Raw genomic sequence first — 57,671 nt, 5'->3', positions numbered from 1 at the left:
GAAATCTGGTACTCCGTGCATCTTTGAAATCCTACGAATAAGAAAACATTCGACAAAAGATAAGCTGAAAATAAAGTATTAATTATTTTCAAGTGAGGTTCCCTTCGAGAACCTGTAAAGCATGATTTATTCAATAAAAACTAGGCTGCTAGAGCTGAAAAAGGTTGTAATTTTTCTGGGGAATAAGATTCATTTCGTTTGGCTATGCCTACAAATACTCGAGCCAGTTTACCAACCAATTTCATAATTGATTTCATTTTCTTTATTTTTTTCACCTTAACATTATTAGCGTGCAACGCTTTAAACTCAGGGTTATTCATGACAAGGCACATCGTCGCTAGGTATAAGAAACGCCGCAGTCTGGATCTCCCACGTTTAGAAATGACAATCTGACCTTTCCATTTACCAGAGCTCGCCTCGGAAAGATGTAACCCTGCATGACGAAGTAGAGAATTACCGTGGGCGAATCCACTTAAATCTCCAGCTTCCCCTAAAATTCCAGCTAAAGAGATTTCACTGATCCCTTTAATAGCCAACAGTTTCTTTGCGAAAGGAATTTGTTGAAGCACGTTAGTGACTTCTTGTTCCACTCTTTCGAGTTGCGTTGTAGCTAGATCATACTCTTCCAGTAGTTGTTCTAAATGTAGCTTGTAAGCATCATGTGCTTGGTGGGATCCGATAGAGCGTTTAGCTAAATCTATAAGTTGATAAGCTTTTTTCAACCCAGGCTGACGCTTCATTACCGATTTCCATTTGGCTACAATATCTTGAGGTTGCATCGATCGTAACTCGATTGGTGTCGGAAACAAACGTAGAGTTGCGATTGCCCCTTTTCCTTTCACATCTTTAAACACTTGTCGTAGCTCAGGAAAGACAACATCTACCCATCGATTTAATTGATTAATAGAACTAACGAGACGTTTTACGATTACGTCACGGTTGGACATAAGAACTCGAAGTTTTTCGAAAGACTCTGAAGCCACATGAACAAAAGAATAGTATCCATTCTTGACCATATCCGCAATCACGAGAGCGTCTTTTTTATCACTTTTGGACTGAGTGTTATCTCGATTTTCTTTATTTCTTTTTACAAGGTGAGGATTGACTGTTACGACATCAACCTTTTCGTTAGATAACCATTTCGATAGATTAATCCAGTAATGACCTGTAGGTTCCATACCGACAATAGTTGTGTCTAATCTGTTTTTACCTTTTAGTTTATTAATCCATTCTAGAAATCTGTTAAAGCCTTCTTCGTTATTTTCAAAAGTAAGAGGATCACCTACCACGATTCCTCGATAATTTACAGCTCGAGCAACGTGAAATTGTTGGGCGATATCCACGCCAACAACGAGATGTCGATCAGAAATTCGTTCAATGAGTTGATTTTGTTTGTCCTGCATTTTAAAATTCATATTAGGGTTCCTCCTAAGGTTTTGAGTTAGAGTGATGTCTTACTCATATCTTACTGAGGAGCCCTATTTTTTTCAAAGTTAATAATTAACGCTCTACAGGAATGCTAACCTGCCCCGTTAGTTCCATAAGAAAAAGCTGCCTTAAAGACAGCTCCAATCTTCAGCTAACGCACCTGTTAGCTTAATAACTTAAAAGAATATAACAGGCTTTTATTTACCTACATATTCAATCTTAATCCCATTCACCTTTTTATCCATTTCGGAAGTTTCAGAAGATTTATCATAGATAACTTTTAGGTTCCTTTCATTAAGCCATTCAATCGAAAAATCTTTATCTGACCTAAATGTATTTCCTGATTCATTTTGAAAATCATCATCTTTATTTAAAATCGATAATTGGGGTGAAAATCCCGTTGTCGCACCACAACTTCTTTCGAAAATGTAAGCCACCTTCTCACCACTGGGAGAAGGGTTTTTTTGTTTAATATCGTTTCCACACATATCCTCAAATAAGAAATCCAATAGATATTTACCAGCAATAAATACAAATAATATTATGATTAGCGTCATTAAAATAGTTTTAAATCTTTTTGTCATTAGAACCACCCAAAATTCAAGTAATAGAAATTAGCTTTTATAAATGCACTGTTTTTATTATGTTCTTCTTCAACTATTCTGCCCCGTTACTTTAAGTTCAACTTTTCACAATCCTTCTTTTGGAATATAACTAATTTTGTTGATAATACGTAAAATCAGGGACATCTTTATACGATGTCCCTTTGGTATCAAATTTCTAATTCTTTTGTATCTTTATGATTGCATTTGAAGGCGTAAACCCATCTTTATTTCCGTGCATCAACTGTCCATATTTAGTTGGTATTTTAACATACTGAACAACTTTATTCTTATTAAGAAATACAAGCAAATATATATCATCTCGATGAACCATATTAGTTGGATCTTTAAATTTAACGCCTAGTTGCTTATTTATGGTTTCTTGATCAGTGTAAGGAGTTATTAAATATGCTTTATCCCAATCGAAGTCCGTTAGAGAATTAAAATCGATTTCCGTCACGCTTTTTTTCTCCAAAGCAGAACTTATAGATTTCTCTAATCCTTTATTATGCATACTAACGACTTGCGAACAACTTGCTAGAAAAATTAGTGAGATAAGCATAAATACAATTTTTTTCAATATACCACCCCTATTGATTGGTTTAATTCGTAAATATCGATAAATCATTGGTCGTGTTTTGAGAACAAACATCTTTCAGTAATAATATTATATACAATTGATTCTTCAACTAACCTGCCCCGATAGTTGCATAAAGAAAAAGCTGCCTTAAAGATAGCTCCTATCTTAAGCTAACGTAATAAGATAGCTTTTTTTTTATAAATAAGCTTGCTAGTTTACATTAGTATGGAGTTAAGAAATGTTTAATTTATTTGCTGCTTCTCTTTACTATAGACAATGATTTTATATTCATCATCTTTTATGGTTTTTTTAACCTCTTCCGATTCTAAAAAGTGGAGTTAGTATAGTTTCATGGACACAATAAGCCTTGATATAGATGGGAAGGCAGTCGTTCCATTCCTGAAGTTGACTTTTGATTAATTTTCGTATTTTTTTGTTTGTCTTTTTTAGGGTATCTTGGTTATGATAACAGAGTAATAACAGGAGGGCTGTGGACATGCTGAAAAAAAAGAAGAAAATCGAGGTTATTCAAAAAGTATTAGACAATTGGAGGGGCTTCTTTTTACCTTACCAAATGGCATTACATGAATTAGAAAGTGATTTCAAGGTTATTGACTTAGAGTGGAAAACACAACATGGTTATTCTCCTATTGAACATATGAAAGCACGCATGAAAAAATTAAGCTCTTTGGTGGAGAAAATACAAAGAAAAGAAATTCCTTTAACACAAGAAGCGGTGAGGAATGAAATAAGAGATATTTTGGGTGTTAGAATTGTCACAAGTTTTATTGATGACGTATATTTGTTGAAGGAGCATATCGAGCAACGTGAAGACATTCGAATGATACGCGTAAAGGATTATATTCAGGACCCGAAAATGAGCGGATATAAAAGTTTGCACCTGATTGTAGAAACCCAAGTCATCCTATCCAACGAAATAATATGGGTTCCTGTAGAAATACAAATTCGTACTTCCGCTATGGATTTTTGGGCATCCACCGAGCATAAACTAAACTATAAATATCAAGGCGAGACTATACCTGAGGATGCTCAAAAGCAGCTAATTGAGCTTGCCAAAGCTTCTTCTTTAATGGATAAAGAAATGTCAAAACTAAGAACAAAATTACTAGCCAATTAAGCAAACAATCGTGACACCTTTCTCATTTACAACCTTAAGTCAATCTGACAAATAAAAACACTTAGTCTTAGAATCTAAGGGTTTCATCCTTGTTCCGTCCAAAACGATCCAGTGAATGAATGTAAAGAACATCCCCTTTCCGGATCATTCGTTTTAACAATTGATATTGTTCTCGTTCAAAATTTTCCCCACTTTGTTTATCCATACTTTAACGGACGTTAAAAGTAGGTGATTTTATAAAAAAATGTTCCGTTCGCAAAAGTGTACCTAATACTTGCTTTTGTTAGCCAATCCACCATTTTTCGAAGACCATCGGTCTCTATTTTTTCACCGTTTAGAATCGCTTCAAGGATACGGCGTCCCGATACACCAAAAATGTCTGATAGAACGGTTGTTAGCTTGATATTGGCATCTTGAAGAATTTTGTGAATCCGATTCTGCTCTAATGATCTTTTACATCAGTTTTACGCCCTGGAACATTTTTGACATGCCTGGCATTGGCAAGAACAAGGTGAAAAGATCCTTCGAGTATATTCCATATTGGTTTCCAGTAGACTCCGGTACTTTCCATCACAACATCGGATACCTGGCCGAATGGCTTGCCAAGCTTCTAAGATGCGGACTTATTGAAAGCAATTTTGTCCCACCAGAGGCTATTCGTGATTTACGGGATCTTACTCATTATCGAAAAAAATTGATTCATCACCGCACCAAGGGTAGCTAGCCAATCACTTAAAGCCAAGAGTCCCGTTGTTGTAGTTGAAAAAGTTTCAATAGAGGTTTTTGGCTTTTTATCTAATGGACCAAATAATACACAGGCTACTACAGTTTCTTGGTGTACATCTAGGCCAGCATACCGTTCAATCATTGCTTCCATAGGAGAATCACCTCAAAAAAAGATTAACAATACATATGACAGGAGATTTGTTACAAAAATTTTTGTATACGTACTAGCAGTACACTAAATGGTTCTTCAATACTGTCACAACCAGTTTCTTATACAGGGTAGCTTCCTTAAGATCCACCAAAAAAGGTTCAGCCTGGTTGTATTGTTTTCATCCATTATTGTCAATGGGTTAATGGGTTAGATTCTATTTTGGGGTAATGAGCAGGTTTCGTGGTAGATGGTGGCGGCGAGGATCGCCGCCATAGAAGTTTCTTAAGAATCGCGCCCTATAGTTCAATAAGAAAAAAGACGATTAGCTATTGCTAGTCATCTCTATCACTTTAGCATAAATAGTGGAACGTGGGACACCTGTAGTTTTTACAATGTCCTTTACACTCATTCCGTTTGTTTCACGTTCATTATATAGCTTAATAGCCCGTTTTAAAGTCTTTTCATCTTGCCCTGGTCTTCCCATATGTTTCCCTTGCCTTTTTGCTCTCTCCCGGCCTTCTGTTGTTCTTTCTACAATCAAATCACGTTCAAATTGTGCGAATGAACCTAAAATATTAAAAAATAGTGTTTGTAAGCTGTTTCCTTCGTTTGAACCATCAAACTTCATATCTTCTTTTACAAATCTTACATTAACCCCTTTTTCAGCTAATTCATGAACTATCTTATTTAAGTCCATAATAGAACGAGCTAAACGATCTATTTTAGTTACTACTAATGTATCTCCTTCTCGTGCAAATTCAATAGCTTCATAAAGTTGGGCTCTTTGTTTTGTACTTGTTCCTGTTACTTTTTCAACAAAAATCTTTTTACACCCTTCATTTTCCAAAATCTCCTTTTGTGTTTCTAAATCTTGGCCAGTAGTTGAAACCCTCGCATAACCAATTAACATTATGTATCATCCTTTGTCTATAAGTCTTAAATCTTTTATACATTAAATTATAGACTAACTTTTAGTGTCACTTTAGGAGGTAATTTGCGCTTGTTTTAAGTGCTATTTTGCATATCCAACTTTTGTAGCTTTGGAATAATGATTGATCCAATTAATACTAATAACCTTGATAAACGAACAAAAAGAAAGAGCGTGTTTTGAAAAAAAAGATTGATCAAAACATGCTCTCTTAATATATTCAATTGAATTATTCTATTATAAAAAGTTTGATATTTCTGTGATCTTTCCTCCATTAAAGCTCTCGATTGTTGAGCAACACATCTAACTTTAAAATATGTGCAAAATATTAGTAAAAATGACACGTCATGTGAAACCGTGGAATATTTCGATCTCCAAATTGACGTTTTATAAGTTCACGTTTCTGGTTTGCAAATTCATTTCCATACTTTAAATCGTAATTGGCATAAAGAAAACGAGCCTTGCCATTAGTATTACAGAAAAATCATGAGCCTAAAAAGCATAATATTATAACAAGGAACTTATCGTTTGTTTAGCCAATTTACTTAAGACCAATTCTGTCTTCCATACCTAATAAGGTTTGCAAGTCCAGGTCCACCTGCAATGAGCCCGCCAGTGGTTGTAGGGGAAGGTTCGGTCTGACCACCAGAAACTACACCCACTATATAGGGAAAATAATCTCTATCGATTAGATATACCGGCCCTCCAGAATTACCTCTGGTAAGGTCGGCATTAGGAGTGTATAATGCTTCTCCCCCTGTATTCCAAGGCTCCTCCTTATCAATATACATACTAATACCACCCTCAGATGACGGTTGTTCCCCACCGGCGATTAAAAGAGGATATCCTAAGATTATGAAGATAGGCATGTTTGACCACTCAAAATATTTATAATGCTTGGCACCGAAATATCCTAACTGTTTTCCGAGTGGATTATATAATTTAAGTATAGCCCAATCATATCCAGTAACATCACCGTGGGTGTTAAAACCCATAGCTTCTTCGACATATGACTCAACACCAGCTCCATGTAATGAGTGCCCTTCACCTTTTTTGTTTATATCGTCATTATAGTAGTCAGGTACAAATCGCATCCACCACCCCTGTTTTTCCCAGGGAACCATGTGTCCGGCAGTGATAACAAGATTATCTCCAACAAGAGCCCCAGATCCTACCCTTTCGTTACTGTTAAATATTTTTCCTACTAATCCATAAGGATATGTAGTGTCTTTATAGGTTTGTCGAAGATCGTCAGTTCCTAGCATAGACGAATAATCGACCTCTTCCGGACGGTAAGCAGGCAACTCAGAGGTTGGATCAATGTTCTTAAGGAGATCATGATAATCTATACGAGTGACTTTCTGTACAAATTTTATACCACTGTCTAGAGAACAAAGATCTTGAGGTGGATTATTTTCAGCAATAAATTTTTGCCTATAAAACTTATTGTCCTGGTTTCCTTTTACCATTTTAAGACTCCTTTCCTATGTGTTCACTACTAGTATGGGTGCTTTGAATAAATCAATACAAATAAGAAAGGACCCATTAGTGGAAGAGGCTGCTGAAAAAGTATCTGTTTTGGCTAAGGAATGAGGATTTTCATCAATATACAGAGAATGAAAAGAAGTTAACCGTCTATATATAGTAGGTGATTAGCTTCTTTTTCTCGTTAAACAGACTTTTTCAGTGTCCTCTTAGTGGAAGAAGGTCTTTCCTTATTATCCAATACACATAATAGCCCAACCGTTAGTCTGACTCCGGCGACCACAGTACATCACAGATTGTCGCGCCCTTTAGGGGTAGCACATATAGGAGATTAACCTTTTTTTAGTTGTTACACCAGCCAAGCCTGCTAAAATCGGTTCTTGCAATAAAAACACCACTCCCCAGCTCTTGAAAATTTTAAAACAAAAACAAAGGATAAAGTTACTAATAAACCGCAAAATTAAACTAGAGTATAACTAATAGTATTGTAGAGGCTAAAAATAAATTTTGCTGCTAAAAACAACTTTATCAAAAACAACCTTTTGATAATCATAGATGCTATTATTTGTTACAAAACTCGTCCCTTTTCTGAACACGCTCCTTTTTAATTCGTAAGGAGAGTTTTTTATCGTTTGGAATGTAACAAAACTCCGTTCATTAATCTATGTTCATTAACCATATATTCATCATCTTATGTTACATTGAAAATCAAAGGAAAAATGAGAAAAGAGTGATTTTGGTGTTAATCGGATATGCACGTGTGTCAACAGGATTACAAAATTTGGATTTACAATCAGATGCTTTAACGCAACATGGTTGTACGAAAATTTTTCACGATAAAATGAGTGGAACAAAAAAACAACGTCCCGGTTTAGAGGAAGTACTTCAGTATGCACGTAAAGGCGAATCGAGCATACATCTGAAGCCGAACTGCGCATGAAGCTTGGGAGTACATCTATCAAAGGATTGCTTGCTGATTTCGGGGATACCATCCATTTAGGAAAGATTAATGGGAAGTATGTATTAATGATAGAAGCCGATACAATAGAGTTCGATAAAGGCATTTCGCCGATTGAATTTCACAGACCGGAGGATTTGATGGAGATTGTGGAGCGGATTAGTAGAAAGGTTTAAGCGGATTAAGGGTTTTTTGAGGGATTTGTGATCATTGTTGTGATCATAAAAACAGTGCCATTTAAATGTTTGTGATTAATTTTATGCTCTAAAACATGTTAATAAGGGTTTCCTTTAATTATACTTAAAATATTAAATCAAAAAGACAGTGAGCTTATATTTGCTTACTGTCTTTTTGATTATAACTAAAAGTTATGATATACATCCTGTACGTCATCGTCGATTCCACGTTTTTCGATCATTAACTCTTGGAATGTAAGTATTTTGAATTACTTTAAATGTATTCAAAATTACTATGATTAATGTTCACATATAATCGCAGTACAAATCACTACCTTTTTTCGAAAAAGATTGTCGTGTAAGTATACCTACTATAAATCTTTATAGATTACACTACTTTGTTTCAAAAATATTCCTCTTGTGCCACTTAAAATACACTTTATTTTTGGAATGAATCTGAATTTTAGTACTTGGTACTAATCCATACTTCAAATAATCTTCATTACAGATAACTGAAGAAATGTGCAAACGTCCTTGTCCATCAAATGCAATTAACCCTTTATCATACAGGGCATCATGATTACAACAAAGCAGTACGCCGTTGTATGGATCTAAACGTTCTTCATTTGTGCTATCTTTCCACGGTTTCGAATGGCTCGCTCTTAGTAACTCAGGTAAATCAATACTGCATAATGCGCATTTATGATCCCACAATGGCGTAAGATACTTGCGAAACTTCTGTTGACCTAAACGAATTTTTGTTTTTACTTCTGATTCTGTTTCTGCAATAACTGGAACTAATGTATTTCTTTCTGTTCTTCTCACATTATCAATCGATAGCTCAAGTTGTTCCTGGTCTACTTGATATATATTTAAATCACTTATCAAATCTAGAAGTTTAATAGCCAGTTCCTCATTACAAGGATATAAATAGCCTTGATTGCCATCAGCATTTTTTTGAAATGCTGAATACTTAATTGGAAGGAGCGGGAGAAGTTCATTAAAACTCCCTCTAACATTTAAAGGTACATCTAACTCATGGTATTCTAATTTCACTAAATAGCCTTCATCGTTCCATTTGCTATGATTTTGCATAATAGAAGGTTTAGGAGCATTTTTATAATTATCATTTGCAACGCTAATTGCAACAATTAAACCTTTTACATAATGAAAGATTCGATCGCCTTTTTGTACCTCTTTCATACGTTGCCAAGAGTGAGGTACATTTCCTCCCTTATCCTGTTGTGGCGACCAAATAATCCCTAGATCTTTTTCTTCCTGATATGTGTGACCTTGCATAACGATAAAATTATTCAAATTGCTTCCCCCTAAAAAACGTGGCTGTTTTGATATATTCTATTTTACATTAAATATTCTATTAAAATAACAACTTCCAATACAATTCGTCACGGATCGCCAAAATCGTCTTCTGTGATAATGGATTCCTGCCGACGGCAAAACCTACAAACAACACAAAAAAGGTTGATATAGGTCGGACACTCTTGATTATTTCTAACCAGAGAACCTTAATATATCAACCCTTTTCACAAAGTGATGTCCCAGGAGATATTCGAACTCACGACCGACTCCTTAGAAGGGCGTTGCTCTATCCAGCTAATCTACTCTATATACCACTGTTTTTCTTCCGTTCAGTGTAACGGTCACCTTACGAGCTTAGACCGTTTGACATTGTATAACTCAAGGGATACACTTTTTTTAAAAAGTTTTCTCTTACTATCTGAGTGATCTTTCCCAATAACTTGATTCTTTTAAAACTATCGTGAAACCAAGGTCGATTAAAACATTATTTGTCTGATTGCCCCCTGAGAGAGTGCTAAATTTTACCCCATTAGCTACTTTACTTGCAATCTTTATTACATCTTCTGGAGAATATCTATTGCCTTAATATGCAAGTTCATATTTAAATGAAGGAAACATTTCCTCTTCTTCTACAATTTCAATAGCCTTCAATACATGTTCTCTTTTTATATTATTTAACTTACTCTTTCTCATGGGGCATCTGCTTAAATTTGTTTAAATTGACAACTCCATCAAAGTAACGTATAGGTAAATGATACCGTATTAATAAAAAAAGAGCAGCACACTTTAAATATTACTCTCACACAAAAATTTTGCGACCTACGTCTGTACCTACTATCCACAGTTCTCATATATAGGAGGGGGATTATTGTGGGTTCATATTTTCACACTCCTAGGAAACACTTTATTTAATTTTTATATAAATTACACAATTTATATATTTGTACAAATTGTTCCTTCGTACACTGAACGAGGATTTTGTGCTCCTCGCCTTCTTCGTCGATCAAATAAATGTACGCAGTCGAGTTGTCTTTTTTCATTGCTCTGACAGCAACTTCAGCGATTGTACCGACTGAACCCACAAGTGCCGTACTAAGTATAGTACTACCATAAGCTTTACCGACGTTTCGATCTCCACTTTGTTCCCACTCAATCTGTGAAAGTGTGAAGTGCTTCTGTCCAAATGCCGTTGTGACCTTGACTTCGCCTAACTTCCTCCCCTTTATTACAGACATTCTATTAACGAGCCCTTTGCCTTCGACATTATCAGTTAATACGTGACCGCCCTCCAATACGCTGACCCGAGGTCTAAAAACCTGTTTCCAAAATCCCATAATAGTACCGTCCCTTTTCCTTATATTATCTTATATGTTATATGTACGCATCCGCCTACAAATGGGTTCATCTTTCTTCGCAGTTGCCTATTTTTGCACCAAAAAACCTTAGCCTTCCTCGTTTTTCTTCGGAAAGAATGATTCCTTAATCTGGCCGAAGTTCATCACAAGTGCTCCGATAATAAGTATTCATCCAGGATTGCTTCGTCTAAAACTTCCGAATAAATTTCGGGAATTAACGCCAAATTTGCACCGCCTTATCTATTACGAAATATAATTGCGAATCGTCTTCGCCAATGATGATTACGCGATTTAACTACTGCAAGACCGCTATCAACCGCAGTCTGCGTTATGTTCAAGTCGTCCATGTCGAGGTCAATTTCGTCCTCACCAACGCAAATCTGCATTGATGATTTAATAAAGAAAAACCTTTCGTAAATAGGGTTAATAGTGATATTTTATTGTAAAACAAATATAAAAAAAGCCTGAGAATTGTGCCCAGACTCTTATCCTGAAATTATTTTTGGTATGTTGGTTTTTTAATCGCTATCAAAACCCAAAAAACCATGATTATTGGAATAAAAAATAAATTCAAATTAATTCTTCTATCAACGATAATTGAAAAAATATCGTTAATAATTAAACTAACTAAGCTTAATAAAATGCATATAAGCAAAGAATGTATCAATAATTTCAGCATTTTTATTCTCGAAAAGTCAGGTATGTCAAACATTGTTTTTCCCCCTTAGTTTCGGATATTTTACCAATATCCTAGTGTTTTACACGCACCTTTAACTTTAGGTTTCTTTTTCCCCCATGTGGCAAGCAGAATAAGCTCCTATTATATACAAGTCTTGAACTATTAAAGTAGCAACAGTCAACCCGACAACGGTTCCAAATACAATTTTTAAAGTTTTTTCCAATACTGAAGGCGGTGCAGCGTGTCTACCAGCAGCTGACGCTGTTAGTTCGTCTATTTGAATAACATCGTCTTGTTTAAGTATTTCATTCTCTAATAATCTTGTTTCACTTTCAATTTCATTTAAATCACCTGAAGAAATTTCAATAAGTGCCTGTTGGAGATTATTAATTTCTGTATTCGATAGACCAATTTCCATAGCATAATCTAGGTTTAACTTAGTTTTATCATTTTCTTCAACAATACCATTTTGTATACCTTCTAATACTGAAAGATTTTTTTCCTTTTCAATAGTAGTAGGTAACGTACATTTATATCATTTTCAACTAGTCTTTTTATTAATGACAGTGCATGATCATCAGTCAATACTGCTGGATGATCATTTGGATATGGATTATCAGGAGTTAAGTGAAATTTACTAAGTATAGGTATACATTCATTTATTTTCTTTTCGCCCGGATTATTCAGAACTCTTTAACTATCACTTGAACCTTGTACTGCGCACACTCCAAAGCCGTAAATTGCCCCTTGCAAAGAAATAGTTAACCACTTAAACCAATACTTTTTCTCTCGATTATTATTATGCAAGCTAGCATTTTCTAAATAATCAATTGTAATATCAAGCTCATTACCTATGAGGAATTATGTAAATTTTATCTAATTTGAAATATCTTAACTACTATTGGACAATGAATATTATGTATTCTATCGTGGTTTTCTATGTAATAAATACTTTGTATTATATAATTTTAATTATTTAATCTCAGCAAATTTTTCTCCATTCTGTAAAGCACAATGAGTTATAGAAACATAATTTAGGTATACTGATATCCACATTGCTTCATTTCACACAACGCTAACTTCCTAAAGTAATATTCTCCACCCAATAAAAAAAGCCCGTTAAACAAGGCCTTTCAAAGAATAATAATATTCGTTTCTATTTTCACTATTACGGCAAACAAAAAAGCAGCTATTAAGCTGCCTATCTTATAATCAAGGTTTATTCGATGTCACGTATGTACCAGCTATGAAATCATGGATTGCTCTATGATCTTTTCTTAAACCAACCATAAACGCGCTAACAATAAATCCTATTCCTAATGTGATTCCATAAACTATTCCAGCAACTAAACATCTTAAAAGCATAGTACCTATACCTAATTTTTTACCGTCAACCCTTACTATACGTATACCCATCATTCTTTTGCCTACTGTATATCCATACCAAAATATTGGTACGAGCATTGTGTAAAGAAAGACGGCAAAGGTTGAAATATTATCATCTTCCCATTGACCAGTGATCAAACCAAAAATTACCGCCAATGGAATGCCTATTATAATGCCATCTAGAACTTCTGCTAAAAATCGTTTCCAAAACCCTACTGAATTGCTCATAAATGTTCCTCCTGTTGAATTAGTTACAATTAACTATTTTACCATATTAAAGGTAATTTAAATAGCTTTTAAAGAATTAAATATGGTTAAAATCCCTCTTTTATTACCAAACATCCGCTTAAGCTATATTTAAAAGATTATTTTTTCTTTTTTGAATATATTTTTGAGTTAGTATACCCACACCATATACGACTGAAATCATGCCAAAGTAAAAGAATATTTTAGAAAACCTTGCTTTACTAGTAAACTTAATGTATGAAAAAGTTGTATAAATAAAATCAATAGCAACTATTATTGATAAAATCAATTGCCCTTCACAGACCTCTTCATAGTTTCCATCCAATACATTAACCTAACCAACAATCTTCCATAATTAAACTATAAATTTATCCATTTGTTCCTGATTCACAAAAGTATGTAGTATCCTTCATTAAACCTTCTACTTATACGAAACTCCAAGAATAATATTCTGAATAGTTCTAGCACATGTACCATGTTTCTTTGCCTGACTTTTGTAGAATTTTACTATTCTACCTGTACGATTTCCATAATCAGCTCTAACCTGACATGCAATATTCATTGAGAATACCTTGAATGCAATATAGAAGTGTAGTAATTGAATTAGTTCAAAACAGAAGAAAACCACCAGTAATTGGAATGGTGGTTTCAAGCATTAATTAAGTGAAGTTTTTGTTTTTAATAATGGTCTATTTGCGCACCCAGATTATCTAGGTCTTGTGAAATATTTAGGATGATTAAATATCTCCATTCGTTTTTTAGTTTCCCTAAGTCTACAACCTGATGAACCTCTACAACATCATTTTCATACTCTTTACTAGTCTCGCAAATTTCATATAAACTTTCTACTAATTCTGTATTATCCCAATTCCTAACGTCTAACTGTACGAATGTTTGGCTTTTTTTTATTTTCATTTTCTTCACTCCTAGTTTTTGAAAGATAAAGGATATTGAGTACTCCTACTTGATTTAGTTTTGTTAATTACAACTCTATGTTTTTTTGTTGATGTATCCTTAGTGCTAATATTAGAATCATAACTCTTGGCATAATGAACCTGAACTTGATTAGATCCTTTATCCTTAGTTGTCCACGCATCATCATAGTTAGCCATAGTATCTTCTCTTAATTTTTTAACACCACATCTTTTCCATATTGGGTAGCCTTAGCAGATGATTTTACCTTAGAATTATATTTGTGCTTATTGTAAGCATATTCATTAAATAAAGCTCGCTTTGTTGGATCCCCCATTCAATTTATATGGTACAGCATTTTTTGGGTTTTTGGATTCTTTGACTTCTTTTTTTAAGAATGTCCATTGTCATTAATGATGCATCTGAAACGACAGATGTTATATTACCGTTAATATCCGTTGTAACCATTAACTTTACATCCAAAGTTGTTCCATCTTTATACTTGGGATTATATATAACTTCACTTGTTGTACCCTTTTCGAATGCGGCTTCTTCTTGAAGTATATCTAATCCATAAAATTCAATGGTATCTAATAATTTCAATCTCTCAAACTCCGCCCAATCCCAATCTGTTTCTTCTGCATAAGAAATATTAATACTACTAAACGTGAACACTCCTATTAATAATAGTGAAGCTAAGAAACGATTTTTTAACACTTTAGTCCTTGTAAGCATCAGCATTGAATATAATTCTTGAAGCTCTTGACCTCAACAACTTATTTTTCACTTAATTAATAAACAAAAAAGACGGTAGCCTACCGTCTTTTTATTACTCATATTTAATTTACTTTTACCTGATCAAAGGGTACTTTTTTTGATGATCCTCTACTCAATAGAACGTACATATTCTGCTATTTTAAAAATTTCACCGTCAGTAAACGTAGGCTTTCCTTCATATCGAATTCGCTTGATAACCTCTTCAATCGTTTTAGCACTGCCATCATGCAAATAAGGTGCAGTTGCCCATACCCCTCTTAATGTTGGAACATCAAAATGAAGAGTATCTCTTGGGTTTGTAAAACCTGCTCTAGCATCACCTTTAGATTTTTTATCTAACGGATTAGTAGTACCGATATTATGCAAAAAATTAGTATTGCTAGTTGTCAAATGACCGTTTGCATCAATTGCCCTTACACTATCTGTAAACTGAGTCCCTGCATGGCATGCAATACATCCTGCTTTCCCTTCAAACAATTCTCTTCCTTCTTCTGCAGTAGCAGTCAGACTTCCATCCTTATTATGGTAAGGACTTTTTGGGATAGGGAATGAATCTGGATCATCGAGATAGGCAAACATCGCATCATACATATGCTGGACATCTTTAGGGAGTGGTTTGCCCGAATCAAATTCTGTCATGCCACCCATTTCACCCTGTACAGTCAATATATAATCTGTAAAATCATCACGACTGCCATCCCACATAAATAATCCGGTTTTTGTCGTTAAAACATTACTTGGAACTCCCCTTGGTCCTTTTGGAGTCATTAAAGTTAGTCCATTTGTTTCACCATCAGCATGACAAGAAATACAACTCATCCAATTATTTCCTGTTATTTCTGTCGCAAACTCCTCGCTATTGCCACTATAAAAAATCGTTTTCCCTTCTCTTACTAATGGGGACAGAGGATCTTTTGATATCAATACAAGATTTTCACCTTTCATTTTTGCACGAGCGTATGGACTATTTCCGCCTGTAGAAATCTCGGCAAGATCATGACTCATAGCATTATGAACATAAATAGTTTCGCCATCTGGTGAAATTACTGCCCCCCTTGGATTATTCCCGTTAATTCTTCTTAAAATTTGCGTTGCATTACCGCCACGATTTAAATCAAAAACAACGAGATCCTCACTCCCAGACATGATAACATATGCTTTGTTGCCGTTTGGATGAAAGACGACATCATAAGGATTTGAGAAAATGATTGCTTCATTCTTTTTATCTGTAACATTCATTTCTTCAAACAATTCTTTCCGTTCATCAATAATCTCTTCATCAGTCGTTAAATCAATGACAGAGATTGCTGGAAAAATAGTTTCTTGAAAGTGAATGGGTGTATCAACATTTGTTAATAAGTGAGGAATCCAAGCTTTTTTTCCATCTGGATCAATCACAAATTGTTCCAATGTATTTGGAATCCCTTGGCTTTTTTTACGATCATTTTTATCTGATGAATCTGCAAGGTGAATCACTTTTTTTACTTCTTCTGTATCGGTATTAATGACACTAATTTTTCCTTCTAGATAATGTGGTACATATAACTTATTCCCATCTGCAGTAATCGCTATTGTTCTAGGTCGATCGCCAACTTCAATTTCAGACTCTACCTTTTTTCTACTTAGATCGATCACTGATATTGTACTAGATCGATGGTTTGCAACGTACAGCCTTTTACCGTCCTGACTTGTTACAACACCGTAAGGTTCTATTCCGACATCAAGGGAATCAACCACTTTTTCTTTTTCAATTGAAATGATGTCAATTTTATCGTCATACCTACAGGAAACATACAATTTATTTTCATCAGGTGAAAGGGTTAGCTGAACAGGGGATTTTCCTACTGGTATTTCAGCTTTCACCTTTTTTGTTTGACTGTCAACAATGGTAACTGTATTTACATCAATATTGGCAATATAAATGGTATCGCCAACTTTATTCATGACCATATTGCTGCTGTTAACAGCATAGTCTCGAATAACTACCTGCTCTTTCTCTTTTACTACTGCTTTTATTCCTTCCTTACAACCAACTAATGCCCCCATCAATAGGAGCGTTAGCCAGAAAAGGGCAATTTTTTTCACGATTTTCTACCCTCTTTATCATTATTTTTTTACTTCAACAGGTACTAGGACAGGAGCTATGCCGTATTTACCATGCCCAGCTTGAGTTTGTGGAACTTGATCTCCATCTGTGTTTCTAGACTTATCACCATCAATGTAGAAATCACCTGTATCCCAGAATTCACTAGCCTGCATTCCTTGTTCTAGATTAGGACCATCTATGACTGTTTCATAAAAATCAACATATCGTGAAATAATGGATTCCATTTCTAAATCATCTGGCTGTTTTTCATCACCTTCAATATTGCTTAGGTTATTAATCGCGACACGTAGGACAGCAGATACTCCACCTGCAGTAAAGGCATCATATTTCATTTCGCCTTTCCCAGTTTCATAAGCCTTTGCCTCACTATCCCAAAGCGCTTCATCCATTGCTAGATATACGGTACGAGCAGCATTACGATATTTTTCATCTTTTGTCGCAAGATATGCTGCTGTTAAACCGCGAACTGCACCTAGTTGTGCATTTAAAGACGTTTCCTCATCTGCACCTTTACCAAATGTATAGCCTTTTGCAACTAAGCCTGAATCTGTCATCAGTTTATCAATGATAAAATCTGCTTGTTTTGTCATTAGTTCAATTGCACGTTTACCTTCACTTGTATTTAATCCTTTTGCCTCTTCTGAATTTGCATATCCAACTGGAAGACCATCAATTGCACGCTGGAAAATACGAAGAGATTCAATTGTATAACCTGCATTAAACGTATCTACATAATTTCCTTGCTCTTTACCATTATGTTCAGCTACAAATGCACCTTCTTTTTCATTAAAGTGCATGGCATCAATATTTTTAAACACATGAAGCAGAACGTCTCGGTTAACAGAGTATGGATCGTTTACAGTCAAATCGTTTCCAGGATTATTATCAAGATTTACTTTAGGTGCCGCAGGATAAGGATCACTATCAAAAAGTGCTCGAAATGAAGGTGCGACATTTTTATTTTCTGGACGTTGATCTGTTGTGCCGAAGAATTCAGATGACGGCCAAAGCATTAACCATTGATCTTTTAAAATGCTCCGCGCATCTGTTACTTCAAGTGACTCAGCATTAGGAACGTTAGAATTACCGTCTTCCTTTACTTGGATTGTATGAGGTAAAAAAACAAAGCCTTCTGATGGATCATACTGACTTCCATTACTTGCAGGAATTAATCCCTTATCATTTACACTGTAAAATAAGTGATTACGAACGTAATTTAATTTGTTCCAAATTTCCTCTACTAGAATGGCTCCCTGCATACCATCTGCTGAGCTAACACCAAGGGCAATATTTTCATCATTATCATCTTTCGGTGTTTCACCTTCCAATTCTTCATCACCGTCTATAGTATGAAACCCTCCCATAAAATCTCCGGCCCAAAGAGCTTGTTTTAAAAATGCCCCCCCATATGCTGCCGGATTTAATACTTTATCCATTTTATTACGATCCCATCGAAGCGACTTAAAGTTAACTTGATACTCAGGAACGTATGTATTTTCTTCTCCTGAAGCATATTTAGTAGTATCAACATCTTGAATATAATGAGGATCACCTTTGGCATATTCAATAAAGGTCGGAAACATATTTCTAGTTATTTCTTCACGGGGATAGCCAACTGTATCAGCTAATTTATAGAAGCGCTCTCCTAATAATTCATGTGATTCCTTCCCCTGCTTTTCAGCTAATTCCTTGACAACAGGACCATTAATTAAATGTAGCCCTAACCCTGATTTTTCTACAACTTCATACATTGCTTCCTCTGAATATTCGTACGATTCAATTCCTGCTGTATAATCAAACTTTGTGGGCGAATCTAATTTTTTGGGATCAAGAACATCCAAATTAAGTCCTAGTCCCTCTACTAACGGTTCACCTGAAAGTTCAAATTCTGCATATGCAAACATGTTACCTGCTGTATCAAATGTATAATCTGTCACAGGTACTGTTACAGAAGCATTTGTCACTTCCTTACTTACTTGTTGCTCTTGTTCTGATGATTTTTCTTCTTTAGCAACTTTATTATTGCTTGTACATCCAGTAGCTAGTACTAAAGTGGATACAAGTGCAATAGATGACATCACTTTCCATGGCTTGTTTAGCATATTAAACATCCTTCCAGCATAATAATTTTATCTATCATCATAATAGAATTAAGAAATAACTATATTGATAGCTAATAAACGAACTATTTTTTACACTAATCCAAAGCAATCCTTCTTTTCAATAAGGGTATATTCATAAAAACTCTTATTGTATAGATAGGATCTTCTAACTTTTTATGCTTAAATGAAAGCCCCATAATAATTTGAATGTGTATTAATCCATATCCATGGGTTTTTTAATTATTGGAGCAAGGTTTCGTCTTTTTCATTCCATCTTACATAGTTAGGCTTCTTTACTTTGTACAAATTTTCTATTTTAAAATATCGGTCTAAACTCAAAATCAATGCATCTTTCCTAAAGAATAACAATAAGAACGCAGATGTATAGAGAGTTAAACTTAGCAAATTCATATTACCGGACAGGATAAAATTAATTTGCATAAATAAGCAGATAAAAATTGCAGGTATTGTCATAAAGCCAATGATTAAGCATATTCCCATAATTATTTGGGTAATGGGTATTGTATAATTTAAAAACGTCAAATGATCTAAAGCTACCCCATCAATAAAGTTCTTGTAAAATTCTGGGACATTCGGTTTTTCCAATGATTTTTTCAAATATTCTGTAAGGAACACTGTGGGTTGGTCGTACCATGATATTTCTCCTGTTTTACCTGTGATTTTAGTTAATCCCGCTAAAAGCCACCCTACGCCAAATAATGTCCTCATTAGGACAACTAGAGATTTAAATGTAATATTATTGATTGATTTTTTCATACTGTTACCTCTTTATAATTATTTTTTTTATGTCAACATTGAATTCATACTTCAAAGTAATATCTATAATTTCTATATAATAACTGGATGATTCTTTAGGTTCTCCATACTTAAATTTCCATTTAATTGTTATATTGGTTCATAGAACCCTATAACATCCTCTACGTGTCGAGCTAAAACAGGTGCACAGATCTTATATGTCCATACGTAATTTCCTGATTTCAGAATATGAACATTTGAGGCTTAATGCGGATCGCGTGCCACAATTGGATAAAGTAAACCTTCTTCTACCACTTTATTTGTATCCAAATGATGTATTTCATACTTTTTTCTTTTTTTCAAAACCACTTCTAGTTTCAGCTATATATTCCTCCTAAATAGTATTGGAAATTAAATTAATAATGATAATCATTATCATCTTTTGACGATGTCGTTATGATACAAAAAAAAAATTAAAACTTTTTTAAAACAAAATTAAAAAACTTTAATAATTAACCCCAAATTTTCCTGAATTCTTCCATTAAAATTCGATTTATTAGTTTCTTTAAATATCATTTTTAAATTTTTCATGATCAAATATATTAATAATCTATCAGTTTTGAGAGTGCAGCTATTGCCAGGAACGGTTGTTTTTCAATTCTATTTATAGGTTTTCAAATAGTTTTAGCAATTAATTTCATGGGGGAAATAATAAAGTGTTCCCAAAAAATGTGTTATGTTATTCTCTAAAATAGAATTGACCATTCATATTAACCTAGGATATATTAATTAATAATCGATAATAATTATCATTATCGAATGATGAAATCAGTGTTTTTGGAGGAAATTGAAATGCGATTGCTATTGGTCGAAGATGAGATAAAAGTTGCTCGTTTTATTTCACAAGGGTTAAAAGAGCACCATTATGTGGTAGATGTAGCGAACGATGGTGATATGGCCTACGAGTTAGCTTATGCTGAAGATTATGATCTTTTAATTGTCGACCTGATGATTCCAAAGAAAAATGGGGCTCAATTAATCAAGGAATTAAGCCTGAATGGAATTAATGTTCCTATTCTTATCCTCAGCGCCAAAGATTCCGTGACTGATAAGGTAGAGGGTCTAGATTTAGGTGCTGACGATTATTTGACAAAGCCTTTTGCTTTTACGGAATTATTGGCACGCATACGTAGTCTTTTAAGGAGAAAACAAGAAAAGACATCACCTCTTTTAAAAATAGCAGATTTGACGTTGAATCCCTCCACTAGAGAAGTAACTCGGGGAAAACTACCTATTGTTCTTTCCAATAAGGAATATGCGATTTTAGAATTTATGATGAGAAATGCTCGTAAGATTTTGCCCCGAACTCTGATTTTAGAACATGTTTGGATGGATGCTTACAATATAGAAACGAACGTGGTTGATGTTTATATTAATCACTTAAGGAATAAAATTGATAAAAACTTTGATTTAAAACTGATACATACGATTTATAGTGTTGGTTATATCATCAAAGGCGAAGATAAGACAGTATGAACTTTTTTAAAAGTATCGGATGGAGAATGACAATTTGGCATTCGATCATGTTTATGGTCGGTTTATTCCTATTTTGCGTATTCTTGACTTTTACATTTTCGGATATGTTGACTAAAAAAGTTGATTCGATGCTTGCCAGAGAGCTTAGTTTAATAACCTATTGTTTAGAAAAAAGAGATTCATTTGCTGAAATTGAACAACACATAAATGGCCTGCCAAGTTTTGCAGGGGTTAATACAGAAGAAATATATTGGCATATTGAGAACGGGCGAGGGGAAATCATTGCACGATCTCATAACTTACATGGCAAACGAATCAAACGCTCAAATGTGTTAGACAGGAAGGATGAGAATTTTTCTGTCTGGGATACCGAGTTCAATCGTACACCAATTCGTGCAATGTCAATGAATTCTAAGGAAAAGGAAAAATATCAAGTCACAGTGGCAACATACAGTAGAATGTTAAATGTGTCCATTTTGAATTTAAAACACATTCTATTTTTTCTTACCCTCTACTTTGTTGGGTTCTCAGTAATCATGGGGTGGCTGATTTCGAAAAAAACGTTACAGCCTATTAATCAAATAATCAGCACAGCAAATCAAATTTCGGCAAAAAGGTTAAATGAACGGCTCCCAATTGAAGGGCCCGAAGATGAACTGTATAGTTTATGTCTAACTCTAAATCGTATGATTGATCGATTAGAAGTCTCTTTCACTCAAGTTCAACAGTTTACCTCTGATGTTTCTCATGAACTTCGAACTTCCTTAACGATAATTCGAGGAGAATTGGATGTTGCCTTAAATAGAAGAAGAACAGAAGAGGAATATAAACGTGTCATACATACTGTTTTAGAAGAGGTCATCTATTTATCTGATATGGCAGAAAAATTTTTATATTTGTCGAGAGAAACATCAACTTCAAATCAGATAAAGCGAAAAACAGTGGATGGAGTGTTCTTACTTCAATATGTAAGAAATCATTTACAATCAATGGTCATAAAAAAACAGATTAAGTTGAATATTCATGAAAACGAACCATTTACTTTATACGGAGATGAAGATCTCTTGCGTAGATTGTTTATAAATTTGATGGAAAATGCAATTAAGTACACCCCAGAAGGTGGAACAGTGGAAATCAAGGCATGTAATAAAAAAGAGTTTATTTATATTGAAGTAATTGATCATGGGATCGGTATTCCCAAGGAACACTTGCCTTTTATCTTTCAGCGATTTTATCGGGTGGACGATTCCCGATCAAGAAGTCAAGGTGGTACAGGATTGGGTCTGTCTTTATGTAAATGGATTGTAGAAGCTCACAAAGGGACGATTGAGGTTCGTAGCAAACCTGATGAAGGAACTAGAGTAATTGTAAAATTGCATGCAGGTTAATGGTTTTATCTTGTATTTCAGAAAAATATTATTTGATTACATATAAGAGCTTAAAACCAAAAAAACAGCGATACAAAGGTTTTTAGTGACCGAATGTGTGACCGCTACAGTGACAAAGAAATGGCTCTTAATCCTGTTAAGAGGGTTCCTAAAAGATTATAAACATAAAGAGAGAATGCAAATTCACAAAGCATTCTCTTTTTATATTTATACGTCAAGTCAATACATCCTTTTCTTTTTGATAGGTGAGGTATTTCATCCCACAAGAAATTTGTCCCCTTCTTTCGACAAAAAAGCCGAGGAATTAATCCTCGACTCTTTCAATGAATTTAATGTTTTACAACCTTAGTAGTTGCCTTTGAACTAACATTTCCTGCTTTATCCTTTGCAGTTATTGAAAGGGTAGTTCCCTTTTTCTGTGCTTTTATCTTAACTGAGTAGCTCCCCTTAGACGTTGCTTTTGCTGAACCAAGGGATTTACTACCTACCTTTACGGTCACAGTTGATGATGCTTCTGCTTTCCCTTTTACAACTTTATCATTATCATCTACCTTACTTACCGTAGGCTTACTTGGTGGAACAACATCTAACACTGTGACAGAAGCACTTGAACTCACATTCCCTGAACTATCTTTTGCTGTGACCGTTAATTTAGTTCCCGCTTTTTGCACGGCTATTTTAATAGAGTATGTTCCTTTAGTTGTTGCCTTTGCTGAGCCTAATGCTTTACTTCCATTTTTAACAGTAACCGTAGAATTTGCTTCTGCTTTCCCTGTTACTACTTTGTCATTATTATCTACCTTACTTACGGTAGGTTTACTTGGTGGAACAACGTCTAGAACAGTTACAGAAGCACTAGAACTGACATTCCCTGAACTATCTTTTGCTGTGATGGTCAATTTAGTTCCCGCTTTTTGCACGGCTATTTTAATAGAGAATGTTCCTTTAGATGTTGCCTTTGCTGAGCCTAACACTTTACTTCCGCTTTTAACAGTAACCGTAGAATTAGCTTCTGCTTTCCCTGTAATTACTTTGTCATTATTGTCAACCTTAGAAACACTTGGCTTAGATGGTTTAACATTGTCTACAAATCCAGTTGAGATAGCATATAAATCCTCTTCTGTGTTATTGTCAACGTAGTCATTATCTGTGTCTATAACACCCACATAGTACGTGCCAGCTTTAGCTTGATATGCTTGTACTTCAACATCATCCTCATATTCACTACCCAAATATTCCAAGTTATTATTCTCAACAAAATCCTTTTGTACGGCAGTAAATAGTAGATCAATAGCATATGAGTTAGTTTCCCCAGCTACTAGTAAAACTCCACTCTGAGGTACTTCTACTTTATAAAAATCGACATCGTACAAAGGAAGTAGTTGACCGATTGTCGGTTTTTCATATGATGATATATTTGCTGAATTAAAGTCGTCATTATATTCACTTTCAATCAAGTAATCTTCCTCAGAAGAGCCACTGCTCATCCTACCCATTTTATTGAACCTATGTACTGAGTATGATTGAGAACCTTTTAATACTTTTTCAAATTGATTAAATGTTTTAGAATCAATGATCCCTTTTTGGAGTGGCTTTTCAACTTGACTTTCTATAGCTTTCCTAGCCAACGTGTTCTCGTTTTCTTCAGCCTTAACAGTACCAACGGACACTGTCGAAGCTAATAACCCTACAGCAACCAATGACAAAATACCTCTATTAAGCACGTTTTCTCCCCCTAAATTCGTTATAAAGAACCACAATCTATATTTATACTAATACATAAGTACCTGGATTACCATAAGTTTATATTTTTTTACATAAAAAATACATTTCAAATGAGTGTCATTAATCTCTCGACTCTGCTCATTACGCCACTTCAGCAGTTTTCTATACAAATAGATTCTAGTATGGTTATCCACTACTCTTTGAGCAGCTGTTTTAATGGTCCTTTCAATTCAAAAGAACCTTTAAATGATAAATCCTTCCCTTTGACAACGCTTGTCAATTAATAGGATGATTAAGAAAAAGAAAGTGAAATACTTATTATTATGCTTGTTGAACTACCCACCACTTATCGACCTTACGGTCTGATTGAAGTGGGGGATTCCTAAGAACATTAGCCTATCGGCCAATTTTTAATTAGGCTACTCCCGTAGTTCCTACGGTTAGAAGCCTTATGGCTTCATTCATTAGATTGAGTCCTGCGTTAATATCTCGATCGTGGTGAGTAGAACAAAAAGGACAATCCCATTCACGAAGATTCAGATGTTTAACGTCTTTATTTTGGTAACCGCAGCTAGAACACAATTGGCTAGAAGCAAACGTTTTAGATACGGTCACGATTTGTTTACCATACCATTTTGCTTTGTATTCCAACATTTTTTTGAATTGGTACCAAGATACTTCACTAATAGCTTTAGCTAGTTTGTGATTTTTCATCATATTCGACACTTGCAAGTCTTCCATTCCAATAACATCGTGGTTTTTGATGATTTCGGTAGAAACTTTATGTAAGTAATCCATTCGGGCATTTGAAATTTTTTCGTGTAGGATAGCCACTTTTCGTTTTTGTTTTTGATAGTTTTTGGCTTCAGCCAATGGTTTATTTTGATTCAAGGCTATTTCTTGTCGCCTTGAAAGAATCCGTTGTGCTTTGGACAATTTCTTTTCGACCGTCCGGAAGAATTTTGGGTTTTGATAGACCGTACCATCTGAAAGAATAGCAAAGTTCTTCAAACCAACATCTACACCGCACGAACGATTCGTTTTAGGAAGTACTTGTACATTGGTTTCGGCTAAAACGGAAATGAAATATTTACCCGAAGGGTTCCGCCTGATTGTGGCATTGATGATTCGCCCTTCGACTTCGCGGCTTTTAGCAAAACGAACTAGACCGAGTTTTGGCAATTTGATTTTGTTTCCAACAATTCCAATATTCCCATTCGTATGTTTAGTCGTATAGGACTGGATAGGATTCTTTTTCGATTTGAAGCGTGGTGACTTGTTTTGCTTTTTATAATATCGACTATAGGAATCTGCTAAATTTTCCACCGATTTCTGTAAGGCAATACTGTCTACTTCTTTCAGGAAAGAATACTCTTTCTTTAAAGCTGGAAGTTCTTTGATTGTTGCGTATTTATTCAGAAAAGAACCTTTCCATTCATTAGAGGGTAATTGGCCGTTCTGCTTCATTTCTTCACAGATATACCAGTAGGCATCTTTCTCCTTTTGTTTGCCTAAAAAGAAGTTATAGACAAAACGGGAGCAGCCGATCGTTTTATTGATTAGAACTAGTTGTTCTTTAGTTGGATAGATTCGAAATTTATAAGCTTTGTTTACGACCATTGGTTTCACCCCCTTATAGTTATTATTAGCCATCGAACGTACGTTTGTCAAAAGATTACTTTGGCTTATGCCAACCGCCATTCATCTCCCCCTTACCGTTGTGCTCTCACCCTTCACACGCTTGAAGAGGGAGTCTTCTGGCGGGAAATGATAAACAAGCAAAAAAACAAATCGTGTGATTGTGTATTCATATCTCTTTTCACCAACATTTCTAATGACTTTGACTGTGTTCCTGAGCAACAATTTATCCGAACACAGTCTAGTAATATTATTGTCACTAGCTTTTTTTATTATCTTTTATCTCTGATTTTGTAGTTTTAATTTTTTCCTCTATTTGCTTTAAGTTTAAATTGAAATTTATTAACTTTTATATGAGTAACATGTAAAAGTAAGAATATAACAAAGTGGTATTTCCATTTAAATTTCTTTACTCTTTAACTTCAACCTCTACAATATCTTCAAATTTTATTTTTATAATATATCCCTTTTCTTTCTCCAACTCTAAATGAATCAAATTAGTTTTTGGTTCTAATCTATGTAATAATCCTGTATACTCCCAATCGAAGCCGTCTTCCCAAACAGTAAACTTTACTGGTGAACTAAACTCCATAGCATAGTGTATTTTGTTTTCAAACTCCTCTATTTGGTATTCATCTAATATTGGTTTTACTTGCCGATAATAATCTTTATTTAAATCTTTTAGTAATTTAACGTGCTCAGGCAAAAACATAGCTGATTTCCATTTAATATTTCCGCGATCTTTAAGTGACATAGGAACAACTCCATTCATTCTATAAGTTATATTATAGAACATTTGTTCTGATTTATGATAAAAAAAAATGCATCCAATGATTGGATGCTTTAACGTTGTTACTAAATTTTTATCCAATCTCTCGCTCCCTTCAACCCTTTGTACGCTTTCATTAATAGGGAGTTATCCTCTAGATAATCTTCTCCCTTTTCAATTATCATAGCGTTGGATATATCATAATTCCCTGTAAGATATACTTCAGCACCATCACTATACCCTTCGTCTTGTAGGAATTCAACAGCATCATTAAGGGCCTTAGGTTCAATCCCTAAATCCACATGTTTAAAGGCGTTATTTCCGTTGTATAATTCCTTTAAAATAGCCAAACGTACTCTTTCTTTATTCACACTCACCACCCCCTTTCTAATCATTTCAACAAAAAGATATAATCCCCTCTAATTAATTCCTTACAGCACAAATTATTGATCACCCTTAACTATCACTGCTTTTACTTTTTCTTATCATTGTTTGTAAAAGATTATCAATGTTATCTGACTCGTACATTTTAAATGAATATCATTGCTTGATACATTTTTCTGATTTTTAACCCTTTGTCATAAAGCTTTTTTGTACTTCCTTTTATAATGACTATGCAATTATGACCATTAAAACTCCCAAAAGTCTTGTACATGTTTTGAATAGTTTGGTAACAGGGTGCCAATAAACAAAGCTGATAATCCAAGTTCGAATATCTTTTGTCTCCCCATTTCGAAATTAATAAGCCGACCTTTTGGACGACTTTGGTTTGTTGCTTATTTATTTTTCAAGATACCCACAGTTTCTTCCTATTAAAAGGACCCCTAGGGAATTTTCATTTTTAATGACTGTAACTAATATATTTGACAAGGTTCATGTAATCCTACCTATTTAATGACAGATAAAAAAATAAAATCTAACTGTGTAACTAAACAATAATATTCATTTTCCCAATTCTTAGGTTTTTCTGTAGCGCTATCTGTAAATCGATAAGGCATAGTAACAGTCAACATTAAAACTTTTAGATTTCACCGTTTTCAAGTCTACTAAAATACTCAATTTTACTTATTAGCCCTTTTCCATTACAAGTAAGACAGTCAGTATATATATCATAGGCACCTGTTCCGTCACAGACATGACATTGAAAGTGTGTGTCTGGTATTTCTTTTTGTTTGATTGAAAAAAAATTTACAATAGTTTCTGAAAATTTCATCTCAATAAACTCCTTTTTCTCAATCATACAACTAAAAATCAGGAAATTACCTAGGATTCCAAAAATTTACGAAATTCACGTATATTCATTACAAAATTTACATTGATTCCAAAAAACTTTCGATTTTATTAACTCATGAGTGGTAATTTACTTATTTTCGTTGACATGTAGTTTCTTTCATATGCGTAACAACAAAGAGCCAACATTTATGGTTGACTCAACGTATCTTGCTTAACATTTTATTTTTTTATGTAAAAACCGACTTCCTGTTCTAGGGATATCTCTTTTCTCACCTAGATAAAATACTAACTATTATCATTTATATTTTTCATTTTCTAAAATAATCACTTTTTCCTCACTTGAGAATTTCCCTATTTGTTTGGTATTTTCAACCAACCGAAAAATATTATCACAGCATTGTTTGGCACCTATAATTAATAATGGTACACCAATAAAATCAATTTTTAATTGTCTTGATAAAAAACCCCCAATTGACATCACCAACGGTACCGTTGGTGATGTATTAGAGAATACTATTTTTTCATGAAATTGATGTTTGTTTTGCAATATTAAGCTTAAGTTTTTTAATGCTGGAACAACAATTTTGGATGATCGCCGTCCTAAAGTATATACCGAGTCTCCATTTTCATCTATCCCATGAAAAATAATTTCCCCTGAATCATCTTTTGTTAATTTATTGAAGTAATTAACATTTAATATTTCTTCTTTAGTTAGTTTTCGTTCCGATTGGATAATTTCTTTTAAATGATAGGCGGCTGCTAGAGCCGTGGTATGTGTCCCACCATAGTCATTATAGATATAAATCATGATATCATCCTTTATATTTTTATCTATGGCTATTATGGTCATTATGGTCATTTATTCTAGTTCCAATTCAGGGGATAATCTTTTAGCCTGTATTACACAGTTGATTCCTTCTGTTCATCGAATCATTTTAAACTTAACTTATAACATGATCAGTTACTGTACCAGTACTAGCTATAGGTAACCCTTTGTATTAACCATTCGAGATGTAGTGATCCCCATGGAATAAAGTGCAGTTTTTCCTTGAGAAAAAACTTGTTCAAAAAACGCTTGATCTATATTCTTCAAGTGAAATCAGTTCCCGAATTTGTAGAAGATTCTATAAATACATCCAAATAAACGACACCTTTTAATCCTCTTTTACTTCCTTATATTTTTTAACTTTTAAGATAAAATTAAACATAATTAACATGTTATGATATTATCTGCAAATAATAATGATAAGAAAATAAAAAGGGGATTATAAAATGAAAATAGTTTTTAAAAAAACTTTTATAACACTTTTGGGATGCCTCATACTCTTAAATATGTCCGGTATTACTACTAGCGCTGCCAACACAGTCCCAACAAAAACGACTACTATAGACCGGGTATTTGAATATTTAGGCCTGAAATATGAAAATGCTATACAAAACTTTGATTATGGTGATAAAAATGAAGTTTTTATTACTCAGAGAGTTAAATCGGCTACAGTGCTTTCACGCTGCATTATAAAAGGTGAAAAATGTGAAGTAGAAGATTATGTAATACTTGGAGACTATGGACACGGAGAGTCTTTAGAAGTGATAAAAGAGAATGGAAAAACTTTATTATGGGTAGGGAATACCGTAAATAGTGGTGATAGCAATAAATGGTCTACTGATATATCACTTATTGAGTATAAAGTTAACCCTGCAAAACCAACGGGCGCAGAAGTAGTAAATGTAAAAACGATAACAAATCTAGAAGAAGTCACATCAAAAATAAGTGGTAGTGCCTATAGAAGTGCTGTTGCAATAGCAGATGGCAAAGATCGTATTTGTTTTAGAATTCAAATTGGAACTTCAACATCTAATACCTACTACGCCGTATATAAACTAAGTGACGTAACAAAGGCATTAAAGGCTTCATCAGATAATAAAATGTCCATAAAAGATCTAAGCTCATTGCAGTTGACAAATTTCACAGGACTCACAAGACCCAATAATTCCTTTCAAGGATTTGATATCACTGGGATAGGTTCTGGTAACAAATTCCTTTATCTGTATGGCGGTGCAGCAGGTGATACACCTACACTCTATAAATATTCTTATACTAACGGTGGTAATGCCGAGCATATCAACACCATAAAAATAACAGGAAGTTATGTTGGCACTCTTGAAGCAGAGGGAATTAAAGTTGAAAACAATCCAAATAATTCAAGTGTAGAGACTGTATTTTTAAGTTTAAATCCCGGATTAGATTCTTCTGGAAACCAAAAACCGATTCGATTATATACTCTGTTTGAATAGATAGAGAAAAAAAGCCCCTCTCGATTTAGAGATGGGCTTCTAACGTGGTGTGATTCTGGGAGTTATATAATAATTCACCCATAAAATTATTGCATATTCATGCACATAATTTTATGTCATGCAAACAACTTAGCAAATGTATTTTCTCCAGCGATACCATCTGCTGGTAATCCGTTAGCTTTTTGAAATACTTTTACCGCTGACTTTGTGCCACTTCCAAATATACCATCTACCCCATTTGGATTGTAACCTTCAGAATAAAGTACAGCTTGTAAGATATATGTGATATTCCCATTCTCCCCTTCTCTAATAATGGGTGAAGCTGCCTTTGTATTAGGACCCCATTTCCCATCGACCTTAAGCTTTGCACTATATTGTTTATTTAGCTCCCTTTGGAACCCCTTTATCAGCGCCTTCTTAGTGTTAGGGCCATAAAAACCATCCACAACGATTCTTGTTTTATTCCTACTGTTTAATGTTTTTTGGATTTGTTTTACAATCTGATCACCAGTAGGCACTTTTGATACCAAATTGGGGTTATTGCCTGCTTGTAATTGTGAAAAGGATAATCCACCCGTCATCTCCAAATGAGGATAGTCTTTATACGAAGCCCAATCTCCACCCCATTGAAAACCCAAATCTTTACCAATAGCAGCTACACGTTTCCACTTTGAATCAACTGTCCATATTGCATTCTTCCCATCATCACTCACTATGATATAATCAATGGCTAGTCCATAGTTATGATATGATTGACCTGGCTGAGCGTTTGTCACTTTTGGTTTCGATAGATCACTATAATTTTTCCCTTTATAACTATATCCTAGGCGACCTTGACCATATAACTTTGCTTGCTCTTCCATAGAACGGTAGCCTGCGCTGATTTGAACAAAAATACCTTCTTTATAGGCGCGTTTAATCATTTCTAATGCTGATTCTTTCACCACTGGATGTATACCACTGCCCATATTCTTTTCGGATCTGGTTAATAACGTTTGTAATTTTGCCGTCATTTTATTCACCTCAAATTATTTTTATGCTATTTAATAACAAATGCTTGTACACCTAACTGCTCTTTGCATAATAAAAAGCCACCCCTTATTAAGAGGCGACTCGTATTTTGTTACTTATTATTTTTTAAATACCAAACAGTTTGTTCCCACTGTTTATTAAAAGGTAGTATAAAAAAAAAGAAGTTATTAACCTAGCCCAAATGTTATTACATGAATAAAAAAAGTAATTCCATATATCAAAAAAAAATACTCGACCATTTAGGTTAAGTGTTTTTCTATTTATTCCTGATCCTTCTTACCGATAACCCTAATTAACTCATCCATCTTTTCGTTTCTTTCCTGATCTAGTCTTGTCTTAGCATTAATAAATTTAATCACCTTAATAACAAAGTAAACACTTAAAAAAAGAAGTCCGAGGTAAAATAAAATGGGTATAATTGCAATAATCCCCATTAAACTGCTTGCTGAATCCATAAGTTCCCCCTAATTGTAAAATATACTATTATTATACACCGATATATGGAAGAAATGAAAACAACATAAAAATCCCAATGTTTAGTGAGTGAAAGAATAATTGTTACTTGAATATATGGAAGATAACGAATTAATTAATGACCCTGTTAAGTTAAACAATGTTGAAGCAATCAATAAAAATAATGAGATTATCCTGCAAAGCAGACAAATTTTGAAAAAAGAATAGTTCCATGTAAAAAGCACTCAGCCATTAAGCTTAAGTGCTTTTTTCTATTTTTAAAATTACATACATCACTTTTTTCAAATTTTCACTTTCGTCGAAAATAAGCAATAACATGACTATTTGGAGCCTATGAGATAAAACCTAATCAATATGTTTATTACTTATATTAAAATATATCCCAACAGTTTCTCCACACATAAAGCTATAACTCCTGTTCAATCCTTTTCTTGCCTATTACTATATATCATATTGTGCCCCTTTTATATTTTTATCATTTAAAAAGGGCAGTCTCTAAGTCTGCCCCTAAAAAATATTACTATTAAAACATAATTGGTATAGACGCTCTATTATCAGCTTCTTATTACGTAATTGCTTCTAAACTGTAAAAAAACTTCCAAAACGGATACTTCTTACTTTTAAGTGATTAATAAAAACGATGCTTGTTCTTACATTTACAACGCTTCTTAGGAACCCAAACTGTACTTGGATCATTATCCTCAAAGCATTTTTCTATAAAACAATTCATCCTAACACCCTCCTTAATATTTTATATGCATAGACTGAAAGAAGGTGTGGACAAGTACAGAAAAGCATTCAAAAATAATTAGGTTATAAATACTTATTGAAATTTCAAAAGTGATTTTTACTTTCTAATCATTATTAGGATTTTAATCTTTATGTATAGGTAATCTCAATTTTCATGTTTTTGGACAATATCTAACGTATGCGGGAGCAAACTAAAATCTCCCCAAGTTTTATGACCTGGAACAACGATTTTTGCATCTTTATATACGTTATATACGTTCATAGTGTTTGGCGATGCTTCCATGTTAGCTTCATCAATAATTCCAGGATTCTGCTATTCTAGAGCAAAAATCATATCACCAAATAACAAGTTATACTTTGGTAGCCATATGTAATATTATCTAATGTATGGGCCTCTCCTGGAAAGTAGGTTTCAATCTTTAGTTAAACCAGGAGATAAGAGTTCTCTTGCACCTGGTGGTGGATTGGCTGCAGATGAGTCAAAAGGTGGGAATTGATTGAAAGACATGTTGGGAAAACTGATGAAGAATTATTAGAGAGAATAAGAAATAATCCTCGGTTAGTTAGTTGCCGAGAACATGTCTTTGCCGGTGATTGCTTGCCCAGGCCATTGGCTACGGTTAAACTATATTAAAAATTTAAACCCTCTATTTTGAATTATTACATGCAAACTAACCTAGCAATCCATTTTTGCTAGGCCTCTTTGTCTCCTATTTCTTACTGCGATAATTCTTTTCTTACTTTATGTGTTTCTATATCTGCTTGCCTCACCGGAATTGGTAGACGGCTCTCTTTATTTATGAAATTCATGACTATTTCGGTGCTTGTGTCTAAATCAATCCAGTTACCACAAGAAACGAAAATGGGTTTAACATTTTTTGTGGTCCTCAAAGCACGACCATACACCTCATCATTTATTACAATATCTGTGTAAGCACCCTCTTGATTTTCAGGTAGCGTGAAATCCACACCTTTAATTTTAAGATAGCTTTTGGCTACTCCAATTGTAGGTTTCTTTAAGAAAAAGGATGCATGGGTAGCGATTCCCATATGCCTATAATGTAAGTAACCATTTCCATCAAACATATATATATCTGGTATCCTCTTTAATTTTTTAATTGCATCCAAGATTAAAGGTAGTTCTCGAAAAGCAAGAAATCCTGAAATATAAGGAATGGTAATTTCACCATAACTATATACTTTTTCAACAATTTCCTTTGTTTCGTAATCTATACAAACAATACAACATGTACCAAATGTCGTTTTACCTACATCCCAATATGCTAAGTCTACACCTGCAATTAATTGTAAATCTTCCATTTTAAAACTATTTATGAGTTTTACCCTAGAGGTAAGTTCATTCTGTACTGTTTTAAATTCCTCTGTCAAATTCTTAATTCCTATATTATTCACTTTGATCATGATCAGCAAATCTTTCTAGTCTTTTTAATTCTCCTTCTGTAGGAAATGCTTTTTGTCTCGTTACGTTTCCTTGCATATCCCATTCCGTATACCTTAAACATATACCAAAATTATATTCTCCATCATATTTTTTTTCTCCACTATCATACCACATTACCCTTAATCCTCTAGTTTGCCCTTTAATCATATAATCCAAGGATTTCACATTTCCATTATGGTGAAATCTAACAAAATCACCTTCTAAAAATCCATCCTTATAATAACTATAATAAGCCAAATCCCCATTTTCATATAACTCATAGGCTAGCCCATTAAAAGGGCTTCCTCCCTCATCTTCTGGGTTATCTAGAACTTCATCGCTATAGGAAGTAAACCAAAGTTTTTCTTCGAAATCTGTTCCATGTTCCACTACATATTGTTCACTTAAAATATGCATCTTATTTTCCATGTTTTTTCACCTCTGAACTGAAATCAAAACCCTCTGTTATAAATTGAATGTGGACACCTTGGCATCATCATACCTGCAGGCTTCAACTTTTTACCAGACCCAACGACTTGAGTAACAAAATCAGTAGATTTTGCCGTCAATGTCTTGGCTTCGTATATTTTCATCGCGGCTGATACCCATGTGAAGACGAATGGGCGATGGCTTCATCCTGTTCTTTTAATAAGTCAATGTTAGCACGGGTATCTTCCACATTTTTCTGGACGATTTTGATATATTGTTCAAAGACCTTCTCCAGGTTGGTTTCACGATCAATCCACTTCGAGGTGAATTCCAATTTATTGTTGCCAAGTTCGCCTGCCGGCAGATTTCCAAGCGTGACTGTACCAAGTGCCGTCTTCACTTGATTAACTTGCTTTGTTACGGCAGGATGATTCAGTTAGATTGTCGCCATTAAATCAACCGCCTTTTTAAATCTGATATTTTACTTTCCAGCTGCCCAAGTGCCTCCTCACCTTTGTCTAAAAGGTGATCGGCTTCTTGGGCTATATTTCCAGCTATATTCATAAGAGTTTTCTCGGCATTTAGCTTTGTAATCATCGCTTCGATTTTCCATTGATAGTCGTCATAGTCGTCATGGATGATGCTAAACATCACATTATAAGCATCACCACGGGCTTTCTGGAAATCATCTGAGCGGCTTCCTGTCCAACTACTACCCAGCTCCGGATTTTTAATATTTCTAATCTCGTTAAGACACATACTTTGTTCTTTTATAATACCGTCTTTCGCTCTCACTAAACGTTCAATTTTTTCGTCTAAACTAGCTATTTTACTGGAGATAGCAGAGTGCATGTTACTCAATATGTCTGCATATACCATAAAGACTCACCTCAAAAATAGTATATTTCTATTATAACTGTCATATTTTTCATATTTTCTATTATAAGGATTAAAGTCTGAGAGTTAAATAGGGAAAAATATGCTATTTTGTCTGTAAACAGAGAAAATTGACATAATTATATTTAGTACAACAAATTCTTTATACCCTGTTTTTTACCAAAATTAAACAACAAAAAAACACTTCATCAACTAAGGAATGGAAAGAAAGATGGACCCACTACTGAAACACAAAATTATCTTAGAATATGATGTCTTACAAGTTCTAGTAAATTTATTATCAGACATATTGAAAAGCTAGGTAAACTATGAACAAACAAGGAGATATTCATTCAAATAGAACTCGTAGTTTCCTAAATTCAATTAAATTGACCTGAATCATATCTGTTTATCAAATTTTCACGAACAAATTCTCTGCAAGTAGAAGATAAATGTGATCTTTGAGGGTGAATCAAATCTCCAAAAGGCATATTCTGGACAAATTTGATTTCACCTTCAAATTCCCTTCCAGCATCAGCATCAAAACCTACTATTTTCACAAAGTAAGTTTTGTGACCAGTTTTCATAAAATCAATTATTGTTAACATGTGATAATGTTCATTTTGCATACTTTTTCCTCCACCAGATAAATCAAATAGCCTTTACGTATTGTTAATAACCTAACTTATAATAATAATCCAATATACCTGTTATTACTAGAACATAATTAGGCTCGTAATCACTAATTTAGCTCTTTGTTATTTTAAACAACTTATTAATAAAAAAGCCAATCAATACAATCAAGGCTAAAATTGTTACTTTCATTTTCTACTTGATTTTATCTTTTCTATGTATCGAATGTTGTATAGCCACCGGCAAGACTTCATATATTAACTATACCTTTATTTAGCTGCCTTTGCATCCTTGCTTAAGTTTTACGGATAAGGTCTTCTTCTTTTCCGAATTACTCCATTTTCATTCATACCATGCATTTAATTCTTCTTTAAATGTTTCCTAGTTTTGCCCTAAAAAAGATCAACCATTGTGCTGAGCTAAAAATAACTGAAAAACAAAAAAACACACTCGATATTAATGAGTGTCTTAGCTTAATCGTTATACGATTGAATTCATTTAAAATATCCTTCCTTCTCAATCAGTCTAGCTATATTTTCTATGACATCTATGTAAAATGATGCAGAATAAACCTAATAACTTATCCCTTCTATATAAAATTATAACCTGCTATAATTTAGGGATTGGAGGTGTTATTCATGAAAGAATTCATCCAGATATTAGCGGACATCGTAAACAATATTCACGATTTTATACTATTATTTGTAAGCGACACTCTAAATTCAAATGCAACGGACAAAGATCTACATTTTTGGATAATGGGGATTATAGGAATTATTATATTTTTATTTGTGTTATTTTTATCTAATTTAATATCCCGGATGCGTTTTGGGATTACCATTCTTTCTTTCCTATATACCTTTACTGTCATGGTTGTCTTAGTATTTGCAATTGAAATACAACAAGCTCTAACTAGTAGAGGAAATATGGAATTTCAAGATGCTGCAGTAGGCCTCTGGGGCTTCATCGTATTTTTCTTAGTTTTTGCTGCAATTTCCTCACTGTATTTATTGATAAAAAAATTCTTCAAACAATCAAAAAAAAGATAACAAGAGATCACCTTGCTCTTAACATTACTTACGCTAGTTTATCGGAATTTAGCATTTGGAGTTATATAAGAGGTTATAATGAGAACTTTCTCTGTAGCATATCTTAGAATGGAAAAAGGGAGAAGTTACAGAGGAGCTGGCATTATGTTGGGAAATAGATTTTACAATCTCAGAATTCCAGATTTACTTTGATTCATTTTCATTAAATAAATCAATGCTAAACAGATTGAAAGAATCGTCGTCATTTAAACTTTCCTGATTATGTCTAAATATTTCAGAGCTATTTTCCTTACGACGGCGGTTTACTTCTCTTAATTCCGCTTCTAGAAATTCTGCTTGACCGTGTGAAAGCTTAATCGTTATTTCATTATTATTATGATCATCTGCCGCTTTCAAAAGAACATAACTGTCAGCTGCATTGCGTAAAGTAACATTGCTAAGTGTTAAGTTCATGTTTTCGAGTTCATATCTTGCCTTCATATCGAAAAAGAACCTCCATCGGAAAACCATTTAAAATTATATATATTAAATATACTCTACTTCAAGATATCTAAATATACATTACTTTGTTTACTATTTTCCGATGTAAAAAGCGCTCTTGGACCTGTATATGGAGAATCCCTTTGTAATAACGAGTCTTCTATAAATGGAGTTATAGTCTACAACTAAAAAAATCACCGCATACCTCTCAAAGTGTGCGATGATTTTTTTGTTCATATTATTCTCCCTTTAGCATCCTATGTGCCATTTCGGCCAGTTGGCTTGCATGAGATCTGATATCCATCATGGTTGTTGAAATCTCTTCTGTGACGGCTGACTGGTTTTCAGTTTCTGCGTTACAAGAGAATGACGTTATAACAGAAGCAATTAGAACTAGAAAGACTGTAAGCGTTTTGTTCCAGAGGAAACACAGACCCCGATAGTGATGTCTTCAGGTTTTAATTCATTAAGATATGAAATAAAAGCATCTAGCATCGGGTGTAATGAAATATGGCACAAAACAGATGGTCGTATCACCCTTCACATCTTCTGGAACTCCAATTTTTACTGTCTCAAGTATAGAATCATGCTGTACTAAAACCGATTCCATCTAAACGAGAAATGGAAAAGTCATGCCACGTGTCATTAAATCATCCTACTACATAGGTGATGTTTCTTCTCTTGAAAATCCTGAAGTATTGGAAACAATCGTGCAATTAAATAAAAAATCGCCGTTCCTTTAAAACATAGAAAGTCAATTACTCTTGACGCAGGAAGCAATAGTTTATTATGAATAACTAAAGAAGCATTCGAGAAACAATTTGGAAAAACATATTTATGCACATATAGACTAAAAAAATGGAACCTTTCACTTTAGGAAAGGTTCCATTTTTTACTGCTGTGTTTGGCTGAAAAATGGGAGTATTCGGAAATCTCATGATTGGTTTGCTTCCCCATAACCATAGTATTCTACTGCATCTTCATAGTAATATGGGCTCTAATAATAGATTCGTAATCCTGCATTTTCAACAGTGATTGGCGTTTATCATTCAATTACATGCTGAAGTCCTATCTTAACTAAGCTTCTCCATTATTCCTTCATTTCCACCAAGTATCGTACACGTTAATGGCTTCATTCCGTTTATGTTCGGTTTTTGTATACCAGCCTTCGATGATTTCGGCCGCTTCCGTTCTGATTTCCTTACCTTCAAGGTAATCATCGATTTCATCATAACTCACACCTAAAGCCACTTCATCAGGAATCAGCGGTTTGTCATCTTCTAGATCTGCAGTTGGAATTTTCGTATATAGACGCTCAGGTGCTCCGACGAATTTCAGAATTTCTTTTCCTTGCCTTTTATTCAAACGATATAACGGGATGATATCAGCTGCCCCGTCACCATGTTTTGTAAAGAAACCGGTGATTGCTTCCGCTGCATGGTCTGTACCAAGCACGACACCTTTATATAGTCCGGCTAAATCGTATTGCACCTTCATCCGCTCACGTGCTTTGACATTTCCTCTTAAGAAATGGGATAGTTTTTCACCCGTAGCGTCTTCCACAGCCTTTACCGATGCATCCACTGCTTCCTTAATATTAACTGTTACCGTTTGACTTGGCTTAATGAATTTCAAAGCCAATTGTCTGTCATCTTCATCAGCCTGTACACCGTATGGAAGGCTCACAGCAACAAATTTATATTCTTTGCTGTTCGTTTCATGATTCAATTCATTGACAGCAGTTTGTGCAATATAGCCGCCTAGCGTTGAATCTTGACCTCCAGAAATGCCCAGTACAAAGCTTTTTAGAAAATCGTTTTTCTTCATATAATCTTTTAGAAGATCGACACTTTTTCTGAATTCAGCTTCAGGATTAATCGTTGGTTGGACAAGTAATTTCTTTACGATTTCATTTTGTAATGGACGCATTGGCATAGCCCCTCTTTCCTTATAAAATAGACTCGTTATTTCGTAAACATTCTCTCAACATTGGCTTTTACTTCATCTATATTTCTCATTTTATTATCCCAACAGTCCTGGCTTAAGTCGACCGGATATTCTTCAGGATTGAGTGCACGTAAGTACTCTGGCCATAATACTTGAAGATTTTTTTCCGTAAAGGTCTTGATTTCATCAATGGATGGTAATTCATAGGTTAAACTTCCGTCCATAAAAATATCCTCATGCAGGTCCACCGCATCGAAATCAGTGACAAATTTACTTAGGAAAGTATGGACAGGATGGAACATTTTTAATTTTTCCTGTTCCTGAGGCTTTTCATATTCCATAGCCAAGTAGTCGCCTTCTGCATGATGGTTGACTTTATTAATGATTCTGTATACTCGTTTTAGGCCAGGTGTCGTTACCTTTTCAGGGTTAGAAGAAATTTTGATGGTATCTCTCATATTCCCATTTTCGTCCTCAATTGAAACCATCTTATAAACGGCACCTAATGCAGGCTGGTCATAAGCCGTAATTAATTTGGTCCCGATTCCCCAAATATCGATTCTTGCTCCTTGTTGCTTCAGGTTGATAATCGTATATTCATCCAAATCATTTGAAGCGACTATCTTCGCATTATGGAAACCTGCAGCATCTAGCATACGGCGTGCTTCTTTTGACAGGTAAGCCAAATCGCCGCTATCAAGACGGACGCCAATGAAATTAATTTTATCGCCCAGTTCTTTGGCGACACGGATTGCATTCGGGATGCCAGAACGTAGCGTATCATAAGTATCCACCAAAAATACACAATCTTTATGAGAGCTTGCATATTTATGAAATGCCGTATATTCGTCTTTATAGGCCTGAATCATGGAATGAGCATGTGTCCCTGAAACCGGAATACCGAACAGCTTGCCTGCACGGACATTGCTCGTAGAGTCAAAGCCAGCAATGTAGGCAGCGCGTGCTCCCCATATTGCGGCATCCATTTCTTGTGCTCGCCTTGAGCCGAATTCAAGTGCAGATTCATCGCCAATTACTTGTTTGATGCGCGAAGCCTTTGTCGCAACGAGTGTGTGATAGTTCACAATGTTCAGCAGCGCTGTTTCTATGAGTTGCGCTTCACCAAGGGGTGCCTCTACACGTAATATCGGTTCGTTGCCAAAAACAAGCTCGCCCTCTTTCATGCAACGAATCGTTCCAGTAAAACGGACATTCTGCAAATAATCCAAAAATTCATCATCGTAATGCAATTCCGATTTTAAATAGTTGATATCACTTTCTGAAAAGCAAAAGTTCTGTAGGTAATGAACAATTTTCTCTAGTCCTGCAAAAATTGCATATCCGCTGTTAAATGGAAGCTTTCTGAAAAAAACCTCGAATACGGCCTTTCTGTTATGTGTGTTGTCTTGCCAATAAGTTTGAGCCATATTGATTTGGTAAAGATCTGTGTGTAGTGCGTAACTGTCGTCGTTGTACTTTTTTTCCATGGATAGTTCCTCCCAAAAGAGAAGCGGCCGCCTCTCTTCTATTCTGTTGCGTGAATAGATATTAAAGAATGGTTGCTCCAAGTGATCCTTTAAAATGTGTAAGTGCCCATTCGTGACCGGTACTATTGAATGAGGCCACTGCATTTTCGTAAACAAAGATTTTATAGCCTAAATTGTAAGCGTCAATTGCAGTATGTAATATGCAGATATCGGTACACACACCGACTAAATATACGTCGGTAATGTCCCGTTCCCTAAGTCTGATATCAAGGTCCGTTCCTACAAAAGCCGAATAACGTGTTTTATCTATATAATAAACATTCCTTAGATTTTTATTTGTTTCATATTCCTCTTTTAACGTACCATATAGGTCTCTACCCATTGTACCGCTAATATTATGTGGTGGAAACAATTTCGTTTCAGGATGTAAGCGGTCTCCTTCTTCATGAAGATCAATCGCAAATACCGTGTATTCCCCTTGCTTGATAAATTCCTTAGTTATACCGACCAGTGTATCTTCGATTTCCTGTCCAGGCTTTCCACATGTCAATGCACCGCCGTCTGCCACGAAGTCATATGTATAATCAATATTGATTAAAGCCTTTTTACCCATTTCACTCATTCCTCCTAATAATAAATAGAGTCCATGACAATCTCTGCATTAAATCGGTAAAGTTGTGAAGGCCGAAATGAATTACGTTTAGTTTTCTTCTGTAAGCCCTTTTCATCCAATACTTTCTCCAAGAACGGGAGCTTTGGGGCTTTTGCAAAAAAAAGTGAATCTGCACTGATTTTCGCATCATCCCTAACTGTTAGTAAAACCCGTTGGAGTTCTGAAAGTGTAAATTCTTCTGGTAAAAACTTTTGAGCTATCGTTGTTTGCACCATATCTTTTTTCATTAAATTTATCGCTTCATTAATAATTGTATAATGATCAAAAGCAAGTTCTAATTTTAAAGCTTCCTGTATCGTGAACAATTCCACCTCAGCTGCATCGTCATTCGCTTTTCTTTGATGAAGAAATTCTTCCTGAACAATTGCATAAAAAGCATTAGAGATAATCCACCCTCTCTGATCACGTCCCGGATGGTCATATACACCAAAATGCTTCACATGAAATCCTGTCACACCTGTTTCTTCTTTTAATTCTCGTTTGGCTGCCTCATAGGCTGTCTCGCCAGCATTCACAAAGCCACCGGGTAAAGCCCATTTATCACCTTCAACATTCGGACTTCCTTCCCTATCTTTTGCAGCACGTTTGATTAATAATAGCTTTAATAACATTTCAGGCGGGGCTTTCTCGGCCGTCTTCTTGGTGGTAATCGTAAAGATCGCAATATCTGCTGTGTATCCATCTGGAGTAATATATTTCTTTTTTTCCTGCTGAACCATGGCAACTCTCACTTTCTTTTACTAAGACTGAAAATGTAGTAATTAGTAAATCATTAATTACTAATTATAGTACTCTTCCTTGGTTAATATTGCAATACTTAACTTAGTAAAATTTTCATATTATTAGAAAAATCATTCATCCTATTCTTCCATACTGCAAAATAAATAGCCCGGTCAACATGACCGGGCTGTTTATTATATTTATTATACGGGATATACTCCGTGTTTACGCTCAGTAAATGTCATTTGCTTGCTACTATACGCTTCAAACCGAGCGCTCAATTCATCACGCAGGTCATTTGGCTGGATAATAGCATCCACAATCATCTCTGAGGCTAAGCGGTAAATATCAATATCTTCATTATATTCATTTCGCTTCTGCTCAATGAAAGCAGGTCGTTCTACTGCATCCATTGCACTGATTTTGTTAGCATAGACTGCGTTAACCGCTGCTTCCGCACCCATAACAGCAATCAAAGCAGTTGGTAAGGCCAGAACGCAATCCGGTTCAAAAGCAGGACCTGCCATCGCGTATAATCCGGCACCATAAGCCTTACGAACAACGACAGAAATTTTGGGAACCGTGGCTTCGCTCATTGCTGATATCATTTTCGCACCATGGCGAATAATGCCCGCCTGTTCGACCTTAGTTCCAATCATAAATCCTGGAATATCCGCTAGGAACAAAAGTGGGATATGGAAAGCGTCACATAAATTGATGAACTTGGCGGCCTTGTCAGCAGAATCATGGAACAGAACCCCCCCTTTGACACGCGGCTGGTTGGCTATAATTCCAATCGTTTGGCCATTTAACCGTGCAAGACCAGTAATCAATTCAGGGGCAAATAATTTTTTGATTTCGCAAAATGAATTACGGTCTATAATCCTGTCGATTAGGTCATACATATTAAAGGCAGCATTTTGATTTTTTGGAATCAGCTCTTCCAGCGTTTTTTCAAATTCAGCAGGTAGCTCAGGTTTGGTAGCTTTCGGCTTTTGTTGATAATTTCCTGGAAAATAGCTTAAGTATCGGCGAGCAAAGGCAATGGATTCTTCTTCTGATTTAACGAGTACATCACCACATCCTGAAACGGAACAATGCATTTTCGCTCCACCCATTTCCTCTTCGGTCACTTTTTCGCCAATGACCATTTCGGCCATCCTCGGTGACCCTAAATACATGGATGCATTTCCATCAACCATAACAACAATATCGCAAAAAGCAGGGATATATGCCCCACCTGCTGCGGAAGGACCGAACAATAGACAGATTTGAGGCACTTTTCCAGATAACTTCACTTGGTTGTAAAAGATCCGGCCTGCCCCACGGCGTCCAGGAAACATTTCGACTTGATCCGTTATGCGGGCACCGGCTGAATCGACTAAATATAGTAGTGGCAATTGTAACTTATCAGCGGTTTCCTGAATGCGGATGATTTTCTCGACAGTCCTTGCTCCCCAAGAACCTGCTTTTACAGTCGAATCATTGGCCATGACACAGACCCTCTGTCCGTTGATTTTGCCGATGCCTGTAACGACACCGTCTGCAGGCAGCCCATCACTCGCACAATTTGCGAAGAAGGCGTCCTCGATTTCAACTCCTTCGTCAAATAGAAGCTGTAGCCGATCACGTACGAAAAGCTTCCCTTTTTCAGCATTTTTTTGATGATATTTTTCTAAGCCGCCTTTTTTTATCGTTTCTACCGTTTCTGTAAGTTTATCCGTCGTTACCATCTATGTTCCTCCTTCAATTGAAATCAATTACCCGTAAATACCGGTTTGCGTTTTTCCTTGAATGCTGACAGACCCTCCAGTCGGTCACGGGTTTGCAGTGTTGTCTGATAGCAGTCCTTCTCGATTTGCAATCCAGTTTTCAAGTCTGTATCTGCCCCTTGATTCATGGCAGCTTTTGCCGCTCTTAGTGCTAAAGGGGCATTGACAGCAATTTCTCCAGCCAGTTTTTTCGCTTCCTCAAGCAGATGTTGAGGCGGGTACATATGGCTGATGATTTGCATGGCATGTGCCGTTTTAGCGTCCAGTCTCCTTGCCGTATAAATCAGTTCTTTCGCAGTCGCCATTCCGACAATCCGCGGCAACCGCTGAGTACCTCCACCGCCTGGAATTATTCCAAGCGCAGTTTCAGTCAGTCCCATCTTTGCCGTTTCAGATGCGATGCGAATGTCACAGGCAAGAGCAAGCTCAAGTCCTCCGCCAAAAGCGGAGCCATTAATTGCAGCAATGACTGGAACTGGAAGATTTTCAACCGCTGTAATCGTGTCACCAATTAGCTTTAATGTCTCCCTGACTTTCTCGTCATTCATCCCTGCTCGTTCCTTTAGATCTGCACCAGCACAAAATGCCTTTTCTCCAGCTCCTGTTAGTATGACTGTCCGCAGATTAGACTGTAATTTCAATTCATTCAGTCCTTCGTATAAGCAATGAAGTAGTTCTGTGGATAACGCATTGGCAGCATCCGGCCGATTTAAGGTCACAATGGCAATTCCCTGTTCCTCATGACTAATCTCTACTATCGATGTCATAGTTTCACCTCATGTTTTTTTATTGCGCGTTATAGACAGCCATCTGATGGCTAGGCAATGGTTTTTCCAAGAAGCTTTGCATCATAGACGCTGCACCTATAAGTTTCCCTTGATCGATTCCCGTGTGAATCCCCATATTATGTAGCATATGAATCAGGTCATCCGTAGCTACATTCCCGCTCGCACCTGGTGCATATGGGCATCCCCCTAAACCACCGAGCGCGGAGTCGAAAGTTTTAATTCCATAATCTAGTGATTTGAGGACATTAGCGAGAGCCATGCCTCTTGTATCATGAAAATGGAGAGCAATTCGGTCTATATCGTATCTTTTTACAGCCTGTTCAAGGAATAAGGCTACCTGTCTAGGAGATGCGACACCGATGGTATCTCCTAATGATAGCTCGTTGATTCCGTATTCAAACAGCTGATCACAAACCTTGAAAACCTGTTCGATTGAAACCTCGCCTTCATAAGGACACCCGAATACGGTTGAAACATATCCTCGAACTGATTTCCTGCTTCTTGCTGCTGAATCGATGACTTCCTTTAATACAGGAAAGGTATCTGAAATCGTTTTATTTATATTCTTTAGATTATGGGTCTCACTTGATGACATGAAAACTGAAATTTCATCAATATCCGCTTCTAGGGCCGACTCCAATCCTCTTTGATTCGGAACAAGAGCCGCATAGGTGATATCTGGATTCCTATTGATACCCTTGGCTACCTCCACAGCATCACTCAATTGAGGAATCCATTTTGGATGTACAAAAGAAGTGGCTTCAATATAGGAAAGACCAGTATCAGAAAGCTGATTGATCCAGTCTATTTTTCTTTGCGTCGGTATAATGACCTTTTCATTTTGAAGCCCATCACGCGGACCCACTTCTTTAATGGTTACTTTTTCAGGCCAATTCATTTTACCCCTCCGTCTCTTTATTCAATGACGGCCAAAACGTCGCCCTCATTTACGAAATCCCCTTCATTTACTTTAAGTTCCTTAACAGTACCCGCTTCCTCAGCAGCAATGGGGATTTCCATTTTCATGGATTCTAAGATTATGATATCCTGTCCATCGGTAACACTTTGACCTTCACCCACTACGATTTTCCATACACTTCCTGCCATACTTGCTTTTAATTCTGCCATATCATATTCCTCCAAATAACTTTAGTTTTTATAAACGGATCGGTCTTCCCTCCCGGTCCCCGACAAACAGTTTATACAGTAATTTTTTTAATATATTTATCAATAAAGTCCGTTGTTGTATCGCCTTTAGAAAAAGCTTCATGGACGATTATTTCCTTAAGTAGAGGAAGGTTCGTTTTAATTCCATCTATTTTATAGGTGTTCAATGCTTCTCTTAATCTATCGATGGCTTCATTCCTCGAACCACCGCTTACTACCAATTTGGCGATCATAGGATCGTAAAAATGTGAAACGACCGATGTGTTCTGAACGGCCAGTTCATGACGAATCCCTTCACCTTCAGGAAGTTTCAAACCGCTAATTTTCCCCGGTGCAGGATAAAAGGTTTTGGGATCTTCCGCATATATGCGCACTTCAATAGAGTGCCCCTCCCTTTTCACCTCTTCTTGTGTAAAGTCGAGTTTGTTGCCTGAAGCAATTTTAATTTGCTGTTCAACAAGATCAAGTCCTGTGATTTCCTCAGTGACCGGATGCTCGACTTGAAGGCGTGTATTCATTTCTAGAAAATAGAAGTTTTTATCGGCATCAACTAAGAATTCAAGGGTACCCGCATTACAATACCCGATAGCCTTCACCGCTTTTACAGCGGCTATCCCCATCTGCTTTCTTGTTTCTTCATCAAGAAAAGAAGAAGGGGCTTCTTCTACGACCTTCTGGTGGCGCCTTTGAACGGAACATTCTCGTTCCCATAAGTAAACAGCATTTCCAAATCCATCTGCTAATACTTGAATTTCGATATGACGGGGTTTTTCAATCAATTTTTCAATGAACATGTCTCCATTACCGAAAAATAATTGAGCACGTTTTTGATTCCCTTCGAATGCTTTTAATAGTTCATCGGCATTTGCAACTGCCTGCATACCGATACCACCGCCGCCGGCTGACGCTTTCAACATAACTGGATACCCTATCTTTTCGGCAACTGCCGCTGCTTCAGCGCTATCAATTAATGGCCGTGAGAACCCTGGAACTAATGGAAGTCCTGCTTGCTCCATCTTTTTTCGCGCTTCAACTTTATTGCCCATCTGCTGGATAACTTCAGGTTTGGGTCCAATGAAAATCAATCCAGCATCTTCACATGAGCGAGCGAAATCTGCATTTTCACTAAGAAATCCGTATCCTGGATGGATGGCATCTACACCGGTTTCTTTAGCTATTTCTAAAATCTTCTTGACGTTTAAATAGCTTTCCTGTACTCTGGACCCTCCCAATAAATAGGCCTCATCCGCATATTCTACAAATGGTGCTTCCGAATCTGCCTCGGAATAGACAGCGACAGTACTAATTCCCAAATTCTTGCACGTACGGATTACACGTGATGCAATTTCTCCTCTGTTTGCGATAAGAATTTTTCGAATCATTCGATATCCCCCTTATTTGGTACGTTCCGTTAATAGTTCAAGAGTTTGCTCCCGAAGCTTATACTTTTGAATTTTCCCAGATGCAGTCATTGGATATCCATCAGTAAATTGAATGTATCGAGGAATTTTGTGAAAAGATATTTTCCCTTTGCAATACGCTCTCAATTCTTCCTCCGTCAAGGTTTCTCCTGCTTTCAAAATGACCCATGCCGCTACCTCTTCCCCATACTTCTGATCGGGAACACCAAGGATTTGGACATCGACTATAGCAGGATGCTGATAGAGAAATTCTTCTATCTCGCGCGGGTATATATTTTCCCCGCCGCGAATAATCATATCTTTCAGTCGGCCAGTAATCTTGCAATAACCGTTTTCGTCCATCACCGCTAAATCTCCTGTGTGGAGCCAGCCCTCCGAATCAATCGCTTGCTCCGTCGCTTCCGGATTATTATAATACCCCTTCATGACATTGTATCCTCTTGAACAGAGTTCTCCTTGTCTGCCCCGCTTGACTTCTTCTCCGCTATTAGGATCAATGATCTTCACTTCCACATTCGGAAGAGCCTTTCCCACTGAGGATACACGAAGTTCAATTGGATCATCGGTACGGGTCATCGTAATTCCTGGGGACGATTCCGTTTGACCATAGGTAATCGTGATTTCAGAGATTCCCATCTTATCCACCACGTTTTTCATAACTTCTATCGGACAAGTGGAGCCAGCCATTATTCCAGTCCGTAATGAACGTAAATCATACTGATCGAAGTCATCGAGATTCAATTCAGCAATGAACATAGTCGGCACCCCGTGAAGCCCCGTACATTTTTCAGCTTCCACTGTCTGAAGTACAGTACGTGGATTGAATTCTACGATTGGCACCATTGTGGCTCCAACAGTAACAGAGGCCATTGTACCAAGGGAACAGCCGAAACAATGAAACAGTGGGACGGGGATACAAAGCCGATCATTCTTTGTAAGCTTCATACAAGCTGCAATATTTAGCCCATTGTTGACTAAATTCGAATGTGTCAGCATGACCCCTTTTGGAAATCCAGTCGTCCCTGAAGTGTATTGCATATTAATGACATCCTCAGGAGCAAGGTCCTTCATTCGGATGTCCAGCATCTCCTCCGAAACCGATTCGCTTCCGCTTATGACGTCTTCCCACGAAAACGTACCAGGATAACGCGTTTCACCTAAGATAATGATATTCTTTAATTTTGGCAGTTTTTCAGATTGTAACTTTCCTGGTTTAGCCGTTTTCAATTCAGGAACTATCTCATAAAGCGTATCTATATAAGAATGATCCTTAAATTGTTCCATCAGGATTATCGTCGTCGCATCCGATTGATGAAGCAGATATTCGAGTTCACTTGTGCGGTAATTTGTATTGACCGTAACCAGCACACCGCCCATTTTTGCAGTTGAAAATTGGGAAATCAGCCATTCCGGTTTATTAGACGCCCATATGGCGATATGTTCCCCTTTTTCAATCTCAAGTGACATGAAACCACGGGCCGCCTTCCGGCAAACTTTTTCAAATTCACTGTACGTATAACGAAGACCTAGTTCGTGATAAACTACCGCTTCATTATTACCGTATTCTTCAGCTGTCTTTTCAAGCAGTTTTCCGATAGTAACATCTAGCAAATCAGACATCAAACTCCTCCCAATAAGTAAAAGTAAGTATGAACGCTTCTTGCTGTATAGAAATAATCTGCCTTTCACCAAAATGAACAGAAGCATTTTGGTTCATTTGCGTTCGAAAAAGATTAACAGCCCAATTGTCTGGCGATTACGATTCTTTGAATTTCTGATGTCCCTTCCCCAATTTCTAGTAATTTAGCATCTCTTAAATAGCGTTCCACCTCATATTCCCGCATATATCCAGACCCGCCATGGATTTGTATGGCTTGATTGCTCGTTCGGAACGCAGTCTCACTTGCAAAAAGCTTAGCGAACGCCGCTTCTTTCGCAAAAGGTTTTTTATTGTCTTTTAACCACGCAGCTTTATATACCATATTTCTTGCTAATTCAATCTCCATCGCCATGTCAGCAAGTTTGAATTGGATTGCTTGAAAATTTGAAATAGATTTACCGAATTGAACTCGCTCTTTTGAAAAAGCTAAAGCCTTATCAAAAGCTGCTTGCGCAATACCGACCGCCAACGCGGCAATTGAAATCCTTCCACCGTCTAAAGTGAATAAAAACTGTTTGAATCCTTTTTCTGGATCCCCCAATAAGTTCTTCTTTGGCACTCGAACATTATCAAGAATGATTTCACATGTATTTGAAGCTCGAACTCCCATTTTTTCATAATTACTATTAATTGTTATTCCCGGTGTATCCGTTGGGACGATGAATGCAGAGATGATGTTCTTGCCTCGACTGTCTTTTCCCGATACAGCCGTTACGGTGACAGTTCTGGAATAGCTTGCATTAGTTATCCATGTTTTCTCGCCATTTATCACATATTCATCACCTTCTAATACTGCGGTCGTTCTCGTACCGCCCGCATCAGATCCCGCATTCGGCTCGGTCAACCCGAAAGCTGCCAATGTTTCACCGGTCGTGATTGGAATAAGATATTTTTGTTTCTGTTCCTCGGTACCAAAATAATAAATCGGGCTTGCTCCAAGTGAAACGGCTGCTGCATAGCTTAAACCGGTGCCTCCACAGGCCTTGCCAACCTCCTCAACGGCAATAGCATACGAAATCGTGTCTCCGCCTGAACCACCATACTCTTCAGGAAATGGAATCCCCAGTAGCCCCAGCTTCCCCATTTTTTTGAATACATCCTCTGCAAACATAGACTTTGCATCCAGTTCTATCGCAATTGGTTTTATTTCTTTTTCAGCGAAATCTCTTACCATATCCTTAATCATCTGCTGTTCTTTTGTAAGTGAGAAATCCATTTCTTTATTCCCCTTTCTAATGAGACCGACTAGTTGGTCTGTGAAATACAAGCGATTTTATTGTTAATCCACAACCATCTGATTTTTTAGTAAATATGGCTGGGTTATTGCGTCTTTTTTTTGTTTATCTGTTAATAATGCCTGTAATATTAAATCGACGTAAATTTCTCCAATTTCCTCGATTGTTTTTCCCCCGTCCCTTTTGTACCATTTATAGGACCAGTTCACCATGCCTAAAATAGACATTCCGGTGATTTCAACCGGCAGTTCGCTGCGGAATTCACCCTTGTCAATTCCTTCTTGAATTACGGAAAATATGATTTCTTTATACATTTGACGCTTTTTTTTGATTGCTTCTACATAAGGTGGTTTTAAGTATATGCTTTCTTGATAGAAAACTGAGATGTGTGGTTTATAGAGGTCAAAAACTTTAACAAATGATTGAATAATCTTTTGCATTTTTTCTGTTGGGTGGGCACTTGCTGAAATGGCTTCCTGTGCTTTCGTTAAAACATATGAAATAAAGTAATCATGAATGACAAATAAGAGTTCGTCTTTAGAAGAAAAATGGTGATAAAAACCACCTTTGCTTGTTCCGCATTCCTTTACAATTTCGTTAACGGAGACGCCATGAAAACCATGCTGTTCAAAGAGTGTCAGCGATGTTTCGATTATTTTTTCTTTTAGCTCCGTAAGACAGCACCTCCTGTTGTATCCGCTTACATTTTATCCAGTCATATTAAGAGAAATAGTGTGATTATACATAAACTGGATTTATTTAGATTTTACCAAATATTTTATATTTGTCAATTTTTAATTACAAACTAAAAACAGCTCTCATACTTAAGAGCTGTCTCCTATTTTATTCAAGCCAATAATGCCTTGGTGATACATAGCAAACAAGATGTTTAAATTCTGGATAAGTTGAGTGGAATTAACTCCTTTGGTGTTTCAAGATCCCACTCCTCCTCAAGCCTTGTGCACTGACTACTCTTTCTTCTTTACCTTGATTGGTTTAACCTGGGCCTTTACAAGTTTCCACCCATCGTTGTAGGTCCATACTGATTTAATCTCCATCAACGGATCACGCTCGTCGGCCCCTTTCACATATTGAACCCCCACAAGGCCCTTTCCTTTTCCAAAAACGGTCTTGGGGTTCAATGACGAGTAGGGATCAACCAAAAGCTCGGTCGGTTCATTCAACTTTCCATCTTGATAAATACCTAATTCTTCATATTCTTGTTTTCTTGAACTGACATCTATCACCACAGGCTTTTGCCCTTCAATAATGATTTCCGCTTTGTAGCCGTCAAGAAATTGAGCCATTACAGGTACAGATGGCGGAACCTCTAATTCCTGAACTTTTCCATCTTTGAACGTGAAGGCATAACTATTTAGCAAGCGATCAGTACCTTCCATCAAAACCGTGACTAAAACATCCTGAACCCCATCCTTATTCAAGTCAGCAAGCTTGAGGTCGGGATTATACCCTGCTTTTAGAGGTACGCTAATTGTACGGCGGTTGCTTTCAACACTCAGCTCTATTTTTTTAAGAAACTTGCTTCCTTTCTCATACGGCAATCCTTGAACCTGGATGATATCTATTTTTTGGTCACCTGTGACATCTCTTTTTGTCGAAATATAGGTCCCATCAACTTGAAAATTTTTATCATGTGCTTCAACTGCTTGATAACTTAAAAAGAGTGAGATGACTAAAACTGCATATTTTAGCAAATCTAACTTTTTCATAGTGATAACCTCGCTTTTAGAAGATATACTAATTCGTCATTTGTCGCCGTTTGAATTTTCGACGTTGATCTTTCATAAAGATGGACCAGAAATAATAGAAACCTGGAACTAAAATCGCAAAGCCTACAATATATGTGGCAAACACTGCCCGGAATGACGTCGGGTCGGTAAAACCTGAGAGGATTGTTACATTCGGATAAATGATATATGGCAAATGAGCAATCCCATAAACATAGCTGCCGACCAAATACTGAATGATAATCGCTATGACAGCGATTCGCGGCATTCCTTTAACCTCCCGTTTAGAAAAATAAGGAAGATATAGAGTCACTCCGCTAATGATAAAAAAGACTAACGAAATGAGTAATAACGCAGAGTTTTTCATCATCCCTTCGTAGAGCCAATTCGCTTCACTTTTTAATGTAATCATCACCATCATTGCCATGACTAACATAAGCGGCCCCGTTATCATCGCGTCCCGCCGGTATATTTTATATGCTTTCATTTCATCAGCCTGTTTTGAGTAATCAGATAGAAGTAACGATGATAAAAACAGCGTGCTCAAAATTCCGAACCCCATAAAGGCATATTCATTTGGACTTGTGAAAAGCTTGAAAAGATTAAGTTCTTCATTTCCTCGCATTCCTTCAACAAACCCAAGATGGGTAATCGGCAAAACACTGATTAGTAGCCCGGGAATGATTAATCCAGTTAACCCCGATATATACGTTAATGCTTTTTCATACTTGTCGACACTATGTGAGAAAACTAAGAACGCACTTCTAATACAAAGAAGCACTAAAATTAAACTTGCGGGAACAATTAATGCTACCCCAATGGTAAAAACTGCCCCCGGAAACAAACTATAAATGGCAACGACAAGGCCAACTACGAAGGTATTAGTCACTTCCCATGTAGGAGATAAATAGCTGTTTGCTATCTTTGTAGCATTCGTTTCTTCCTTTTTAATGTAAGTCATTGCCCAGAAACCAGCTCCAAAATCCATCGAAGCCATAATTGCATAAAGAAAAATAAAACCCCACACTAGCGTTATTGCAAGAAGAGCATCACTCATTGGCTTTCCCCCCTTTTATGAATTAGAATCGAACAGCCTCACATCTTTCTGTTCGGCTTTATATATATCATCCATCACAGAATGACGTTTGAAATAATACAAAAGTGTAAATACGACGGATACGCATAAAATGATATATACAAGAATGAACATCGTGAATAAAAACCCTAGATTTTCATAGGAAGTCACTGAATCCGCAGTGGAAAGCATCCTGTATATCGTCCACGGCTGTCTGCCTGTACAAGCAAAAATCCAACCGCATTCTATCGAAATCACCGATAACGGGCCTGCAGCAACAAACAGCCATAGAACCCATCTGGGATAAGTATCCTTCTTCAACCACTTATTCCAGACTAAAGCGAACAAGGCTAAAGCGATTAAGCCTGAACCAATAATGACCATAGCATTAAATAAAATATGGACATAAAGCGGTGGCCAATACTCTTCTGGAAAATCGTTCAAACCGGTAACGACTGTATCAAAACTATTGCCTGATAAGAAGCTTAATAACCATGGAAATTCAATCCCATACTTCACTTCCTGAGCTACCCTGTCGGTATAGCCGAATAAAGTAAGTCCTGCATGGTCCTTTGTTTCAAACAAGCCTTCTGCGGCCGCCAATTTTTCCGGCTGTTCCCTATATAAATGCTGGGTCGTCGCGTGACCGTTAAGTGCCGTCAAAAAAGAGAAGACCAATCCTAATACAATGCTGAGCTTTAATGCTTTTTGGTGAAAATTAAATTCAGTAGTACCAAATTTATTCTTCAACATCTTATAGGCTGCAACTGCCGCAACGACAAAAGCACCTGTTGTATAAGCTGTCAGTGCAGTATGTCCTGCTGTTACTAAGAAACTTGGGTTAAAAAAAGCCGCCCAAGGATCAACATCGACAATTTCCCCATTTTCAAACCGAAACCCAGCCGGTGTCCCCTCAAAAGCATGTACATTGGAAATCAAGACAGCTGATGCCATTGCTCCAAAAGCAACAAAGAATAAACTCACGACACGAGCCCATGGCTTGATTTTTTCAGCAGCATACACGTAGATGGACATGAACAACGCTTCAATCATAAATGCATAAATCTCTATCTGGAACGGAAGCGCCATAACTCGCCCAATCACTTCCATGAATCCAGGCCATAAAAGTGACAGTTGTACACCCGCAATCGTACCAGTCGGAATCCCAACCCCAAGCAACACCCCTAAAGTTTTGGTCCAGCGTTTGGCCATGACAACATACTGTAAATCTTTTGTCCTTTGATACATCAATTCTGCCGCCAACATCATCATCGGCAACCCGACGCCAATCGTTGCAAAAATGATATGTACAGCCATATTCGTCCCGAACATCGCACGGGCCATTTGTATATGATCCATACTGTCTTCCTTTCTAACCTTTGTCTCCTGATAGTATCTCCGCATAAAAGGAAAATATTTAATAAAATTCCACATACTATGTTTTCTGAGTTTTTGTCGGAATTTTGTAGGTTGCTTACCGTTATTTGAGTATTAAATTTCATTTATTCTGTCGAGGTTATTCTTGGGATATATTATTTCCAGTTGATCGCTTCTTAACCTAGATTAGATTGCATGTACGAACGGCGATTTTATTATAGCTGTGCAAATAATAAATATTTCCTTCTCATAAAAATACACACATACCCTACAATATAGTAGTCTATGTGTGTATTTGCGGTCGGCATTGACATTTGCCCAATTTTAGGAGGAATTTTCACAAACATCAGATTAAAAGCACGGGTACTAGCCTATATATATGTATTTAATATGTCAGGATCCTAAATACCCTTTGAACCTTCTTATCAATCACTTCCTGTGAATAATAAATCATCCTGTAACTGAATTAACTTTTTTTCATTCCTCACATTTTGATTTATCGTCTTTGCACCTCGTAGGTTATAAGTTTTATCTTCTATATGAAAGTTAAGGATAATCTACATTTAAAAACGTAGCCACATCTTTGCTTTTTTGTTTTCTCTGTTTCCGCATACTTGCTCGATCTAATGCCGTTTCATGTAATTTTTTTTCTTCTTCTGTCTCCGGAATAACTTGTGGAACACGTGTTGGACGTTTATGTTCATCAAGTGCAACAAATGTTAATAGAGCAGTCGCTGCAATTCTACGTACACTGCTTTTTAAATCTTCTGCAATAATTTTCACAAATACCTCCATTGAAGATGTGCCTGTCCATGCCACATAAGATATAAAACAAACTGAATCTGTTGTTCGAATGGGATGTAAAAAGTCAACTGAATCTGTTGAAGCAGTTACACATTCTCTTCGGCTATGTCGTGCTGCAGAAATCGATGCTACTTGATCTACGTCACTCATTAACCGGCCGCCAAATAATGTATTATGATTGTTCACATCATTTGGGAATATACGACTTGTTCTTATCACCCTTGATTCTCTGCAATATTTTGCTTCTATAAACCCGTCCTCCTAAACATGGGACCTAAAATCACCTATGTAAACTTTTAGTATATGGTTATATTATGATACAATTTTGAGCTTTTTATCCTTTAAACACTATCGGCCTACGTAGCCTAGTGTTCCGAGAATGCGCAACTTACTTTTTAATATCATTCACCATCTGCTGTTGCTCAAGCTTTTTTCGCAGCATTAAAAGCTCCTCCTGTTCGAGTGAACGGCTGTCTTTCTCTTGGAAGGAACCAGACTTTTCATCCTGGTGAATCCACCGGACAAGGGAGGACGGGGTCAGATCATACTCTTCACTGAGCGCTTTCTTTGATTTCCCGTTCCGTTGCAACTGCACCATTATCAATGAATTCGACTTATTTAACTACAACGTAAATCTTGCTTCTTATGCATTCTCAAAGATACATCGGAGAAAGAGACAAGATTTATGCTTTTATTTTTTCTATTTAAGAAAGAGTAGATGTGACTATCTATTTAGTTTCCCAGTTTCGAACTCTCAAATTAAAATAACTCTCTCTTTACGGATTCTTTTCTAAATTGATGAGTTTATAATAATGGGTGTCGTTTGTAGTTTTCACATGAGAAGTGGAAAGCCATTCGAGAACTTCAATATGTTGCTTCTACAAAAATTGGTCTTCAATTCAAACAGAGATTTTGGGAAAAGGAATGGATTCTTGGAGGAAAAATAATAACTGATTTACCCATTAAAATTGGCTACTATCCAAGCCATTTAATAGGCTCAACTGGGTCTGGAATTCTTTTAGCCAGCTATACGTGGGAAGATGATACAATGCAATGGGAACAATTTCCTGAAGGAGATCGTATTCGAAATGCTTTAAATAACTTGGCAAAAGTACGTGGTAAACAAATATATACTCTGTTTTTAACAGGTGTTTCTTATAGCTGGTCACTAAATCAGTATTCCTCTGGGGCTTTCTCAATGTTTAAACCTGGTCAAGAAACAGACTTATTTCCATACGTTCCAACTCCTGAAGGAAGAGTCCACTTTGCCGGCGAACATACATCAACTTTACCTGCTTGGATAGAGGGAGCAGTTCAATCTGGAATTAGAGTTGCACATGAAGTAACAAGCCTACCAATAACATTTTTTTAAAAATATGAAATTGCAGCAGCAACACCATGGCCGACGAGAAGAGGCAAGCTAATCGTTCTACCATCGCCTGGAATTATTCCTACGAGCACTTCCGGGATTCCTATATGAGCAAGTTCGAACCCTATCCGGAGCATCAAAAATGAATTCCATGGCTTTTTCATAAGTGCTAACCTTCTGTTCCTTGACTGAACAAATTTTAGAAATTACCGACTGCTCGATAGAGATTGGATGATTGGATACAACCTGGGCTGCTGATAAGTCCCGGACTATTTCATTAAATGATGGATAATCCATCGTTCCATTTATATAAACAAATAAACCGGAGCTTTCAAAACTTGGAATGACCTCTTTAAAAACTACATCATCCTGCATAACCATTAGAGATTTTAGATTTTAGATTTTAGATTTTCCAGCTTTTGATCCAATTTAATATGCAAGGTTTTGCTTCTCATGGTGAACTCCTTTGGTTAATCGAGTTAATACTAGTTTCCTCTTTTTCCAGTTTTATACACGAAAGTGAGCAATCATTTAGACCCTAGTTTAAAGGCGTTTACAATAACATCAATTTTCTAGACAACATTCCCCTTCTTCCTTTGGAGGATGCCCATGATACCAAATGTCAGATTGTATTTTAGTTATTGTTTTCTTAAGAAAAAAGCTCTTAAAATGAACAACGATAAAGACAAATTCTTACTGAAGAATTATATGTCGAAGTGACATGTACATGATGTTAGAGTATTTCTTTACCTTTCTCTCAGGTCAACTGCCGGCTCGAAGCAGTTTTTGATTTTCCACAAGTAAATACTTATTTCTGACTTTCTATAATGAATGTGAAGAAAATGCAAATAATAAAATTGAAGAAGAA

The 57,671-nt window shown here is 36.1% G+C and carries 52 protein-coding genes and 6 pseudogenes; 9 read left to right on the top strand and 49 right to left on the bottom strand.

What is annotated here, in order from left to right:
• Positions 1-140 precede the first annotated feature (140 nt).
• The 3 genes from NST21_RS13410 to NST21_RS13400 form a co-directional block, all read right to left on the bottom strand.
• Positions 141-1,415, bottom strand: coding sequence for an IS110 family transposase (locus NST21_RS13410; RefSeq protein WP_340887875.1), 1,275 nt, complete (start codon positions 1,413-1,415; stop codon positions 141-143).
• 210 nt (positions 1,416-1,625) lie between these two features.
• Positions 1,626-2,012, bottom strand: a complete 387-nt coding sequence (locus NST21_RS13405; protein WP_340889555.1) for a hypothetical protein — start codon at positions 2,010-2,012, stop codon at positions 1,626-1,628.
• Positions 2,013-2,208: 196 nt separating this feature from the next.
• A complete protein-coding gene (locus NST21_RS13400; protein ID WP_106028626.1) occupies positions 2,209-2,610 on the bottom strand; it encodes a hypothetical protein in 402 nt (133 codons plus the stop codon).
• 496 nt (positions 2,611-3,106) lie between these two features.
• Here NST21_RS13400 and NST21_RS13395 point away from each other — a divergent pair, with 496 nt between their 5' ends.
• Positions 3,107-3,748, top strand: coding sequence for a GTP pyrophosphokinase (locus tag NST21_RS13395; protein ID WP_340889554.1), 642 nt, complete (start codon positions 3,107-3,109; stop codon positions 3,746-3,748).
• A 73-nt stretch (positions 3,749-3,821) separates the two neighbouring features.
• On the opposite strand, the pseudogene NST21_RS13390 reads toward NST21_RS13395, so the two are convergent.
• From NST21_RS13390 to NST21_RS13370, 5 genes and pseudogenes are all read right to left on the bottom strand, one after another.
• Positions 3,822-3,953, bottom strand: a pseudogene (locus tag NST21_RS13390) (recombinase family protein); the annotation flags it as partial.
• A gap of 121 nt (positions 3,954-4,074) precedes the next feature.
• Positions 4,075-4,334 (bottom strand): annotated as a pseudogene (locus tag NST21_RS13385) (IS110 family transposase); the annotation flags it as partial.
• A 78-nt stretch (positions 4,335-4,412) separates the two neighbouring features.
• Positions 4,413-4,625, bottom strand: a complete 213-nt coding sequence (locus tag NST21_RS13380) for a hypothetical protein (protein WP_340892689.1) — start codon at positions 4,623-4,625, stop codon at positions 4,413-4,415.
• Positions 4,626-4,947: 322 nt separating this feature from the next.
• Positions 4,948-5,538, bottom strand: a complete 591-nt coding sequence (locus tag NST21_RS13375) for a recombinase family protein (RefSeq protein ID WP_340892536.1) — start codon at positions 5,536-5,538, stop codon at positions 4,948-4,950.
• Positions 5,539-6,098: 560 nt separating this feature from the next.
• Positions 6,099-7,022, bottom strand: coding sequence for a trypsin-like serine peptidase (locus NST21_RS13370; RefSeq protein ID WP_340889553.1), 924 nt, complete (start codon positions 7,020-7,022; stop codon positions 6,099-6,101).
• 755 nt (positions 7,023-7,777) lie between these two features.
• Between NST21_RS13370 and NST21_RS13365 the strand changes: the two are divergent.
• Both NST21_RS13365 and NST21_RS13360 read left to right on the top strand, forming a co-directional pair.
• Positions 7,778-7,954, top strand: a pseudogene (locus NST21_RS13365) (recombinase family protein); the annotation flags it as partial.
• Positions 7,945-8,172: pseudogene (locus NST21_RS13360) on the top strand (DUF3898 domain-containing protein); the annotation flags it as partial. The pseudogenes NST21_RS13365 and NST21_RS13360, both read left to right, overlap by 10 nt.
• A gap of 393 nt (positions 8,173-8,565) precedes the next feature.
• Here the strand turns inward: NST21_RS13360 and NST21_RS13355 are convergent.
• From NST21_RS13355 to NST21_RS13315, 9 genes are all read right to left on the bottom strand, one after another.
• Complete coding sequence (locus NST21_RS13355; RefSeq protein ID WP_340889549.1) at positions 8,566-9,489, bottom strand: HNH endonuclease; 924 nt, start codon at positions 9,487-9,489, stop codon at positions 8,566-8,568.
• A gap of 911 nt (positions 9,490-10,400) precedes the next feature.
• Positions 10,401-10,826, bottom strand: coding sequence for a hypothetical protein (locus NST21_RS13350; RefSeq protein ID WP_340889547.1), 426 nt, complete (start codon positions 10,824-10,826; stop codon positions 10,401-10,403).
• Between the two features lie 797 nt (positions 10,827-11,623).
• Positions 11,624-11,944, bottom strand: a complete 321-nt coding sequence (locus NST21_RS13345) for a hypothetical protein (protein ID WP_340889545.1) — start codon at positions 11,942-11,944, stop codon at positions 11,624-11,626.
• Between the two features lie 794 nt (positions 11,945-12,738).
• Positions 12,739-13,140: an RDD family protein gene (locus NST21_RS13340; RefSeq protein ID WP_340889543.1), complete on the bottom strand. Its 402-nt coding sequence runs from the start codon at positions 13,138-13,140 to the stop codon at positions 12,739-12,741.
• A 696-nt stretch (positions 13,141-13,836) separates the two neighbouring features.
• Positions 13,837-14,073, bottom strand: coding sequence for a hypothetical protein (locus NST21_RS13335; protein ID WP_340889541.1), 237 nt, complete (start codon positions 14,071-14,073; stop codon positions 13,837-13,839).
• A 339-nt stretch (positions 14,074-14,412) separates the two neighbouring features.
• A complete protein-coding gene (locus tag NST21_RS13330) occupies positions 14,413-14,811 on the bottom strand; it encodes a hypothetical protein (protein ID WP_340889539.1) in 399 nt (132 codons plus the stop codon).
• Between the two features lie 144 nt (positions 14,812-14,955).
• Positions 14,956-16,932, bottom strand: a complete 1,977-nt coding sequence (locus NST21_RS13325) for a beta-propeller fold lactonase family protein (protein WP_445670516.1) — start codon at positions 16,930-16,932, stop codon at positions 14,956-14,958.
• A gap of 21 nt (positions 16,933-16,953) precedes the next feature.
• The gene (locus NST21_RS13320; protein ID WP_340889536.1) at positions 16,954-19,056 is read right to left on the bottom strand and encodes a hypothetical protein; all 2,103 of its coding nucleotides are present in this window, start codon (positions 19,054-19,056) and stop codon (positions 16,954-16,956) included.
• A gap of 240 nt (positions 19,057-19,296) precedes the next feature.
• A complete protein-coding gene (locus NST21_RS13315) occupies positions 19,297-19,833 on the bottom strand; it encodes a hypothetical protein (protein WP_340889533.1) in 537 nt (178 codons plus the stop codon).
• 831 nt (positions 19,834-20,664) lie between these two features.
• On the opposite strand from NST21_RS13315, the gene NST21_RS13310 reads away from it, so the two are divergent.
• Entirely contained in the window at positions 20,665-21,348 is a 684-nt protein-coding gene (locus tag NST21_RS13310; RefSeq protein WP_340889531.1) for a response regulator transcription factor, read from the top strand.
• Positions 21,345-22,736: a sensor histidine kinase gene (locus NST21_RS13305; RefSeq protein ID WP_340889530.1), complete on the top strand. Its 1,392-nt coding sequence runs from the start codon at positions 21,345-21,347 to the stop codon at positions 22,734-22,736. Before NST21_RS13310 ends, NST21_RS13305 begins: the two co-directional genes overlap by 4 nt.
• Before the next feature lie 329 nt (positions 22,737-23,065).
• Here the strand turns inward: NST21_RS13305 and NST21_RS13300 are convergent, their stop codons facing one another.
• The 6 genes from NST21_RS13300 to NST21_RS13275 form a co-directional block, all read right to left on the bottom strand.
• Entirely contained in the window at positions 23,066-24,460 is a 1,395-nt protein-coding gene (locus NST21_RS13300; protein ID WP_340889528.1) for an Ig-like domain-containing protein, read from the bottom strand.
• Between the two features lie 415 nt (positions 24,461-24,875).
• A complete protein-coding gene (gene tnpB, locus NST21_RS13295; RefSeq protein WP_340890618.1) occupies positions 24,876-26,081 on the bottom strand; it encodes an IS200/IS605 family element RNA-guided endonuclease TnpB in 1,206 nt (401 codons plus the stop codon).
• Positions 26,082-26,508: 427 nt separating this feature from the next.
• Complete coding sequence (locus NST21_RS13290; RefSeq protein ID WP_340889526.1) at positions 26,509-26,970, bottom strand: YolD-like family protein; 462 nt, start codon at positions 26,968-26,970, stop codon at positions 26,509-26,511.
• Positions 26,955-27,239: a YjcQ family protein gene (locus tag NST21_RS13285; RefSeq protein WP_340889525.1), complete on the bottom strand. Its 285-nt coding sequence runs from the start codon at positions 27,237-27,239 to the stop codon at positions 26,955-26,957. The genes NST21_RS13290 and NST21_RS13285 overlap by 16 nt, the downstream gene beginning before the upstream one ends.
• 650 nt (positions 27,240-27,889) lie before the next feature.
• Positions 27,890-28,081, bottom strand: coding sequence for a hypothetical protein (locus NST21_RS13280; RefSeq protein WP_053345975.1), 192 nt, complete (start codon positions 28,079-28,081; stop codon positions 27,890-27,892).
• Between the two features lie 315 nt (positions 28,082-28,396).
• Positions 28,397-28,909, bottom strand: coding sequence for a DUF3189 family protein (locus NST21_RS13275; protein ID WP_340889524.1), 513 nt, complete (start codon positions 28,907-28,909; stop codon positions 28,397-28,399).
• 464 nt (positions 28,910-29,373) lie between these two features.
• Here NST21_RS13275 and NST21_RS13270 point away from each other — a divergent pair, with 464 nt between their 5' ends.
• Positions 29,374-30,396, top strand: coding sequence for a helveticin J family class III bacteriocin (locus NST21_RS13270; protein ID WP_340889523.1), 1,023 nt, complete (start codon positions 29,374-29,376; stop codon positions 30,394-30,396).
• A gap of 116 nt (positions 30,397-30,512) precedes the next feature.
• Here the strand turns inward: NST21_RS13270 and NST21_RS13265 are convergent, their stop codons facing one another.
• Both NST21_RS13265 and NST21_RS13260 read right to left on the bottom strand, forming a co-directional pair.
• A complete protein-coding gene (locus tag NST21_RS13265) occupies positions 30,513-31,409 on the bottom strand; it encodes a peptidoglycan-binding protein (RefSeq protein WP_340889521.1) in 897 nt (298 codons plus the stop codon).
• 279 nt (positions 31,410-31,688) lie between these two features.
• Positions 31,689-31,883 (bottom strand): hypothetical protein, encoded by a 195-nt coding sequence (locus NST21_RS13260; RefSeq protein WP_098174564.1) that lies wholly within the window; start codon positions 31,881-31,883, stop codon positions 31,689-31,691.
• A gap of 1,191 nt (positions 31,884-33,074) precedes the next feature.
• On the opposite strand from NST21_RS13260, the pseudogene NST21_RS13255 reads away from it, so the two are divergent.
• Positions 33,075-33,214 (top strand): annotated as a pseudogene (locus tag NST21_RS13255) (WXG100 family type VII secretion target); the annotation flags it as partial.
• 155 nt (positions 33,215-33,369) lie between these two features.
• On the opposite strand, the gene NST21_RS13250 reads toward NST21_RS13255, so the two are convergent.
• The 5 genes from NST21_RS13250 to NST21_RS13230 all read right to left on the bottom strand — a co-directional run bounded on the left by NST21_RS13250 (position 33,370) and on the right by NST21_RS13230 (position 36,027).
• On the bottom strand, positions 33,370-34,074 hold the full coding sequence (locus tag NST21_RS13250) for an endonuclease V (RefSeq protein WP_340889519.1): 705 nt from the start codon (positions 34,072-34,074) through the stop codon (positions 33,370-33,372).
• Positions 34,058-34,522, bottom strand: a complete 465-nt coding sequence (locus NST21_RS13245; protein WP_340889518.1) for a toxin-antitoxin system YwqK family antitoxin — start codon at positions 34,520-34,522, stop codon at positions 34,058-34,060. Before NST21_RS13245 ends, NST21_RS13250 begins: the two co-directional genes overlap by 17 nt.
• Positions 34,523-34,682: 160 nt before the next feature.
• Positions 34,683-34,958 (bottom strand): YwqI/YxiC family protein, encoded by a 276-nt coding sequence (locus tag NST21_RS13240; RefSeq protein ID WP_340892532.1) that lies wholly within the window; start codon positions 34,956-34,958, stop codon positions 34,683-34,685.
• A gap of 14 nt (positions 34,959-34,972) precedes the next feature.
• Complete coding sequence (locus tag NST21_RS13235) at positions 34,973-35,401, bottom strand: YwqH-like family protein (RefSeq protein ID WP_340889517.1); 429 nt, start codon at positions 35,399-35,401, stop codon at positions 34,973-34,975.
• A 377-nt stretch (positions 35,402-35,778) separates the two neighbouring features.
• Complete coding sequence (locus tag NST21_RS13230) at positions 35,779-36,027, bottom strand: hypothetical protein (RefSeq protein WP_340889516.1); 249 nt, start codon at positions 36,025-36,027, stop codon at positions 35,779-35,781.
• Positions 36,028-36,669: 642 nt separating this feature from the next.
• On the opposite strand from NST21_RS13230, the gene NST21_RS13225 reads away from it, so the two are divergent.
• Positions 36,670-37,080 carry a hypothetical protein gene (locus NST21_RS13225; RefSeq protein WP_340889514.1) on the top strand — a complete coding sequence of 137 codons (411 nt, stop codon included), beginning with the start codon at positions 36,670-36,672 and terminating at the stop codon, positions 37,078-37,080.
• 183 nt (positions 37,081-37,263) lie between these two features.
• Here NST21_RS13225 and NST21_RS13220 read toward each other — a convergent pair whose 3' ends face one another.
• From NST21_RS13220 to NST21_RS13135, 18 genes are all read right to left on the bottom strand, one after another.
• Positions 37,264-37,560 carry a hypothetical protein gene (locus NST21_RS13220; protein ID WP_098174569.1) on the bottom strand — a complete coding sequence of 99 codons (297 nt, stop codon included), beginning with the start codon at positions 37,558-37,560 and terminating at the stop codon, positions 37,264-37,266.
• A gap of 1,098 nt (positions 37,561-38,658) precedes the next feature.
• A complete protein-coding gene (gene nadE / locus NST21_RS13215) occupies positions 38,659-39,489 on the bottom strand; it encodes an ammonia-dependent NAD(+) synthetase (protein WP_056519331.1) in 831 nt (276 codons plus the stop codon).
• A 35-nt stretch (positions 39,490-39,524) separates the two neighbouring features.
• Positions 39,525-40,994 carry a nicotinate phosphoribosyltransferase gene (locus tag NST21_RS13210; RefSeq protein ID WP_328113510.1) on the bottom strand — a complete coding sequence of 490 codons (1,470 nt, stop codon included), beginning with the start codon at positions 40,992-40,994 and terminating at the stop codon, positions 39,525-39,527.
• Between the two features lie 61 nt (positions 40,995-41,055).
• Positions 41,056-41,607 (bottom strand): cysteine hydrolase family protein, encoded by a 552-nt coding sequence (locus NST21_RS13205; RefSeq protein WP_340889509.1) that lies wholly within the window; start codon positions 41,605-41,607, stop codon positions 41,056-41,058.
• A 14-nt stretch (positions 41,608-41,621) separates the two neighbouring features.
• Positions 41,622-42,386: an NUDIX domain-containing protein gene (locus NST21_RS13200; RefSeq protein ID WP_252432847.1), complete on the bottom strand. Its 765-nt coding sequence runs from the start codon at positions 42,384-42,386 to the stop codon at positions 41,622-41,624.
• 204 nt (positions 42,387-42,590) lie between these two features.
• Positions 42,591-44,120 carry an acyl-CoA carboxylase subunit beta gene (locus NST21_RS13195; RefSeq protein ID WP_053345958.1) on the bottom strand — a complete coding sequence of 510 codons (1,530 nt, stop codon included), beginning with the start codon at positions 44,118-44,120 and terminating at the stop codon, positions 42,591-42,593.
• A gap of 23 nt (positions 44,121-44,143) precedes the next feature.
• Positions 44,144-44,926: an enoyl-CoA hydratase gene (locus NST21_RS13190; RefSeq protein ID WP_057215481.1), complete on the bottom strand. Its 783-nt coding sequence runs from the start codon at positions 44,924-44,926 to the stop codon at positions 44,144-44,146.
• Between the two features lie 19 nt (positions 44,927-44,945).
• Entirely contained in the window at positions 44,946-45,845 is a 900-nt protein-coding gene (locus tag NST21_RS13185; RefSeq protein ID WP_056519313.1) for a hydroxymethylglutaryl-CoA lyase, read from the bottom strand.
• A 17-nt stretch (positions 45,846-45,862) separates the two neighbouring features.
• Positions 45,863-46,075: an acetyl-CoA carboxylase biotin carboxyl carrier protein subunit gene (locus NST21_RS13180; RefSeq protein ID WP_056519310.1), complete on the bottom strand. Its 213-nt coding sequence runs from the start codon at positions 46,073-46,075 to the stop codon at positions 45,863-45,865.
• Between the two features lie 71 nt (positions 46,076-46,146).
• Complete coding sequence (locus NST21_RS13175; protein WP_340889507.1) at positions 46,147-47,496, bottom strand: acetyl-CoA carboxylase biotin carboxylase subunit; 1,350 nt, start codon at positions 47,494-47,496, stop codon at positions 46,147-46,149.
• Between the two features lie 12 nt (positions 47,497-47,508).
• Positions 47,509-49,155 (bottom strand): AMP-binding protein, encoded by a 1,647-nt coding sequence (locus NST21_RS13170; protein WP_340889506.1) that lies wholly within the window; start codon positions 49,153-49,155, stop codon positions 47,509-47,511.
• Positions 49,156-49,268: 113 nt separating this feature from the next.
• Positions 49,269-50,411 (bottom strand): acyl-CoA dehydrogenase, encoded by a 1,143-nt coding sequence (locus NST21_RS13165; protein WP_340889504.1) that lies wholly within the window; start codon positions 50,409-50,411, stop codon positions 49,269-49,271.
• Between the two features lie 63 nt (positions 50,412-50,474).
• Positions 50,475-51,086 carry a TetR/AcrR family transcriptional regulator gene (locus NST21_RS13160; protein ID WP_098174577.1) on the bottom strand — a complete coding sequence of 204 codons (612 nt, stop codon included), beginning with the start codon at positions 51,084-51,086 and terminating at the stop codon, positions 50,475-50,477.
• 312 nt (positions 51,087-51,398) lie between these two features.
• The gene (locus NST21_RS13155; RefSeq protein ID WP_340889503.1) at positions 51,399-52,160 is read right to left on the bottom strand and encodes a hypothetical protein; all 762 of its coding nucleotides are present in this window, start codon (positions 52,158-52,160) and stop codon (positions 51,399-51,401) included.
• 28 nt (positions 52,161-52,188) lie between these two features.
• Positions 52,189-53,235 (bottom strand): cytochrome d ubiquinol oxidase subunit II, encoded by a 1,047-nt coding sequence (locus NST21_RS13150; RefSeq protein ID WP_340889502.1) that lies wholly within the window; start codon positions 53,233-53,235, stop codon positions 52,189-52,191.
• Positions 53,236-53,250: 15 nt separating this feature from the next.
• Positions 53,251-54,612, bottom strand: coding sequence for a cytochrome ubiquinol oxidase subunit I (locus NST21_RS13145; protein ID WP_340889501.1), 1,362 nt, complete (start codon positions 54,610-54,612; stop codon positions 53,251-53,253).
• 564 nt (positions 54,613-55,176) lie between these two features.
• Complete coding sequence (locus NST21_RS13140) at positions 55,177-55,683, bottom strand: acyl-CoA thioesterase (protein WP_056519293.1); 507 nt, start codon at positions 55,681-55,683, stop codon at positions 55,177-55,179.
• A gap of 139 nt (positions 55,684-55,822) precedes the next feature.
• Positions 55,823-56,038, bottom strand: coding sequence for a hypothetical protein (locus NST21_RS13135; protein ID WP_340889500.1), 216 nt, complete (start codon positions 56,036-56,038; stop codon positions 55,823-55,825).
• Positions 56,039-56,281: 243 nt separating this feature from the next.
• Here NST21_RS13135 and NST21_RS13130 point away from each other — a divergent pair.
• Positions 56,282-56,806 (top strand): annotated as a pseudogene (locus NST21_RS13130) (flavin monoamine oxidase family protein); the annotation flags it as partial.
• Here the strand turns inward: NST21_RS13130 and NST21_RS13125 are convergent.
• A complete protein-coding gene (locus tag NST21_RS13125; protein WP_340889499.1) occupies positions 56,803-56,967 on the bottom strand; it encodes a hypothetical protein in 165 nt (54 codons plus the stop codon). The pseudogene NST21_RS13130 and the gene NST21_RS13125 sit on opposite strands and share 4 nt — an antisense overlap.
• Positions 56,968-57,671 lie beyond the last annotated feature (704 nt).

The sequence above is a fragment of the Peribacillus sp. FSL K6-1552 genome, assembly GCF_038005205.1.
Taxonomy (GTDB): Bacteria; Bacillota; Bacilli; order Bacillales; family DSM-1321; genus Peribacillus; species Peribacillus butanolivorans.
Note: the sequence above shows the minus strand (reverse complement) of the source record. Positions and strands in the feature narration are given on the sequence as shown.

Coding starts and splice junctions, on each gene's coding strand:
- NST21_RS13410 (WP_340887875.1), bottom strand. CDS start 1,415: ATGAATTTTAAAATGCAGGACAAACAAAATCAACTCATTGAACGAATT.
- NST21_RS13405 (WP_340889555.1), bottom strand. CDS start 2,012: ATGACAAAAAGATTTAAAACTATTTTAATGACGCTAATCATAATATTA.
- NST21_RS13395 (WP_340889554.1), top strand. CDS start 3,107: ATGCTGAAAAAAAAGAAGAAAATCGAGGTTATTCAAAAAGTATTAGAC.
- NST21_RS13380 (WP_340892689.1), bottom strand. CDS start 4,625: ATGGAAGCAATGATTGAACGGTATGCTGGCCTAGATGTACACCAAGAA.
- NST21_RS13370 (WP_340889553.1), bottom strand. CDS start 7,022: ATGGTAAAAGGAAACCAGGACAATAAGTTTTATAGGCAAAAATTTATT.
- NST21_RS13350 (WP_340889547.1), bottom strand. CDS start 10,826: ATGGGATTTTGGAAACAGGTTTTTAGACCTCGGGTCAGCGTATTGGAG.
- NST21_RS13345 (WP_340889545.1), bottom strand. CDS start 11,944: ATGGAAATTGGTCTATCGAATACAGAAATTAATAATCTCCAACAGGCA.
- NST21_RS13340 (WP_340889543.1), bottom strand. CDS start 13,140: ATGAGCAATTCAGTAGGGTTTTGGAAACGATTTTTAGCAGAAGTTCTA.
- NST21_RS13335 (WP_340889541.1), bottom strand. CDS start 14,073: ATGAAAATAAAAAAAAGCCAAACATTCGTACAGTTAGACGTTAGGAAT.
- NST21_RS13330 (WP_340889539.1), bottom strand. CDS start 14,811: ATGCTGATGCTTACAAGGACTAAAGTGTTAAAAAATCGTTTCTTAGCT.
- NST21_RS13320 (WP_340889536.1), bottom strand. CDS start 19,056: ATGCTAAACAAGCCATGGAAAGTGATGTCATCTATTGCACTTGTATCC.
- NST21_RS13315 (WP_340889533.1), bottom strand. CDS start 19,833: ATGAAAAAATCAATCAATAATATTACATTTAAATCTCTAGTTGTCCTA.
- NST21_RS13310 (WP_340889531.1), top strand. CDS start 20,665: ATGCGATTGCTATTGGTCGAAGATGAGATAAAAGTTGCTCGTTTTATT.
- NST21_RS13305 (WP_340889530.1), top strand. CDS start 21,345: ATGAACTTTTTTAAAAGTATCGGATGGAGAATGACAATTTGGCATTCG.
- tnpB (WP_340890618.1), bottom strand. CDS start 26,081: ATGGTCGTAAACAAAGCTTATAAATTTCGAATCTATCCAACTAAAGAA.
- NST21_RS13280 (WP_053345975.1), bottom strand. CDS start 28,081: ATGAAATTTTCAGAAACTATTGTAAATTTTTTTTCAATCAAACAAAAA.
- NST21_RS13275 (WP_340889524.1), bottom strand. CDS start 28,909: ATGATTTATATCTATAATGACTATGGTGGGACACATACCACGGCTCTA.
- NST21_RS13270 (WP_340889523.1), top strand. CDS start 29,374: ATGAAAATAGTTTTTAAAAAAACTTTTATAACACTTTTGGGATGCCTC.
- NST21_RS13265 (WP_340889521.1), bottom strand. CDS start 31,409: ATGACGGCAAAATTACAAACGTTATTAACCAGATCCGAAAAGAATATG.
- NST21_RS13260 (WP_098174564.1), bottom strand. CDS start 31,883: ATGGATTCAGCAAGCAGTTTAATGGGGATTATTGCAATTATACCCATT.
- NST21_RS13250 (WP_340889519.1), bottom strand. CDS start 34,074: ATGATCAAAGTGAATAATATAGGAATTAAGAATTTGACAGAGGAATTT.
- NST21_RS13245 (WP_340889518.1), bottom strand. CDS start 34,522: ATGGAAAATAAGATGCATATTTTAAGTGAACAATATGTAGTGGAACAT.
- NST21_RS13235 (WP_340889517.1), bottom strand. CDS start 35,401: ATGGTATATGCAGACATATTGAGTAACATGCACTCTGCTATCTCCAGT.
- NST21_RS13230 (WP_340889516.1), bottom strand. CDS start 36,027: ATGCAAAATGAACATTATCACATGTTAACAATAATTGATTTTATGAAA.
- NST21_RS13225 (WP_340889514.1), top strand. CDS start 36,670: ATGAAAGAATTCATCCAGATATTAGCGGACATCGTAAACAATATTCAC.
- NST21_RS13220 (WP_098174569.1), bottom strand. CDS start 37,560: ATGAAGGCAAGATATGAACTCGAAAACATGAACTTAACACTTAGCAAT.
- nadE (WP_056519331.1), bottom strand. CDS start 39,489: ATGCGTCCATTACAAAATGAAATCGTAAAGAAATTACTTGTCCAACCA.
- NST21_RS13210 (WP_328113510.1), bottom strand. CDS start 40,994: ATGGAAAAAAAGTACAACGACGACAGTTACGCACTACACACAGATCTT.
- NST21_RS13205 (WP_340889509.1), bottom strand. CDS start 41,607: ATGGGTAAAAAGGCTTTAATCAATATTGATTATACATATGACTTCGTG.
- NST21_RS13200 (WP_252432847.1), bottom strand. CDS start 42,386: ATGGTTCAGCAGGAAAAAAAGAAATATATTACTCCAGATGGATACACA.
- NST21_RS13195 (WP_053345958.1), bottom strand. CDS start 44,120: ATGGTAACGACGGATAAACTTACAGAAACGGTAGAAACGATAAAAAAA.
- NST21_RS13190 (WP_057215481.1), bottom strand. CDS start 44,926: ATGACATCGATAGTAGAGATTAGTCATGAGGAACAGGGAATTGCCATT.
- NST21_RS13185 (WP_056519313.1), bottom strand. CDS start 45,845: ATGAATTGGCCTGAAAAAGTAACCATTAAAGAAGTGGGTCCGCGTGAT.
- NST21_RS13180 (WP_056519310.1), bottom strand. CDS start 46,075: ATGGCAGAATTAAAAGCAAGTATGGCAGGAAGTGTATGGAAAATCGTA.
- NST21_RS13175 (WP_340889507.1), bottom strand. CDS start 47,496: ATGATTCGAAAAATTCTTATCGCAAACAGAGGAGAAATTGCATCACGT.
- NST21_RS13170 (WP_340889506.1), bottom strand. CDS start 49,155: ATGTCTGATTTGCTAGATGTTACTATCGGAAAACTGCTTGAAAAGACA.
- NST21_RS13165 (WP_340889504.1), bottom strand. CDS start 50,411: ATGGATTTCTCACTTACAAAAGAACAGCAGATGATTAAGGATATGGTA.
- NST21_RS13155 (WP_340889503.1), bottom strand. CDS start 52,160: ATGAAAAAGTTAGATTTGCTAAAATATGCAGTTTTAGTCATCTCACTC.
- NST21_RS13150 (WP_340889502.1), bottom strand. CDS start 53,235: ATGAGTGATGCTCTTCTTGCAATAACGCTAGTGTGGGGTTTTATTTTT.
- NST21_RS13145 (WP_340889501.1), bottom strand. CDS start 54,612: ATGGATCATATACAAATGGCCCGTGCGATGTTCGGGACGAATATGGCT.
- NST21_RS13125 (WP_340889499.1), bottom strand. CDS start 56,967: ATGAAAAAGCCATGGAATTCATTTTTGATGCTCCGGATAGGGTTCGAA.